Below are 57,671 nucleotides of genomic sequence, written 5' to 3'. Positions count from 1 at the left end.
GCTTCCGCGTCGCGACCATGGCCGAGCACGACAGCAAGCCGGGCCCGGTGCGCGACGCCCTGCTCCGCGATCAGGGAGCGTGGGTTCGGCTGCTGGCGCGGGAGCTGCGCGCGGCGGCGTCCGCCGGTGAGATCCCCGAACTGGACGCCGATCTGGTCGCCTTCCAGATCGATGCGGTGCTCTGCGCGACGAATACCGCGCTGCGGATCGGTGATCCGGAGGCCGCCGACCGCGCCCACCGCATCGTCGAAGGCTTTCTGCGACCATCGTGAACACGCGCTATACGCGTTGGGTATGACTCGAATCGAATTGTCGGGGATACCAGGACATTCGGAAATCTCGGACACGAGCCCGCACGACCTTGTATCTTGCGAACAACGCGTTCCGCGCGTTTCCGAAGCAACTCCCCCCATCCGTCGCCGTTGCCGGAGGGCGCGCAGAAGGGCGGTTCCCCATGAACCACACAGCCGAGGCGACCGGGTTCGAAATCCTAGGTGCGATCTTGATGGTGGCCTGGATGGTCGTCATGTGGGCGGCCGTCGGCGTGCTCGCCATCGCGATGCGCAAACCGTTGCGACCATGGATGTTCCGCACCGCGCTCGGTGTGATCGCGTTGGGCGTCATCGCCCAGATAGGTCACTTCCAGGAGCACGTGGCACAGGTCGGATACTGGGTCCAGCACCCGAACTCACCGGCGTGGATGACGCCGTGGGGCACCGGCTTGGCCAAGGGATTCGGCCAGGTCAACCATATGAAGCCGTCGCTCGGGATGGAAATCCTGCACCTGGTCGGCAATTTCCACTTCCTCGCCGGACTGGTCGGTGTCGCACTGGTCACCCACCACGCCCTGGAGAGCAAGGCGCGCAAGTGGGGCCGCATGGGCGTACTGATGCAGGGCATCCACGGACTCGAGCATCTCGCGCTCACCCTGACGGTCGCGTTCGGCACCAAAGCGATCGGCCTGTCGACCTTCTTCGGCCTGCTCGACCCGGGAGCCGGTGCGTCGACCTACCGCATCTGGTGGCATTTCCTGGCCAACGTGATCGGCACGAGCATCTTCGCCATGGCGCTGTACTACCTGTGGCAGGAGCGCGCCGTGATCGAAGCCCCGTTCCGCGACCCCGCCGCTGCGAAGCCGAGCCGCGCACCCGCGGCGGCCACGGGTTCAGGGGCCCCGGCATACGCGGCGGTCACCGAAGCCTGATCCAGCAACCCTAAAGGGCGTCTGCCATCGCGGCAGGCGCCCTTTTCGCGTATGCGCGAAGGGCTTTCCGTCGCAGCCCGTTCATCAGCCCACAGCGGCGAGCCGCGCGGCACTGCCGCCGCCCTTCATTCGCCCCAACCCGCGCGCACGCCGGCTCGACCTCCGCGGTCAGCACGGCCCTGGCGTGGTGAGTGCAACGAAGACACAGCCCCCGTACCCCCGGCCGGTCGTGCTACCCACGCCACTTTCGGCGAGAGCGCCGCATCACTGCCGCGCCCCCTACCGGGCCGCCTGAAGGCCGCACCGTCCCGAAAAAGCATCGCGCCGAGCAGGTTTCGCAAAGCCCCCGGGTTACAGGCGGTCGGCATCGCCCCTGGTCACGGCGCCGACCCACGCCGGAAACTCCGCAATTCTTCCCAAGTATGGGAAAGCACTCGACAAGGTATCGACCCGTCGATTAATGTGACGTTATCCAACGGCACGATAGATAGGGACCCGCCGATCGGACCACACCGGGCCGATCTCCGATCCCGAGGTGGCGAGATGAACGGACGCGAACGATGACCGGCATCACGCCGCACCAGCGACGGACACAGACCTGGCTCGTCCGCCCGCTGATCGTGAGCGCGATAGCGGCCACGCCGGAAACCCCGGCGCCGGCCGAAGCGCTGGCCGGGCCCGACGCGATCGTCGCGGCACCGCGCCCCGCAGACCCGGGCCGCCACGGAGACGACAGGCCGGGCTCTTCCCATCCCGACAACCGGGACCGAGCCGACCGGCACCGGCCCGCGGACCAGACGTCCGCGACGGATGCCGCCCCGATCCCTTCCCCGCCCCCACCTCGCGCGGCAACCCCGACCATCGACGTTCGCCGCACCGCCGCCGCTCGAACCGTGTCGCCGCGCACGGCTCGAATTCCGAACGGAGACTTACGATGACCGCCACGACCCACTCCGCCGCACGGCGACTGCTCGCCTGTACCGCGATCGTCGGCATCCTCACCGCCGGCGCCGTCGGCATCGCGGGCGCCGAGTCCCACTCGGGCCCCTCCGACCCGCGCAACGGCACCGGCGACACCAACGGCTGGCACCAGATCGACCCGATGGGCTACAACCACCGCGACAACGACCCGCTCCGCGCGGACGAGCACGACGACGCCATCCGCGACTACCACCAGCGCCAGAGCACCCCTGCGCCGGCCGACACCACCACGGGCAACAATTCCGTCAGCCCCAGCTGGTCGCGCGTCGCCCGCCCGGACGGCAGCGGCTACACCGTGTGCCGCCCGCAGGCCCGCTGGTGCCAGTGATCGCCGGACCGGCTCACTCACTCGCACCCACAACCTTCCGCGACGTCCTTCTGGACTGATCGTACCGCTGTCTAGCGGCACATTACTTGAAGTATCACCAATCCCGGAAATCCACTCCGGCCGGGATAGCGCACGAAAGAGAAACACCAATGATCAAGATTAACGGGCTTCGCCGGACGACCGCGTGTAACGACAAGCGCGGCACGGCACGGACGCTCACCCTGCTGGCGGCGGCAGCGGTGGCGGCGGGCGGCCTGAGCCTCGGCGCGGGCACCGCCGAGGCTCAGGGCGCTGCCTGCCTCTGGGCCGGTGGCGCCTACGGCCAGGGCACCACCGTCGTCGCGGGAGGCTCGACCTTCACCTGCGGCACCGATGCGGTCGGCGCGCCCTACTGGCATCGCGGACACAACGTGCGGCAGGCCAGCACCGTGCCCAACCCGGGCGCGTACACCCACCCCGCGGGCCTGTTCAGCCCCGGCGCCCGCCAGTACGGCACGGAATACAACGACTACTGCGTCGGAAGCCAGCTCATCGAGGGTTCCGAGGACGTCTACCAGGTCGTCTCGGACGGACGCGGCTCCGTGTGGTGGAAGGCCGCGGGATCGATCGACCAGTGGGCCTTCGATCCCGGCACCGGGCCGCAGCATTCCTGGCGGTCGTCGAGCCTCTGCTACGACGGCTCCCTGACCTGACCCCTGACCGACCTTCCTACCGGCACGCCCGTGACCGCCGCCGCGGTTACGGGCGTGTTCGCGTTCGCGCGGGCCTTCGCTCCGATTCCAGCCGGATCCGCTCCTCGAGGTGATCCGGTACGTGCCAGCTGATGTCGGCTCTGGTAGCCGCCATCAGCTTTCTGCGTACGGTCGCCACCTGTGCATCGACCGTCCGGATCGAGCTGCCCCTGCGCGCGGCGATGGCGCTGTTGGCCCAGCCCGCGGCGGCCAGCACGGCGACCTCGCGTTCCGCGGGCGTCAACTCGTCCCAGCGCGAGGCCGTCGACCTGGTCTGCGACCGCCGCGCAGGCAGCAGCCGATCGGCGGGCAACCTGCCCAGCAGCAGTAATTGCAGTTCGTCGCGTTCGGGACGCAGGCGGGCGCCGCGCTGGACCGCCGCCTCGTGCGCCTCGGCGCCGAGGACCGCGGTGACCGCCGCGACCGCCTGAGCGGTGCCCCTGGCCACCAGGGTCACCCGGTCGGCGACGATGCCCATGGAGCGGTGCAGCGTGGCGATCCCACCTTGCAGATGGGCGATCTCGGTGGCGGCGGCGATCGCTTCGGAGCTGTCGGTGTCCCCCGCCTCGATCCGGGCGGACAGCAGGTAGGTCAGCGCCATCATCATGAAATGCGCGACCCAACCCGCCGTCCAGGTGTCCCCCGTGATCAGCAGGCGTTCCAGGGTGGACCGCCCGAGCGTGACAGCCTCTCGCGGATCGCCGTGCCGGGACACCGCGATCATCCAGGCCAGCTCCGCCCATGAGGTCGCCCAGCCCGCGTCGGAAGCGACGGCCCGGTCCAGATGCCTGCGCGCGGCCCCGAGCGCGACGTCCGCGTCACCGAGGTTCGCGTACGTGAGCGCCTCGAACAATTCGCTGCGCTGCTCTCCGGCCCGGTCGCCCAAGGTGGCGAATTTCCTGCGCGCCCTGGCCAGCACGTCCACCGCCCGGATGTCGAGATGGATCAGCAGCAGTTCGAGTCCCCAGGTGAACTCCACCGCGGCGGGCAGGCCGACATCGGTCGCCGTCGTCTCCCGCCAGCCGCGCCGCAGTTCCGCGTCGGACAGGCACTCCGCGGCGCATTCGTCCAACAACTGCGCGGTATAGGCGTGTCTGCCCTGCCAGATGGCGATCCAGCCCACCAGCGCGGTCGCGTTGATCCGCAGCCGGGTCGGCGGCGGCTCCACCTGCGCGGTGACTTCCAGCGCCTGTTCGGTCAGGCTGGTGATGGCGCGGTTGGACCCGGTGATGAACGGCACCCGCAACGCCATCAGCGTCGCGGCGGTCTCCAGCCCGACCACGGCCTCCTCCGGATCGGCGAGACTGGTCTCGACGGCGATGAGGATGTTGTCCCAGGCCGCCCGGGCCCAGGCGATCCACTCCTGCTCCCGCGGGCCGTACCAGGTGGCCGGGCCCGCGGCGACGCGGTCGCGATAGTGCCGCCGATGCCGGGCGAACAGCCGCGCCTCGTCCAGGTGATCGCCGCGGGCCGACAGCCGGTCGCGCACGAACACCCGAACGCTTTCCAACAGGTAGTAGCGCACCGTCGAGGTGGTGATACGGGCCGACAGCAGCGAGCGTTCCACCAGGCGCTCGAGCAGCCCCTCGATTCGCTCCGCGGGCAACGTCGCGTCCGCGCACACCGCGACGATCGCGTCCACGTCGGCCCCGCCGCACGGCGTCTCGTCGTCCTCGGCGTCGCAACCGGTGGCGAACACGGACAAGCGGTCCAGCAGCAACTGCTCGGACGCGGTACACAGGCCGTAGGACCAGGCGATCACGTCACGCACGCTGCGGTGCCGTTCGCCGATGCCGCCCCTGGCCCCGTGCGTCCACTGCAGGCGGCGATCGTCGGTGTCGCCGGACAACTCGCGCAACAGGATCGCCGGTGGCCGGTGCAGCAGCCGCGCCGCGGCCAGGCGAATGAACAGCGGGTTGTTGTCGACGTGCCCGCAGATGCGGGTGGCGATGGCGAGCTGGCCCGGATCCTCGGAGATCGGCCGCCCGGTGCGCTCGGCTCGCCGCCGGAACAGTTCGAGGGCGTGCACGCTGGACAGCGGGGGCACGGCCACCAGCTGCTCGTCGATCCAGCCGATCGGCTCCCGGCTGGTCGCGACGATGGTCAAGCCGGGGGCCGCCTGGAGCAGACCGATGATCAGCGGGCCGACTCCGGCCAGCACGTGTTCGCAGTTGTCCAGCACCAGGATGGTCCGGTGCGTCTCGCCATCGGCGAGACCGTCGGCGAAGATCTCCACCAAACCGTCCCAGGCGGAGCGGCCCGCGATGCCGTTCTTCGCGACGGACAGCAGCACCTCCTCGGCGACCGCCCCGGTCTCCGCGCCGGGCACCAGCCGGGCCAGGCGCGTCCAATACACCGGGTGCCGCGCCGCGCCGCGATAGCGCCGTACGGCTTCCACCGCCAACGTCGTCTTGCCGATGCCGCCGGGCCCGACCAGGGTGATCAACCGGGCGCTGGACGAGCTCAGCAGGGCTTCTATCCGCCGCAGTTCGGCATGCCTGCCCACGAACTCGACGGGCGCGGCGGGACCGTTGTCACCACCGCTGTTCACCTCCGACATGCCGACGCACCTACCGATCCAGACAATCACCGCTCGAGCAGCCTAATGGGCGCGGCCGGGGGAAGGGTTTCGCACGCCTCCGGCCCGGTCGCCGGGGAGGCAGTCGTCTATCGATCCCGGCTCCCCCCTCGACGGCGACGGCTGGGCCGCCGCTCGGATTCGTAGCGCACCCGATCGGCGAGTTCATCGGGGATGTGGGCCGCGATGTCGGCGCGCGAGGCGATCTCCAGCTTCTGCCGGATGGCGGCGACCTGCGCGTCGACCGTGCGGATGGAGCTGCGCCGCCGCCCGGCGATGGCGCTGTTGGGCCAGCCGGCCGCCGCGAAGACGGCGACATCGCGTTCGGCGTCCGACAGATCGTTCCAGCGGGAAGCGGGCCGCCGCGATACCGGCCGGGAGGCCGCCGGGCGATCCGGGCGCCGGGAGGCCGGGACCGGATCCGCGGTGGAACACCACAGTGCGTCCAGTTCGGGCCGCAGTCGCGTTCTGCGCTCGGCGGCGGCATAGGCCCGGTCGCCGAGCACCGCGCGGGCGGCCTCCGCCGCGCCGCGGAGTTCGGCGGCGATCAGCGGAACGCGTTCGACGGAGATGCCCATCGAACGCTGCCGCGTCTTGAAACTGCCGACCAGATACGCGATCTCCGTCGCGGTGTCGGTGCACGCGGCACGATCGCGGCCCTCGGCGCGCTGCGCGAGCAGGACCTGGGCCAGCGCGACGATGTGCGCGCCCACCGCCCAGCTCGCCGTCCAAGTGTCCTGCTCACCGCGGTGCCGCGTGAGCACACCATGGGTCAGCGTCAGCGCCTCGGCGGCGGACCCGTGCTTGGCCAGCGCCACCGCGCGCGCGATCTCGGCCCAGGCCCGCGACAACGTCGAGCCCGACGATGCCGACCGCGCCAGGAACCGCGCGGTGTGCTCCAGCGCCTGCGTCCGGTCGCCGACGAGAGCGGCGCAGAACACCACGAACACGTCACTGCGCTCCGCGCCGATGCGATCGCCCTGTTCGGCGAACTTGTGGCGGGCCCGGGTGAGGACGGTGATCGCGCGCCGGTCGCCGCGCACGAGCATCAGTTCGAGGCCCCACATCCACTCGACCGGCGCGGGCAGCCCGAAATCTGTGTCGGTGTATCGCGGGCCCGCATCCGACGGCAGGGCCGCGCGGTCGGCGAGCAGTTGCGGGATGTGATCGGTCCGCCCCTGCCACAGCGAGTTCCAGCCGAGCAGAGCGGTGGCCAGGTCGGCGAGCCCGGAGGTGCCGGGGCCGGAGCCGCGGGTGGCCTCCAGCGCGCGTTCGGTCAACCGGGTCAGCGCGCCGGCGCCGGACTTGACGTACGGCACCTTCATCGAGAGCAGGACGGTGGCGATCTCGAGGGCGACCACGGCTTCGGCCGGGTCCGCCAACCCGGATTCGATGCCGAGCACGATGTCGTTCCACGCCGACCGCGCCCATGCCAGCCAGGTCTGATCCTGCGGACCGAGCCAGAGGGCCTGTCCGGCGACCACCTTGTCCCGCAGATACCGGCGGTGCCGTCCGGCGAGCCGGTCGAGCTCGGCGCGGCCCCGGCGGCACAGCCGCTCCCTGGCGAACACCCGGACGCTGCCCACCAGGTACCAGCTGACCGTGGTCGCGGTGAGGTGCGCGGACAACAGCGACTGTTCGGTGAGCCGCTCCAGCAGATGTTCGATCTCACCGGCGGGCAGGTCGTCATCGGCGCATACCGCGATCGCGGCGTCGAGGTCGATGCCCCCGCGCAGCGACTCGTCGTCGGTCTCGTACCCGGCGGCGAAGACCGACAGCCGCTCGAGCAGCAACTGCTCGGAGGGCCCGCACAGCGCGAACGACCACGCGATCACGTCGTAGACGCCGCGGTGGCGCCGCTCGGCGCCCGCACGCGCTCCGTGGGTCCAGTGCAACCGCTTGTCATCCGCGTCGCCGGTGAGTTCGTGCAGCACCATGATCGGCGGTTGATGCCGCAGGCGCGCCGCGGCAAGTCGGATGAACAGCGGGTTGTGGTCGACCCGGCGGCAGATCCGCGCGGCAACGGCCGTCGCCTCGCGCTCGTCCGGGATCGCGCGTCCGATGAGTTCGGCCCGCTGCCGGAACAATTCGAGCGACTGCCGCGGCGACAGCGGCGGTACGGGCAGGATGTACTCGTCGGCCCAGCCGATCGGTTCGCGGCTGGTGGCCAGGATGGTCAGTCCCGGTGTGCCTTCCAGCAATTCGGCGATCATCGCCGCCACCGCGCCGAGCAGGTGTTCGCAGTTGTCCAGGACGAGCACGGCACGCTCGGTGCGACGGTCTCCGCTGGTGAAGGTGCGCACCAGCGCGTCGCGGGCCGGTGGCGAACCGGCATCGGCGCACACGGCCGACTGCATCACGTCCTGCGCGGTGGCGGTGCTGTCGGCCTCCAGCCCCGCCAGTCGCGCCCAGTACACCGGCCTGCCCCGCACGCGGACGCCACGGCGTAGCGCCTCCGCAGCTAATCGGGTTTTGCCGATTCCGCCCGGGCCGACCAGGGTGATCAGGCGGGCGCCGCCGTCCAGCAGCGTGCCCAGCCGGTCCAATTCCGTTTCCCGGCCGACGAATTCACTGGTGGATGCAGGCAGCACGTCGCCACGTGCCTGAACCAGGGACATAAAACGAAAGTTAGCCGACGACGCGGCAAAGCGCTCGACAATCAGAGGTTACGTCGACGGTGAAGCCGTCCGCTCGCGCGGTCGCCGGTCCGGTACGCGCTTCCCGCGCCGGTTCCTACCTGGCGGAGGCCATCTGCTGGTAGTGCATCTGGACCACCGCGCTGTCGAAGGTCATCACGTCCACCAGTTGCAAGCCCGACACCACCGCGGGCGTCGGGAACAGCGGAATCCCGCCACCGAGCAGGATGGGATGCACGAACAACCGGTACTCGTCGATCAGGTCGTGCTTCATGAACGCCGACGCCGTCTCCGCGCCGCCGAACAGGACCATGTCGCATCCCGGCTGCGCGCGCAACGCCGTGACCTCCTCGACGAGGTCCTCCCTGACCACGCGGGTGTTCCACCCCGCGCAGGCCATGGTGCGCGAGAAGACCAGTTTCGGCGTCTCTTTCCAGCACCGCGCGAAGTCCACGTAGAACTCCGAGATCGCCGGATCCACGTCGGCGGTCGGCCAGAACGACGCCATGATCTCGTAGGTCTTGCGGCCGTAGAGGAACAAGTCGGCCGAGCGCAATTCGTCCAGGAACGACTCGCACAGTTCCTCGTCCACCACCGGCCAGTGGACCTCCTGATCCGGCCCTTCCGCGAAGCCGTCGAGCGACATCTGCATCCACAGTGTCACGCTTCCCATGTGCCCACACCCATCTGCTGCCCTTGTGCGACATTCAGATTGTCGGGGGGAGCGACACTTCGGCGCATCGGTAGGTTGCCCGCAGACATACCTAAGTAGGGGATGTCAGGCGACTGGGCGCCGCGATCGCGCGCCGGATGGTGCCAATATACCGTTGATCAACGGCACGTTACCGCCACGTATCGCCAATGATGGGAATCTGAAACAGAAATTCTTCGGTCGGCGACGCCAGGCAGTCGGATCAGGCTTCCGGCAGCGCCTCGGCCAGCTCGGCGTCCTGGTCGAGATACCTTGCGACGAGCCGGTTCACGAGTTCGGCGGTGGTCTCCGCCGGGACCGGCCTGGTCGCCGCCAGGCGCTGGGCGAGCTCGGCGACCTGCGCCGGACCGCGTTCGGAGTCCTGGAACGACGCCCACGCCGTGCGCCGGAACAGGTCCACGTAGCGGCGGGCGATCCGCTCCGCATCGGCGCGCAGCTTCTCCAACTCGCCGAGGACCTCGTCGGCCGGGATGCCCGCGGCCGCCATCTGGTCGAGGCTCTGGGTCAGACGGCGGTCCGCGATCCGGTAGGTCGCGGCGTCGACGGGCTCGTACAGACCCGCGGCGACGACCCGGGCCAGACCGTTGGGCACGTCGCGATAGCGCTCCGCCAGTTCGGTCGCCGCGATCGTTTCCCCGGCGTCCACGACGAGCGGCTCGGTCGCGCCGGGCTCGCCGACACCGAGAATGTCCCCCAGGTCGTCGCCACGGTCCCAGGCGTTGAGCAATTCCTTGATGCCGTTGAGCTTGATCCCACGATCGAGCAACCTGCTGATGGTGCGCACCCGATTGAGGTGGTCGGCACCGTAGAACCCGGTACGCCCCTTGACCTGCGGGGGCGGCAGCACACCGCGTTCGTGGTAAACGCGCAGGCTGCGCACGGTCGTACCGGCCTCCCGCGCCAGCTCGTCGATCGTGTATTCCACACCCGCAGTCATACCTCAAGGAAACCACATCGCAACACGTGACGACCGCCGGTGCGCGGCCATTGCCGGGACGACCGACCGGTCTCTAGCGACATTTCAGCAAACATCACTGGAGTGCGGCGACGCGGCCTCCCGAGGGCGCGCCCACCAGCCGTCCTTCCCGCCTCTGGAAATCCATCCGACGCCCGGTTCCGCCGCCGCGCCTATCCTTCCGGCATGGGTGAATCCGCGGGTCCTCCGGCCAGTCTCGCCGACCGCGAGCGTGCGATGCGCGAGCTGACCCACCACCTGGGCACCGGACGGTTGAGCCTGGCCGAGTTCGACGAACTCAGCGCGGCCGTCGCGGCCGCGACCAGCAAGAGTCAACTGGCTGAACTGTTCGCCGACCTGCCGGGCAGCACACCGCCCCCGGCCGAGGTCACCCCGGTCAACCCGCTGCCGCGCCTGGTGGTGCTGGCCGGCGCGGCCGTGGTCTTCTCGGTGGTGCTCGCGGTGACCACGGGCAACTGGCTGTGGCTGCTGATGATATTGGCCGCGCCAGCGCTTTTCATGCTCACCGCGCGCACCACCTGAGACCGCTCACCACCTCGACTTCGGCCGCACGTAGTTGGCCAGGTCGACCAGGCGGTAACGGTGCAGCCGGTGCGGGGCGATCCGGGCCAGCGCCCGGAGGCTCGACTCGAGCCCGCGTTGCAGACCCAGCGGGGTGAACGGGAAACCGAGCAGGGTGGCCTCCGCAGTGGCGGCCTGACCGCCCGCGCGCACCCACTCCAGCGCCGCGCCCACCACGATCACCTGCAGTTGCAGTGCCCGCGGTTCGTCCGGCGCGGCGTCCAGCCGCGCGGCCGCCTCCAGCAGGTCGGCCTCGGTGGTCTCCGGGATCGGTTGCGAGACCAGCAGCAGACACCCGGTCATGCGCGCCACGTTCTGATACCGCGACGCCTCCGGCACCTGATCGAGCACCTCGACGGCTTCCAGCAGGCCGCCGTCGGCGGCGAGCCTGCGGGCCAGGCCGAACGCCGCGCTCACCACGCCGTGATTGGTCCGCCAGACCGTGCGGTAGTACTCCTCGGCGAGCCGATGCCAGTGGTCGCCCGCGGCATCCCCGAGATGCTGGAGGGTGAGCTCGGCGGTGGCCGCCAGCGCCAGCGCGGGGGCGATCTCACCGGGCAGCATGCCGTGCACCAGGTCGAAGTACTCGTAGGCGCGCTCGTACTGCCCGTCCAGCAGGGCGGCGACGGCCGAGTACCACTCGATGCGCCAGTCGGTGCCGTAGTCGGGCCGCAGATCGGCGAGCCGGTCGCAGGCGGGCACCACCTCGCCCAGGTCCAGGTGCGCGCGCACCGCGGTGAGCGTGCCCTCCAGTTCGAACGTCTCCGGCTCCGGGATGGTCCCGGAGACGATCCGGTCGGCGGTGCGGCGCAACGCGTCCAGGGCGTGCCTCGGATCGCCGTGCAGCAGCGTGGACAGCAGATCGGCGCTGGGATCCTCGCTGTCGATCAGCGGCACCGGCAGGGCGGCGACGACGCTCGGCGCGTCCAGCGCGGGCAGGCGATGCCGCCCGTCGGTCATGCCGTCGGTCTGGCCGATCAACGTCTCGATCCCGAAATCGCCGCGCATCGCGCCGAATTCCAGCGACGCCTGCGGATGTTCCTTGCCGGTGTCGTAGGCCAGCACCATCCGCAGCACGCCGGCGAGCTGGCCGTACATCGCGTAGGCGGTCGGGAAGCGGCGCCGCGGATCCGGATCGGTCGCCCGGCACAGCAGCCTGCGCAACGCCGGATATTCCCGCAGCAGTGGCTGATCGTCCGGCGAAGGGACGCCGGGCAGTTGGTGTCCGTCGGCGTTCTTGGGCATGTCCAGCACCAGCGCGGCCAGCGTCCGCCCCACGGTGTAGATGTCCGAGGCGACCGTCGGGCCGGTCTCGGTGATCTCGGGCGCCTGATAGCCCGGGGTGCCGTAGATGCTGCCGTAGGACTCCATCGCGGCCACCGCGCCGAGGTCGATCAGCTTGACCTCGTCCTCGCTGACCATGATGTTGTCGGGCTTGAGATCGTTGTAGGCCAGGCCGAACGAGTGCAGATAGTCCAGCGCGGGCAGGATCTCCATCATGAAGGCGATCGCCTCGGACGCCGGAATACGTTCCGGCGCACGAAGATCCAGCATCTTCTTCAGCGAGCGTCCGCCGACGTACTCCATGACGATGTAGCCGTCGGCCACGTCGCGCCCGGAACGATGCTTGACGAAGTTGTGGATCTTGACGATGCCGGGATAGGCAACCTCGGAAAGGAATTGGCGTTCGGCGAGGGCCACCACGTGCGCCTCGAAGTCGAGCGGGTTCTGCAACCCTTTCAACACCACCCAGCGGTCGCTCACATTGCGATCGATCGCCAGGTAGATCCATCCGAGCCCGCCGTGGGCCAGGCAGCCCTGCACCTCGTACTGGTCGGCGACCATCTCCCCCGGCTGGAGCAGGGGCCGGAAGTTGAACGGCGAAGCGCATCTTCCGCATTCGCCCTCGACGGCGCCGGGCCGCGCTTCGGTGGTACGGCCGACCGGCTGCTGACATTTCCAGCAAAACCGTTTGTGCTCGGGTACTTCCGGGTTCTGCATCACCGCGGTGCGCGGGTCGAGCGGGCTCACCTTGGGCATGGACACCAGGCCGCCGCCCAGTCTGCGCCCGCTCGGCCGCGAGCGCGCGCTGCGCCCGGAACCGGGGTCGGACTCGAGTGCGCCGAGCAACAACTCGGCGGTCCCGATGGTGTGCTCGTCGCCGTCTCGGTCGGCCGGTTCGACGGCGCTCGGAACCGAGTCGACTGCCACGGCACGTGGTTTCTCGACATACCGTGGAGTCGACCACGGATTGGGTGGTAGAGGAGGCACTTCGGTCTTGAGCAGGTGCCGAGTTGCCCAGGGGTGAGCAGTTCGCCGGGGCACGTCGGTACCGCGCATGCGCCGATTCGCCCAAGGGTGCGCAAGTGGACGGTCGGATGCGCTGGGGTGCTCCGGCATACGAACCTCTCAGACCCGCCGTGTGATCGCGGTTTCATTCTGGTCCGTCGCCTGTCGATGCGCGCTGGTTTTGTTCCCGACATTGGGAATAGATCCGCCCCGGACGAACGGCCCGGGGCGGATACTGCCTTACTCTTCGTCGGGCTTGTCGAGGATCACCACCGGATCGCCCGATTCGCGGCGCGGGCGCTCGGCCAGGACCGGGAACTGACCGGTGATGCCCTGGCGGATCTCCGCGATCTGCAGCACCCGCTTTCGGGCGAGGAACCAGCCGCCCACCAGCGCGGGGGCCATGATGACGACCATCGCGATCACCGCACCGCGCTGCACGTGGTCGTCGCTGAAGGCCATCAGCCCGACCACGACGGCGAGGAATACCAGCGTCGCGAAGCTCGTGTACGGCGCGCCGATCAGCCGGAACGACGGACGCTGCGCGCGGCCGGTGCGCGACCAGCGCCACAGCTGCAGCTGGCAGACCACGATGGCGGTCCACGCGAAGATGGTGCCCAGCGCCGACATGTTCAGCACGATCTCGAAGGCCTGATCCGGCACCACCGCGTTCAGGCCGACGCCGATGAGCGCGACCGCGCCGGTGGCGAGGATGCCGACGTAGGGCACGCCGCCGCTGGACATCCGCGCCGCGATGGTGGGCGCGCTGCCGTTCATCGACATCGAGCGCAGGATGCGGCCGGTCGAGTAGAGACCGGCGTTCAGGCTGGAGAACGCCGCGGTCAGCACGACCAGGTTCATCACGGAGCCCGCGCCCTCCACGCCGAGCCGCGAGAAGAAGGTGACGAAGGGGCTCTCGCCGTTCTTGAACGCGGTGTAGGGCAGCAGCAGCGCGAGCAGGACCAGCGAACCCACGTAGAACAGCGCGATCCGGGCGATCACCGAGTTGATCGCGCGCGGCATGATCTTCTCCGGGTTCTCCGCCTCACCGGCCGCGGTGCCGACCAGTTCCACTGCGGCGTAGGCGAATACGACACCGGTGGTGACCAGGACCAGCGGGAGGAGCCCGGTCGGGAACAGCCCGCCGTGGTCGGCGATCACGCTCGGACCGGTGGTCTGGCCGTCGATCTTGAAGCGGCCCGCGAGGAACACCGTGCCGACGATCAGGAAGGTCACCAGCGCGACCACCTTGATCAGCGCGGCCCAGAACTCGAGCTCGCCGAACCACTTCACCGAGACGAGATTGATGCTGACCACGATCGCGAGCGAGACCAGGGCGATCGTCCACTGCGGTATCGCCTCGAACGCTCCCCAGTAATGGACATACGTCGCGATCGCGGTGATGTCTACGATCCCGGTCATGCACCAGTGGAAGAAGTACATCCACCCGACCGCGAACGCCAGTTTCTCGCCGTAGAACTCGCGGGCGTAGGAGACGAACGATCCCGAGGAGGGGCGATGCAGCACCAGCTCACCGAGCGCCCGCAGGATGAAGAACACGAACACGCCACAGATGGCGTACACGAGGAACAGGCCGGGGCCCGCGCTGGCCAGCCGGCCACCCGCGCCGAGGAACAGGCCGGTGCCGATCGCCCCACCGATCGCGATCATCTGCAGCTGACGCGGGCGCAGCGACTTGTGATAGCCCGAGTCCTCGTCTTCGAGCGCGGCAGCCTGCGCGGGCGCATCCGCGGGTGGTCGAACTGTGGTCATGGCGGTGGCCTTTCACGTGACGGCGATCATAACTTCGCTCAATGTACCGTTATGTAGCGGCACGTTCAATAGCGAGTCGCGACTTGTAACACGCTGGACATCAAAGACTTTGAAAAAACGGCGTCCGAGCAGCGACGATCGCCGTGACATTCGTTGATCGTGCCACCGCGTATCGGTACGCTAGATGAGACAAATCGGATGAGGGAGCGCAGATGGCCTGGTTCGAGCGGGAATTCATCGCGGTCCCCGAGGACCGCAAGAACCAACTGGTCTACAAGTGGCCGGACGTCAACATCCGCCGGTACAGCCGCGCGATGGTCAACGCCGACCAGATCGCCCTCTTCCTGAAGTCCGGGCGCGTGGTCGGCGCGATGGGCCCGGGACGCCACCGCATCGACGCCGACGAGCTACCGGTGCTCGGCGCGCTCGTCGACACCCTCACCGGCGGCAACTACTATCGCGCCGAACTGTATTTCGTCTCCACGCGCGAGTTTCCGGGGATTCGCTTCGGCGGCCGACTGGACGACATCCTCGACCCGGTCAGCGAGCAGGTGGTGACGCTGCGCGTCTTCGGCGAATTCGCACTGAGCGTCCGCGATCCGGCCGAACTGCTCACCGCGCTCGCGGGCACGGCCGATCTCACCGACCAGGAACGAGTGCAGAACTGGTGCGCCGACCTGCTGCTCAAATCCATGAAGATGGCGGTGACCAGAGGGGTCGCAGGCGGCGACTGGCCGGTGCTGGGCCTCTCGGCACAGCTGCAACCCATCGAGCAGGCCGTGTTGCGCCAGACCAACACCGCGCTCTACGAATACGGGCTGCGCATCCCGCGGATGGGTAACTTCGACATCAGCCTCGCGCCGGAGGACGCCGACCGGCTGAAGCGGCTGGCCAAAGACGTCAAGTACATCAACCTCACCGGCGATTTCCAGCGCTATGCCGCGGGCGAGCTCGCACTCGGCGCGAGCCAAGGCTTCGCGCGCGGGCACCACCACGGCGTCGAAGGCGGATTCCTCGGCGCGGCGCTGAGTTTGAACGCGATCGGCCATCACGTCGGCAGCCCCTCCCCCGCGCCGCAATTGCCCGCCGCCGCGCCCGAGACGGCCCAGACATCGTGCGCCGCTTGCCAGTCCGCGAATCCCGCGGACGCGAAGTTCTGCATGAACTGCGGGGCGCGTCTCGCCCCGCAACCGCGGCACTGCCCGAACTGCGGTTCGGAAGCGACGCCCGGCGCCAAGTTCTGCGGCAACTGCGGAACGCCGATGCCCGGAGGCTGACGCCGAGCGCCTGCCTCCGGGCATCGGGTGGAAGATCAGCCCGCGACCGTCGGTGCGACGGTGGACTCACCGCCGCTCACCATGCCGCGCACCTGCCGCGCCGCCACCGAGAGCGCCGCGAGATCGTGCGTCTCGGACGCGAAGATCTGCGCCAGCGCCGCGCCGGCACGGGCCAGCCGAGACCGGTTGGTCGATTCCCAGTACGCGATCTTCTCCGCGGTGCTGTCCTGCGGTTCGGTCGCGGTCAGTACGTCGCGGGTCAGCGACCGCAGCGAATCGTAGAGATCCTCGCGGACCGCCAGCCGGGCCAGCGCCCGCCAGCGCCCGCCACGCTCCAGCTCGCCCACCGCGGTCACCAGCCGTTCGATCTGGAAGTGCTCGTTGAGCGCGTAGTACAGCGCCGCGACCTCGGCGGGATCGCGATCGGCGATATCGGCCAGGTCGATCACGTCCAGCAGCGGGAAGCGGTGGATCAAGCCGAACGCTTCCTCGGCCAGTTCCCGCGGCGCGCCGCGGGTGATCGACCGCCGCGAACGCTCGGCGAGGTCGTCGCTGAGGTAGCCGGTCAGCCACCCGGGCACCTGGCCGGAGAGGGCGCGCACGCCGTCGCGGTACCTGGCGATGTCCGCGCCGATCGCGATCGGCTGCGGCCGGTTGGACAGCAGCCAGCGCGCGGCCCGATCCAGCGTGCGCTTGGTCTCCAGCTCCAGCTCGTTGCGCGCCGCCGTGGACATCGGTGTCTGCCTGATCCGCTCCCACAGCGCGTGCAGATCGAAGATCTCCACCGCCGCCTTGTACGCGCGCACCGCGTCGTCGGTGGTCGCCCCGGCCTCTTCCGCGAGCCGGAAGGCGTAGGTGATGCCGCCGTAGTCCACCATCTCGTTGATCACGACGGTGGCCACGATCTCGCGCCGCAGCGGGTGCCTGCCGATCGCCGTGGCGAACCGCTCCCGCAGAGGCGCGGGGAAGTAGGCGGGCAGCACCGACGCGAACGCCGCGCTGTCGAGCAGATCGCCGGCCAGCAAGTCGGCCTTGAGCGAGAGTTTGACGTGCGCCATCAGATTCGCCAGCTCGGGCGAGCTGAGCCCGAACCCCTCGGCGGCGCGGCGGGCCAGTTCCGCCTCGGTCGGCAGTGCCTCGAGTTCGCGGTCCAGACCGCGGCGCTGCTCCAGGTCGTTGATCAGCCTGCCGTGCACCCCGGACATGCCCGCCGCGTCGGCCCGCGACATCCCGAGCCGGAAGTTCTGCGAGATGTTGTCGCGCAGCACGAGTTCGGAGACCTCGTCGGTCATCGAGGCCAGCAACGGGTTGCGCTCGTCGACGGCGAGTTCACCGCTGGAGACCACGGCGTCGAGCAGGATCTTGATGTTGACCTCGTGGTCGGAGCAGTCTACGCCCGCCGAGTTGTCCAGCGCGTCGGTGTTCATCCGTCCGCCGTTGCGCGAGAACTCGATCCGGCCCAGCGCCGTCGCGCCCAGGTTGCCGCCCTCGCCGATCACTTTGACCCGGAGCTGGTCGGCATTCACCCGGACCGCGTCGTTGGACTTGTCGCCCACCTCGGCGTTGGTCTCGGTGCTCGCCTTGACGTAGGTGCCGATACCGCCGTTCCAGAGCAGGTCGACCGGAGCCAGGAGAATGGCCTTGATCATCTCCGGCGGCGACAGGGTGGTCACGCTCGCGGGCAGGTCGAGTGCCGCGCGCACCTCGGGCGTGACCGGGATCGCCTTGGCGGAGCGGTCGTAGACGCCGCCGCCGGGGCTGATCAGTGACGTGTCGTAGTCCGCCCACGACGACCTGGGCAACGCGAACATCCGCTGCCGTTCCCGGTACGACCGCGCCGCGTCGGGAATCGGGTCGAGGAAGATGTGGCGGTGGTCGAAAGCGGCCACCAGACGAATGTGCTCGGACAACAACATGCCATTGCCGAACACGTCACCACTCATGTCACCGACACCGACCACCGTGAAATCCTGGGTCTGGGTATCGATCTCCATCTCACGGAAATGCCGCTTGACGCTTTCCCACGCACCCTTGGCGGTGATGCCCATCGCCTTGTGGTCATAACCGGCCGAACCACCGGAAGCGAACGCGTCACCGAGCCAGAAACCGTAGCTCTGGGCCACGTCGTTGGCGATATCGGAGAACGTCGCGGTGCCCTTGTCGGCCGCAACGACCAGGTAGGTGTCGTCACCGTCACGCCGTACCACTTGTGCAGGCGGAAGGACTTCGCCCGTCGCGCGGTCCACGTTGTCGGTGATGTCCAGCAGACCCGAGATGAACGTGCGATAGCAGGCGACACCCTCCGCTCCGAACGCCTGCCGGTCGGCAGCGGGATCGCCGGTGGCCGCGGGCGGTTGCTTGACCACGAAACCGCCCTTCGCGCCGACGGGCACGATGACCGCGTTCTTCACCGCCTGCGCCTTGACCAGGCCCAAGATTTCGGTGCGGAAGTCCTCCAAACGATCCGACCACCGCAAACCGCCACGCGCGACCGAGCCGAAGCGCAGGTGCACGCCTTCCACCCGCGGCGAGTACACGAAGATCTCGAACTGCGGCTTCGGCTTGGGCAATTCGGCGATCGCGTGCGGATTCAGCTTGACCGACAGGTAGTCCAGCGCGGCTCCGGCCTCGTCACGCCGGTAGTAGTTGGTGCGCAGGGTCGCCTCGATCAGGCCGAAGAGGGCGCGCAGGATGCGGTCGGTGTCCAGACTGACCACCGCGTCGATCTCGGCCTGCACCCGCGCGGCGATCTCCGCGGCGCGGTCGTCCGCCTCCGTCCCGACGCCGTCCGGGTCGAAGTACGCGGCGAACAGGTCGATGCACGACCGCGCCGTCGCCGGATGGGTCAGCAGCACGCGGGTGATGTTGCCGAAGGTGTAGGCGAATCCGGCTTGCTGCAGGTACTTCGCGTAGGCCCGCAGCAAGGCCACCTCACGCCAGTGCAAGCCGGCGCGCAGGACCAGTTCGTTGAGGCCGTCGACTTCGGCGCGACCGAACCACATCGCGGTCACGGCGTCCGGAAAACGCCGCCGCGCACTGGTTTCCGGCAGCGAGGCGGCATCGACGGAATGCGCCAGCTGCGCGGGCGGCTCGGCGGCGAGCGCTTCCCGCAGCGGCGCCGCGCTCACCCGCAGCCCGAAGTCGTAGATCCAGCGGTCCGGCCGGTCCGACAGCACGACGCGGTAGGGCCGCTCGTCGACCACCTCCACGCCGAGGCTGTGCAGCACCGGCAGCACCCGGCTCAACGAGACGCCTTCGCCAGCGACGTAGAGCGTGAAACGCCATTCCGGCGCGGCGGAGTCGCCTTGGCGGTAGAGGTCGGTATCGATCTCCCCGTCGGACAGCCGCTCGAGGCGGCGCAGATCGGTGAGCGCGTGCGCGGGCTCGTGCTCCTGCTGGTAGCCGGTAGGGAAGGCCGCCGCGTAGTCGGTGGCCAGCGCCTGCGACACGTCGGACGCGCCCGCGGCCTCGGCGACCAGCCGGTCACCCCAGGTCCACGTCGTCGCCAGCAGCAGCTCCTGGATCCGCTCGCGATTCTCCTCGGAGATGTCGGCGGCGTCGGCGCCCGGCTTGCGGTGCACCGTGAAGTAGACGACGGCCAGCTCCGATTCGGTGGCCCGCGCCGAGTACGCGATCTGTTCGGCGTCGAACTGCTCGCGCAGGATCTCGCCCATGCGCACGCGAACCTCGGTGGAGTAGCGGTCGCGCGGCATGTAGACCAGGCAGTAGATGGTGTCGCTGCGCGAATCGCGCCGGATGAACAACCGTACCTGCCGCCGCAGACCGAGATTCATGACCGCGGAGACGGTTTCGAACAGCCTGCGCGCGTCGGTGGAGAACAGCTCCACCCGCGGGAACGACTGCATCATCTCGAGCATGGCCTGCCCGGAGAACGAGTCGAGACCGAAGCCCGCCCATTCGATGACCTGCAGCACGCGCCGGGAGATGACGGGGATGTCGAGGATGTTCTCGTGCAGACCCGCGACGGTGAAGGTGCCGACGAAGACATGTTCGCCCTTGACCATCTTGACGGTGTCGCCCCAAGCCGCGCGGCCGCTCGGGTCGCTGGAGCCGTAGTCGGCCACGCTGATGAAGTACAGGTCCCTGGAACCGGGCAGCAGCGAGTCCACCGAGCCGTTGGCCATCCGCAGGACCGTGCGCTTCGCGCCGACGACGGGCACGCTGATGTCCGCGGTGGCGCCGTTGCCGAGGATGCCGAGCCCGGTGCCGGGCAGCTGCCACGGTTCGAAGTCGGCGTTCGCGCTCGGCGCGGAGCGGCGGAAGTGGTAGTAGCCGTAGCCGAGCGGGGTGAAGTGGCCATCCGAGAGCCAGCGCAACAGGCCTGCGGTCTGCGGGATCTCCGCGTCGCCCGCCCACTGCGCCGCCTGATCGAGCTGATCGGCAACGGTATTGAGCACCTCGACCATGGTCGGCGTGTCGTCGGCAACGCGGCGCAGGTCGGCCAGCAGTGGCGGCAGGGCTTGCTCGATCCGGTCCACCAGTTCGTCGGAAAGGCCCGCGCCCAGCTGCACGTGGATCCACGACTCGCGCAGCGTCCGCCCGTCGGCCTCGCCCGCCGGTTCGGCCACGCCGTCGCGGGGCGCGATGGACAGCACCCGGCCGTCGGCGTCGCGCGACACGTCGAATACCGGATGCACGACCTCGGTGACCGTGGCGCCCAGGCGGCGCAGCGCGGCGGTCACCGAGTCGACCAGCAGCGGCATGTCGTCGTTGACGATCTGGATCGCGGCGCCGACCCCGGCGCTGTCGTCCGGCCGGTAGACGTGGGTGGTCGCCGAACCGGGCGCGCGCGTGGCCGCCAGTTCCAGATGCTGACGGAAGATCCGCTCGGCCCGATCCGTGATCGCCGAGGTCGAGGACCCCGGCTGGATCCACCGGAAGTACGCCGCTTCCAGGTCGGTCGGATCATCGCGGAACCGCTTCGGTGAAATCGTCTGCTGGGTGGTTGCCACCATCGATCCGTTGCCTTCCCGAGAACTGCGCTCGTACGTGTTTCGTACTTCACATAACGTACCGCTGGATAACGGCACAATCAACAGTGTAACAATAATTTTCTCTCGCCGACATGGGTTGCGGCGTCCGGGATCAGGTACTTTCCGTGCCCGGCGTAGGCGTGCGCTGCTACCTCAGCGGAGCAGTCCCGCACGCGACAGGAAGGTCTGCGCGCCCGTTCGACCGGCGAAGTTGCCCGTCTCCAACCGAAGACCGGTCCGGGTATCCGCGTACCAGACGGTTGCCGAGGGGCCGATCGCCGCGTAGACAGGACCGTCCACGAGGGCCGTACCGCCCGCGCCGCGCCATCGAGAGATGCTGTCCGCCAAACGATCCTGCGGTAGCAGTTCGGCGTAGAAGGTCAGATCCCGGCCGCCCGCGATATTGCCGAACAGCATCGGGTCGGTGGCGGCGACGACGCACTTCTCCCGCTGCCCACCGGAATCCAGCGGTTGACAGCTCGCGGCCGTGCGGAGCAGATCCGGGATGGCCCGGACCGGCGCGCTCCCCTGCGCGCTCCCCTGCGCGATCGACGGCAGGGACGGCGAACAGGACCATAGGCCCCAGACGACGGCCACGACCATCAGCAGCGCGAGCACCCCCACCGCTTGCCACTGCCAGCGCGGATATGCCTTGTCCACAAACCTTTTCGCTTCACCGCCGACCTTCTCGGCGACTTCGGCGACCTGACCGGGCAGGTGCTCCGCGACGGACTTCACCGTGTCCACGGCCGAGCGCAGCGGCGCTCCGCAATGGGTGCAGCGGGCATCGGCACCGGTGTTGCGGTGGCCGCAGTACTGGCAGACGAGTTCGGGCAGTGTGGACACCTCAGTGCCCCGTGATGACGATGGAAGAGATCGCGGTGGTGTTGATCGTCGAATCGCCCTTGGACTCGAGCACGGTCAGCACGATCTTCGAGGCGCTCACCGCGGGCGCCATCTTGGTCACCACCAGGGTCCGCTGGTCGAGCGTCGGCTGGGTGTAGACGGTCTTGGTGCCGTCGTCGAACATGTATGAAACCCGGCTGACGGTGCGGTATTTCGCCCATTGATCGGTGCCGTCCGCGCTGATGTGGTCCCAGCCGGGCACGATCCCGATCGAATCGATCTGGTAGGTCTTGCCCAGATCGATGGTGATGACCTGACCGTCGACCTTGTAGGCCCGCACGCACGACCACGCCTTGCCTGCCTGCCCACCGAACGCGTCCATGCCCGGGGTACTGCCGGGCGGGCACTTCGACTCCGCGGACTTCGGCTGGATGATCGAGCTCGACGGCGGAGCGGGCGAGGTCGAGGGCGCGGCGGAGGTCGGCGGCGGCGTGACCACCAGAACCTGGTCCTGCGCTGTGTTCTTCGCACCGCCGCCGGTGGTGATCAACAGCAGCAACAGCAGCACGGCGAGCACCGCGGCCACGATCAACGCGACTTTGGGTTTGCGCAACTGGACGAGCGCGTCCTTGGCGACCTGCTGCGCGGGGGCGAGCCGGTTGGCCGAGGCCGTGGACGGGCGTTCCGGCTCCGGCTCCGCCTCGGCCTGCGCAGTGGATCGCGCGGCGACCGAGGAGAAGTCGTTCCCGAACTCCATAGCCGGACTGGAATCCTGCGCCTGCCCGTTCAGCAGCGCGAGAATCCGCTCACTGGCCTTGGGGCCGTCACCGGTGCGGCGCCGCGGCGCGACGTCCATCGGCTGCGAGTCGAGATCGGGCAACCCGAGCGACGGGACGCTGATAGCCGCGCTGTCACCCGACTCGGCGCTACCGCCGAAATCCGCGCCGACCGTGGACGACGTCGTGGAGGGCCCGAACGAAGGATCAGCGAGCAGTGCGTCGAGGACCGCACCTCGATGACGGAGAAACACATCTCCCGGGTCCTCGGCGGGCATGTCCGGATCGTATCCGGCCCGCGACGCTCGCCGAGGCGGCCGCTATTCCCGCTGGAGAGAACAGCCGACCGGCCGGGTCAGCGCTTCTTCTCCTCGGTCACGAAGTACTCCGGCGGCACGTCGAAGACACGAGCCAGCGCGATCACCAAGTCCAGGCGCGGGATCGCGTCACCGTGGATCAGCCGGTACAGGCCGGACTGCGACACCGGCACGTCCGGGTAGGCCAGTTCCAGGTGCTGCGCCAGCGAGTAGAGCGTCAGCGACCGCGTCGATCCGTCCTCGGTCGAGACTACGGATTCCGCGATCAGCTCCGACAACCGGCTGGAGAAGATCGCCGCGGCTGCCTGTCTCGGGGTTAGCGCGTCCCCGGCGTCCTGATGAGGGAGTTCGCCGCCATCGGAATGGGTGTCCGCTACCACGGTGATAGACATTAACCGACCGCTCCCATCAGCTCACGCGACGGCCACCGGGTTGCGGAGGTGCAACCACGGGTCCGGATGCCCCCGCGGGATGCGCGGGCGGGCCGTCGACAGTATCGAAATATCGTGTTTCGCCTCTCGGCTCGATCAGGTCGACCCGCACCGTGCGCATCGGAATGCTCACGTCCACCGCGGTCGCGCTGACCTGGTTGATCGCGAGATCGACAGCGCGCCTGCGCGGACCGCCGGGCTCGCTGATGGTGACCGTCGTGTGCGCGTTGGACGCACGCGGCGGCAGATGGTCGAAGACCGCGATGGTGGCCGGAGTCTCCGCTTCCCCGTTTGCTGCGCCGTGCCCGTCGCCCGGGTCGGCCAAGCGCATCGAGCGCGGGTCGCCGACCGCGGTAACCAGTTGACGCCAGCTGTCCGGCCGCGCCGAATGGATCTCCACGTCCGCGCCGACCACCATCGCCCGCAGGATGATCTGCTGGGCGACGGGCAGCTTGGCATGGACGTCGATGGTGCGTCTGCGCGGGTTGAACCGGGCCGGGTCGAACAGCGGCAACGCCAGGGTGTGACGTGGCTGGCCGCTGATCGCACCGAGGATCTGACCGTTCGGGCCGATCGCGATGGCCAGCTCGGCGGCGAGGTCCTCCGGCGCGATGTCGGCGCCGGACTCGAAGCCGCGCAGGGCTCGGATCGAGTCGCCGGCTGGCAACGATGCCAGCAAGGCCGTGGACTGGTCGCCACCCAGTAGTCGCAGGTAGTCCGGCGGTTCGGTGGTGACAGCCGGACCGATGAACCGGACCAGCGCGCGTGGCCCCTCGGTGTCGGAGGTCAGGCTCACCACCAGCGTGGTGCGGCCGCGGTTCCAGGTCCAGCAGTCGTCCAGACCCACCCCGCCCAACCGGGACCAGTCGATCAGGAAGCTGGTCACACACCGGCCCGGCACCGACGTCTGTAGATTGCTCCAGGTTTCCTGGAGGTCGGAGAGTTCGATTCCCGCGTGCAGCAGGCGCGTCGCGTCCCGCAGGGCGGCGGCAGGCAGCGCGTGCGCTGCGATACCCCGCTCGCGCAGGCGGCCCGCGATCCGATGCGTGGCGCTGGCCAGCGCTTGCGGAGCGACCACCGCGCACGGCCCGCGCTTGCTCAGCGCCGCCAGATTGCGTTCCTGATCGAGCCGGACCACCAACCAGGTCAGCCGGTCTCCCACCACGGGGTGCGAGCCGATCAGCTGGTCGTAGAGCATGCTGTAGCTACCGCTGGAGCGGACCCGCTGACCGGTCGTGACGATGTCGATGTCGACCGCGATACCGAAGTGGTCCAACATCGGAAGCAGCAGGTCGACCGGGATCGTGTCCTCGGTGTAGAGGGTTCGCTCGGCGATGACGGTGGGCAGATCCAGGTTCGGCGCGAGCTGGATCATCGCGATCAGCGTGTCACCCGCCTGGTTGACGCCGCACACACCCGCGGCGACCTGCACGTCGCGAATGCGCGCGGTCTGCGTGCGTTCGCGCGCCCGCGCGGTCCGGCCGGTGCGGTAAGCCACCCAGTCCAGCAACCAGCGCATACCGGTCCGCCCGTTCACCCGGACGGTCACCGTCACGACCAGGACGGTGACCACCACCGCGCTCACCCACCACGGCGTCTTGGCCGACAGCCCGACCAGCAGCGGGCTGCCGACGACGACGAAGGCGGCGAACGGACCCCGCTCGACGCCGGCGACCCGTACGCTCGGAAAACTCACCGGCGCCTCCGCATCGCGGAATTCAGGTGGCTGCCGGCCAGGCCGAGCAGTACGGCGGCGAGGATGACGACGGTCGCGGTGATCGCGGGACGCAGGTCCTTCGCGCGCGGCGGAGGAGGCATCGGCAGTTCCGAGGACTGGAACAGGCCCGCGGGTTGCTGCGGCGGTGTGCGGTAGCTCAGGGCGGCGAGCGGATCGACCATGCCCGCGCCCACCATGTTGTCGATTCCGCGTGCCGGGGCGTGCGCGCTGGCTTGCAGGCGGGAGGCGATCTCGCGTGGGGTCTCATTGGGGAAGCGCGAGCGCAACAGGGCGGCCACACCGCTGACGTAGGCCGCGGCGAACGACGCGCCGCCGACGGGCACGAGCTTGTCCGGTTCGCCGACGCCGTTGATCAGGCCACCGCCGCCGGGGCCGAGCGATTCGATGCCGGTGCCCGGCGCGGCGACCGAAACCCACGGTCCGGTGAGCGAATCCGGCACGGGCGCGCCGGTCGCGGTGGTGAAACCGACCGTGAGCACGTCGGCGCCGAACCATCCTGGTGTGGAGATCGTCTTCACGTCGCGCCAGTTGCGCGCGTCAGCGGGGCGTGTCGGGTCGACGTCCGGGTTCTGCGTGCAACCGGCGCCGCCGCCTGCGTTGCCCGCGCCGGTCACGATGAGCGCGCCGCGCACGTGGACGGCATAGCCGATGGCCGCCGACAGCATGGACTGATCCGGCTGCGCGTCCACCGGCAGGCAGATCGGCAGTGACACGGTGATCACACCGGCGCCCTGGTTGGCGGCGCGAGTGATCGCCCGCGCCAGCGTCCGGATCTCGACGGCGGTCCGCTGGCTCGGATCAGAACTCGGGTGTTCGGGACTGAACGCGCCGGAACGGGTGCGGATGGAGATGATCCGCGCGTCCGGCGCCACACCGGAGAATCCGTCCGCGGGATCGGAGGTGGCTCCGATGATTCCGGCGACCAGCGTGCCGTGTGCGTCGCAGTCGGACAGCCCGTCGCCACCCGCGGCGAGATAGTCGCCACCGCCCACCAGGTTGGGCAGGCGCGGGTGCGGCTGCACACCTGTGTCGATGACGGCGACGGTCACGCCTGCGCCCCGGCTGAGCGCCTTGGCGCGGCGCAGATCCAGCGCCAGTTCCGCCGGCGGAGTACGGCTGAGGTCGCTATCGGGCAGCGCGCCCGCGGCCAGGCAGCCCTTCTGCTGCTTCATCGGCTCTTCGGGTCCCGGCGGGTCGTCCGCGGGCGGCGCGCCGACCACGACCTGCGGCGGCTCCAGCGCGACGGCGGGGGCGGCGGTGATCGCCAGCAGCACCCCGGCGAGAACCGCGACCGCGGCACTGCCGACCTTCATCAGATCCCTCGCATAGCGGTGTAGACGCCCATGATCCAGAAGGCGAGCACCGGAACCACCAGGATCAGCGCGTACTCCACCAGATCGATGACACGACGGGTGACCGGGGACAGCCGCTTGCCCGGCAGCCGGAGCGCGGCCATACACGCCGCGCACGCCGCCAACGCCACCACGAGTCCTACCACGAGACGCGCGACCGGGGTCTCGTAGGCGCCCACCTCGACGAAACCGACACCGCAGACGGTGACCACGGAGCCTGCGATCAGCGCGATCGCCTGGACGCGGTCGGGGTGCCAGCGAGCGCGCATCGCCAGCAGGCCGCCGATCGCGGTGCCCATGACGATTTCCCGGATCCCACCCGGGCTGGCCGCGGCCGAGATCACCGCGGAAGACGCGAGCACTGTGGAGATCGCGGCGATCAGGCCACGCAGGCTGGTCACCGCGAGCCGGGCTCGGCCCTCGATACCGGCCTCCTCGGCAGTGCGCTGCCGCTCGCCGACCGCGGTGTGCTCGTCCCCTTCGCGCACCGTCTCCGCGTCGAAGATGTCGGTCAGTGTCGTCGGGGAGACCTCGTTGCCCGGGTCGGGCAGATCCGGCGGCCGGATGCGCGCGATGACCACGGCCAACCGTGGCGCCGTGGTCAGCAACACGATCCCGACGAACGCCACGCCGCCGGCGACCTGCCCGACGGACAGATCCACGTAGGTCAACGGCAGGGCCGCGATGGTCAGCGCGATGCCGAGCACCGTGACCGCCATCAGGGTCGCGATGCCGATCCTGCTCAATCGCATCATGGTGGCGGCGGCCACCGCGGCGACCACGGCCCCGGCCGCCAGATTGGCCGCGGCGAACGGCCCCGGCTGGTCGTAGGCGGGCGGCACCAGCATCGCCCCTCCGGCGAACAGCAGCGGCGTCGCCGCCAGCGTCAAGCCGAGGGTGATCGTCGCCGCAGTGTTACGCCTGCGCGACAGCGCGGCGCCCGCCCAGCACAGCCCACCGAGCAGCAGGGCGGGCAGGCCGCACCACAGGGTCGAACCGGTCATGGTCCACGACCAAGCGAGCATGGCGGCCACCGCCGAGGCCCCGATGCCGAGCACGGCCAGGCCGACGATCGCGGCGGTGTTCGCGTCGAATTCGGCGAACTCGCGCTCGTTGATCAGGGCGAGCGCGTCGGTGATGTCCTCGACCACCGGCGTGAACACCTCGGCCGACTCGACGACCGACAGCATCAACACCGTGCCGTCGTCGATGTCGTGGTCGGCAAGGCTGCGCCAGCGTGGAATCGGCGGCTCGCCCGGGCGGGCCAGGCTCCACTGACCTTGCGGCGGCGTGAAATCGACGTTCTCGTCATCGATCGCCGAAGCCAGTACGACCAGCAGGTCGTCGATGAAGGTCTCGATGGTGAACTTGGTCGGCACCACGACGTCGACCTGATACGTGGAGATCATCACGGCGATCCGGGCCCGTGCGACCTCCGCCGACGGCTGCGTCCCGGCAGGCGCGGGCGCGACGGCAGTGCTCATGCCTCCGCCTCGCTGATTCGCTCGCTACGCCCGCTCATCGCCACCCTCCGCGGTCACCGGAGTTGTCGGCGCCGCTGGAGAGGTATCCAGGGAATCCATCGGCCAGCCATGCGGCCAACTCTTCGAACGCGAGCACGGTCTCCTTCTCCAACAGCCGCAGGTCGATCTCGCCGCCCTCGGCCAAGTGCGCGTCGTAGGGCAGCACGCAGGTTGGGCGCTGCGCGGTCTCGAACAGTTTCTCGATCGCGTCCACGTCGACGGTCGGCTTCAGCGGCTGATGGTGCACGATGCCGACGATCGACTTCGCGATCAAATGTTGCAGGCCATGGGAACTAAGCCAGTTCAGGGTGGCCACCGCGCCGGTCACGCCGCCGACGGTGGCCGGAGTGACGACCACGACGGCGTCGCTGGTCTGCAACACCGTCGACGTGACCGAATCCAGCACGCCGGTCCCGCAGTCGACCACCAGCAGATTGAAGTGCTTGCGCAGCACTTCCACGGCGGTGCTGTACTCGCGGCCGGACAACGCCTCGGTGGCCTCGGTGCTCCATGGCGACGCGATCACCGCGAGATCGGAGGAGTTGATCGAGGTGAACGACTGCACCGCGGAGAACGCGTCGAGGTTCTGGGACTGCGCCAGATCGCGCAGCGTCAGGCCGTACGGGTGCCTGCAGGTACGGGTGGAGAGATCGCCGAAGTCCGGGTTCGCGTCGATCGCGACCACCCGGTCCGGGCGCAGGCCCGCGAAGGTCGAGCCGAGCGTCGCCGCGGTGGTGGTGCGGCCGACGCCGCCCTTCACGCTGATCACCGCGATCTGATAGGTCGTGGTCAGCTGGGTCCGGATTCGCGCTTTGCGATCCTCGGCACGCTGTTCGGCGGGCGAGAGCCCGAGGTTGAAACCGACTTTGTTGAGCGCGCCCCGCATTCCCGAGGAGGAGCGCAGCTGCGCGCGTTTCGCGGCGGAGATGTCGGCGAGCAGTTCGATCGAACTGAGCGCGGCGGGCAGCACCTCGATCCGCGGCGTCGGCTCATAAGCGGTGCGGTCGACGCGCTCGGGAACCCAGGGGGTCGCCGAGCCGGACGACCACTCCTCATTCGCGGATGCGGCGTCGGTGCGCGCGATCGCTTGAGACTGCGTGGCGGACTGCTGCTCGGCTCGGTACTGCTCGGCGGACCGCTGCTGTGCCGAATACTGTTGCGCTGCTCTCGGCGCTGCCGCGGGCGGCGCCGAGTAATCCGGCGAAGGCGTGCCCGCCTGCGGCGGAGCGGAATTGAACTGAGGTGGTGGCGTACTCGTCTGCGCGGGCGGGACATTCGTCTGGGGCGGCGGCGTGCTTGCCTGCGCATTCATTTGCGGAGGCAGCGTGCTCGCGCCAGTCGGCGGCGTCACCATTGCCTGGGTCGAGCGTGGATCGGGTTCCCCGGCGGGCGGCCGTGGCTCACGCGGCGGGCCGATCACGGGGTCAGCGGGCGTGGGGTTGTCGGCGTCCTGCCGGGCCTCGGGGGCGGGGCCGGGTGCGACGGCCGCGTCGCTCAGCTCGTTCGTCGGTGCGAAGTACGCGTCGTAACCGCCGCGAGCGCGCGCGGACTCGGCCGAATGACCGTTGATGCTCGGTGCTCGGTTCATTTCCGTCGTCCTCTCGACAAACACGGTCCGACGTTCAGTTCAGTCTGCTGGTGTCGAACCAACTTCGACCGGGCAGCAGGTCGACCAACGCCCCGATACCCGACCGCAAGGCCGCGTCGTCGCCCGGCGCATATCTCGCCCACTTCTGTCCGTCCATCGCGACGCTCGGCGTCACGATGATTCGCCCCGACAGGGTATCCAGCACGTTCACGCTGAATTCGGGCTCCGCCGAGCTACCGTCATGGTGCTCGATCATCACCACCTCCGCCCGTCGTACCACCTCGTCCAGAACCCGGCTCAGCACCGCGGCGGCATGCGGTTCCGCACCGAGTTCCACCAGGGCACGCCGCCGTTCGTCCTGGTCGTCGGGAATCTCGCCGAATTGCTCGACCGGCGCGGCGATCGACTCGAACCGCAACGCCTGCGCCGGACCGAGCGCGGACGCGACTGCGGCCGACAAGGTGTCGAGCTGGCGGTCCTGCTGGAACACCGACTGAATGACGACGTGGTCATCGGAGCGCACCGCGAGCACATGGGTCTCGCCCGCGCGCACCAGCGACATCCGCAGCATTCCCTTCGACTCGCCATCCAACCCGGTATCCAGGATCCGGACATCCATTTCCACATCCGGGCGGTACAGACTGGTGAGCCAATGCTCGACCACCGGGTGCACGCGACCGTCCTCGAGCACACCCACTTCGGTGAGCTGCGCGGCGACTACGGCATGCACCCGATCCCGATCCTCGATGCGGTAGATATTCGGCAGCAGCGCCAATACCGGCGGATAGGAATCGATGCCGACCAGATGCTGTAACAGCAGGGCGGCATCGACATTCAGGTCGATTGCTACTGGATCGTCTTCCACACCTTCCCCGAATGCATTGTGATCATCTCCCTCGACTCGATATTCGACCTCGGCGCGCTTCACCGGGGAGGTTCTGCGGAGGCGAGCACCGCTTCGTCTTCGTCCGGCTCGATGACGCCGACCGCCAGTACCAGTTCGGGCGTCGGCTCGTCCCTGTCGTCGCGGTCCTCGTACTCGATGACCCCGATGACGGGAGCTTGCTCGAGGACCGGAACATCTTGAGCTTCGCCTGGTACGAACACCTTCGACGACTTCTTCTCGTCGTCACGGCGTCGTCGCATCCGCGCCTTGGGCGCGACCGCACCGCGTGGCGGGCCCTTCCGAGCCATCGGTCCGGAACCCGGTTGTTGCGGCATGGCGCCGAACGCCCTTCCGGCTCCGGGCGTCCAGTTGGCGGGCATCCGGAACCCGGTCGAGGCGCCCGGCATCGATCCGAGGCCACCGCGAGCCATATTCAGCGCGACGAGACTCCCGGCCCCACCACTCAATCCGGCCAACGTCGGCGAGTTCTGCGACGTGCCATAGAGCCAGGACTGGTCTGTGGCACCGTCTCCTACGCCGTTCGCTCCCGAATCACCGGACCAACCACTGGGATCCGCGTTCGCCAATTGCTCGGGATCGGTGCCCGGGTTCGCCGGATCCGTCGGCTGAGTCGGATCGGTCGGCTGTGTCGGATCCGTCGGCTGAGTCGTATCGGTGGGTTGGGTCGTGTCGGTAGGGGTCTTGTCGCCGACCGATTCGGAGCCGCCGTTATCCGATCCGGTCAACCTCTCGCCCGTCGACGAGGTCGACGTATGCGTCTGAGTTGGACCGCTTTCGGTATTGTTGGCCGGATTGTCGTACGACAGGTATTGCGTCTGCGGGTCCGGCCCTGCACCGCCGGTCACAATGGGCGGCGCCTCGATTGGTGGCGGCAGTGCGGCGAGCGTGGGCACCAGTGCCCCGGCGTAACCGGCCATCACCCCGAGGGCGGCGCCTCTGAGCGCGAGCAACTCGGCTTCGGCTTCCGCGACCGCAGGCCCGCTCAACGGGCCCATGCCGCCGGCGAGCGCGATCCCCTCCTGCAACCGCACCTGGGCAACCTTGGCGGCGACCGCCGCCATGGCGGCCTTCGCCGTGGAGCAGATGTCAGCCGCTCGGTCCAGCAACTCGCCGGTCGTCTCCGCCACTGTGGCCTGCTCACGCATCCATGCCGCGTGTTTACGGAACGCAGCCTGCGCCTGCTGAGAGGTGAGCGCTTGAAAGGTCCCGCTCATCTGGAGCATCGAGCCCTCGGTGTTGGCCGCGGCGGCATTCAATTGCATGGCCATAGCCCTGTAGGCATTCGCGGTCAACCGCGTCGTGGTGACCCCATCGCCGGCGAGCAGCGGGGCGATGATCGCCTCCGGTGCCAACGCGCCGAATACGACAGCAAGCATCTCATCAGCTTTCGCTCGGGCTATCCAGGCCTAGATGGCCGCTGACGCGATGTCCACCTGGGTACCACCGACCATGTCACCGGCGGCGAAGGCGACACCGACCTCCGGCAGGGCAACCGCGCCTTCGCTTCCCATGGCGACTCCGTTCGCCGTGGTGGGAAAGAACAACCCTGCTTGCTTGCCGCATGCGGCGGGAATGAGCGCGCTCACGTCGTCGAGACCCGGCGGAAACGGGACAGCGACGGGCGCGGCCGCACCGAGCATCAGCATCAAGTCCTCCGCGCTGACGCCGAGCTGGGAAGCGATAACCGGGAGATGATCCGGATCAACAGCGAGATACATGGAAGTCTCCTAACGACCGGCACCACTCTTGGCGAGTAGTACATCGAAAACGCTAAGGCATTCCCAGAAGTGGGAATGCCGTGAAAATGGGGCTGCACGTGGGATCTTGCGGGCCGCGGCGCCCACTCGGACCGCACCCGATCCGGCCCGAGGAGGTTCAGGGCTCAACCGGGGCCGCCCGGTCGGCGGCCGCTCTGTGCGACGACGTTCACGCACCTCATGTCGGCAGCGTCTACGCGACCGTTTGCCGGTACAGGCACTGCGGCCGACGCTCGGCAGCCGGATGCACACGGTAGCCCTCGGCAGTACCGGCTCCTCGTTTCATCCGGGTCACAACGGTATGCACCGGGCCCTGGTCGACGGCATCGGGATGTTCGGCACAAGAGCGAGGGCCGACAGAAAGAAGTCGATGCCATCCATGTTCCGGAGAACAAGGACGGCATCGACATTCATATCGATGGAGATCGGTTCGGCTTCCAACTCTCCCACCACGAGTGTCAGGCGACTCGCCCGTCGAGGCCATAGGTGGCGGACGGGACCGCGTCGGCCCGACGACTACGTGAACAGGCCCGAAAGCCGGTGATCCAGTGTCTGCACATCGCCACCACTGCCGGAAATCTTGGTCACCTTTCCGTTCAGGTGCGCCATGGCAGCCTCGAGCGCACCCAGCCTGGAGTGAAAATCCCGAGTGATGTCCGAGAAGGCGTTGGCGCCGTCACCTTGGAAGGTTGCCAGCGTCTCATCCCAGCGCTTCTTGACATCCGGAATGATCTGATCGCGAATGCGGCCGATGATTTGTTCGGTATCGGCGGTGAGTCCGTCCACCTGCCCGTAGACGTTCTTGATTCTGCCCATTGTCCTCAAACCTTTCTAGAGCTGTATCGGGTTTCGTGGCCGTCAGAAATTGAGGTCGATCTTCGACTGATCCTGGCCGATGGCGGAGGTGTTCTCCATATGATTGTTGGCCCATGCGCCAGAGGCGTTTCCGACGTCGGTCACGCCGTCGTTACCCAGCCGCGCGATCTCACCCGCCCGGTCCATACCCTCCGCATCGGCCTGGATCCTGGCCGCGTCCATCGGATCCATGATGCGGGTCTGCAACATGTTGCACAAGCTCTTGATGTGCTCGTACGTATTGCCGACCGCGTTGTAGATGGCAGTGCCGATCTCACCCTCGACGGCGGCAGGGAACTGATGCTGCACTCCGGACAATGCTTGCCCGGCCGACTCGAACTCGCCCAGAATAGTGGCGAACTGCACTCGGGCCTTACTCAAAGTATCGTGGTCGATTTCAGTGGTAAAACTCATGGCTCCTTGCCATTCCTTTCGAACAATGTGTTTTTTGCCGCTCGGCACGCCTACCGAGAAGCCTCATGGTCGGCGGTTCCCGCCTCGCGTATCGAAACTGTCGAGCACCCCCATGAGCACCGCTTTCGCCGTCGTGTCCTCCTAGGTGTCGTCCTCGTCGCATTCGATGACGCCGATCGCCGGCGGTCGCTCCAGCACCGGCACGTCGAGCTGTTCACCTGGTATGGAGTCCTTCCCAGGCCTGCCCTTGTCCTCCTTCCTGAGACACCGCGTCCGAGCGGCCGGGGCACTGACACCCCGGCAGGCGGCACGAGTACCGGACGCCATCGATTGTCGGCGCGTACGGTGCGGCTCCAGAGACGACGTCCTGGCCCAACGCATCCGGCCCGCGCTCAGCGACACCCGAATCGGCCGTTGAACCGGCCGACGACAGCGCACGCTCCACCATTACGCCCATGGCGAGAATCGATGCCTCGTCGATGCCAGCGCGGGCGGCCGACACGGCAACCAACGACGCTGCTCCGGGGCAGCTGGGGAGGATCCGATTCGCCTGCGGCCCCTCGGCGACGTACACGTCGAACGGCATGACTCGCCCTCTCTCTACCGGGCTACACGGTCGGTCAACTGCCGACAGCGGCGGCGCTACGGCTCACGAGAGCGTCGCAGACCGAATCGGCGGCCTCATAGTGAATTCCGACCGGGACAGAAGCGTTGTGGTACGGATTCGGTTCGGTGATACCGACATTGCTGTCGATGCGAGTCACCCACAGCGTCGGCTTCGCGGCACCGAGTCGGGCACTGATCACGGGAAGTTGTTCGGTAGGAACTGGCACTGGAACCATCGAAGCCTCCAATCGATCGGTGCCACTCACACTCGAGCGGTACACCAAGAACGCTAAGCTATTCCCAACCTTGGGGGACAAAGGAACCTCGGCCGTGCGGCGCGTTCACTCCGGCGTCCACGCGGCTTGGACCAAGTCCTTGCGGGAATGCAGCGGCTCCACGAAGATTCCCCTTCCCACCGGCTGTTTGGTGGGCTTCACGTCACCGATGAGCATGCCGTCCAGCCTCGACCCATCGAGGATGACGCCGGAACAGTTGAGGTTCTTGATCTGCCCGAGAACGCTGTCGTACATCGCGGAATCGGCTTGGGCGATATTCCGGGCCGCGACGACATGCAGCCCGGTATCGCGGCCATCGATCATGAGCTCTCGCAACGGATCGAGCGGATTGAGCTGTCCGCGTTGGACAACCATATGGTAGTCATCGATGACGACGAAGATCTCCGGCCCGCTCCACCACGAACGATCCCTGAGCTGTTGCGGTGTCACATTGTCCGGCGGACGCCTGCTTCGCATCTTGGCGACGAACGGCGGCAGATTCTCGCTGAGATCCCGAGCGCTGGTCAGATAGCCGACCAACTGGTCGTCGGGCAAAGCTTCCATATGCTGGCGTCGGTAATCGATCAGCAGCACCCGCGCCTGATCCTTGGTGAATCGGGTGCGGATGGACTCCAGCAGTGCCGATACCACCGTCGACTTTCCGGAGCCCGACGAGCCCAGCACGACCAGATGCGTAGATACGCCGAAGTCGTGCACAGCGGGACCGAGGTCGGATTCCCGGACACCGAACGGCACGACCAGTCGCTGCGCGAGATCGGTCGGCTCGGGGATACGCGCGAGGACCTCGCTCAGCGAGACCTGGCTCGGCAGCAACCTCACTTCCGGTGCCGTACGACCGTCGTGTGTCCGCCGCAATTGGTCGGCAATGGCGGTCAGTCCGGCAGCAACCGACTCCGCATCGCCATTCCCGTCCGCACGTGGCAGTGCGGTGAGCATGTGCAATCCTTCAGAGGAAATACACCGGCCCGGCCGATTCGGCGGGATGGCCGCCACGACACTCCGCTGCCCGGTGAAAACCGTATCGGTCAGGTCACCCAACCGCATTTCCAGGCGGGTCTGCACCATGTCTTTGATCTGTGGCCGGATCGCCGCCCACCGCGAACTGCTGATGACCAGATGGATGCCGTAATTGAGGCCCTGTACCGCAATGGATTCCATCGTGGGCATGTACTCGTCGTAGAAGGGCCCATTCGTTGCGAATCCGATGTCCCAACCGTCGACGACGATGAACACATCCCCGTGGACATCGCCGGCCGCGGTCAACCGCGCGGACTCGGCGGCTGAGCCGCGGCGACGCCGAAACTCACGCATCGTATCGATGCCGAGTTCGGTGAACAGCGTCTGTCGCATGGCGATCAAGTTGTTGATCAACGCGAAAGTCCGTCGAATACGGTCGGTGTCACGTGCGGAGGCCACGGAACCGACATGCGGCACGGTGCGAAGACCGGACAGGCCGCCCGAGAAGTCCAGGCAATAGAACTGCACCTGTTCGGGCGTGTGGGTCATGGCGGCCGATACGACCAGGGTCTGCAGCGCGGTCGACTTCCCCGACTGCGGGCCACCGACCACGGCCACGTGGCCGCCCGCGCTGGACAGATCGACCGACCACACGTCCTGGCGCTGCTGGCGTGGCTTGTCCACGATCGCCAGCGGAAGCTGCAGCGCGCCTCGGGGAACGGCACCGACGAGCTTGTCGAGGGTGGGCGGCGTGCCGAGCGGCGGCAGCCACATCTTGTGCGCGGGCCTGCCGTGGCCGGCGAATTGCTGCAGCACGGTCTCCATGATGGTCACCGGCTCGCCTTCCAACGCGGGCGTCGGCGCGACCGGCTGCGGCGCGGCGATCGAGGCCGGACGCGCGTCGGCGATATGCACCGCGGTGAAACGCTGTGGCGGCCGGTATCCGCCCCCGGCACGCCGCACCCGCTGTGCGTTGGCCGTGGAGTTCTGCACCGGCGCGGTGTAGGGCTCACCGACATACGCGGCTTGGAACCGTTGGAGATCGCCTGCGCCGACGCGGAGGTAACCGGCGCCGGGCTTCTTCGGCAAGTGATAGGCGTCGGCGGTGCCGATGGCGTCGCGCGAGTCGCTGGTCTGGTTGGTGCGCAGCGCCACTCGGTACGACAAGTGCGCCTCGAGTTCGCCCATCCGGTTGGCAGGCACCTTCTGCGAGGCGAGCAACAGGTGGATGCGCAGCGATCGACCGAGCCGGCCGATGGCCACGAACAGTTTGGAGAAGCCAGGATGCTGTTCGAGCAGTTCGGCGAACTCGTCGAGAATGATCAGCAGCGTGGGCATCGGGGGCAGGTCCGCGCCTTGCTCGCGCACTCGTTCGTAGTCCGCCACGCTGGCGAAGTTGCCCGCGTCGCGCAGAATACGTTGCCTGCGGGCCATTTCACCGTTGATCACGTCTTCCATACGAGTGACGAGATCGGCTTCCTCCTCCATGTTGGTCACGACGGCGGTGACATGGGAGAGGCGGTCGTAGCCGAGGAAGGTGGCGCCACCCTTGAAGTCGACCAGCAACAGGTTCAGTACGTCCGGCGAGTGCGTGGCGATTGCCGAGAGCACCAGCGTGCGCAGAAATTCCGATTTGCCGGAACCGGTCGCGCCGATGCACATGCCGTGCGGGCCCATGCCTTCCTCGGCGGACTCCTTGATGTCGAGATAGACCACACCGCCCGCCGGATCGTGCCCGAAGGGGATGTTCAACCGCGAGCGGTCCGCGTCTCGGCGCCGGGGCCACTGCAGATCGATGCGCACCGCGCCCGGATCGGGCAGACCGACCATTTCCTCCCAGGAGGTGCCGCCGCTGGCTTGCTCGGCGGCCACCGCCTCCACCACTGTGGACAGCCGGTACGGCGAGATACTGCGCGCCATCCTGGTCATCGCCGCCACCGACAGCGTGTCGGCAACGCCGACGCGACGCAGGCCGCGGACGGTCACTTCGTTGAGCGACCGGTCGTCACTCACGGTGAAACGCAGGGCCCGCGGCAGATTCTGTTCGGTGGCGCCCAGCCGCAACCAGGTGCAGCCGTCGATGCCGGAGATGTCACGGTCGCTCGCGGGCCCGGCGACGTCGACTAGCAGCAGGAAGTGCGTGCGATCCAAGGTGGGCTGCGAATTCGCCGAGAACGGACCGCGATTGAGTCCGGCGAGCACCTTGGTGCGCAGTTCGGCGACGGTGCGGTAGACCATCCGGCTGGAGCCGATGGCGTCGGTCTCGTTCGGATGCTGGGTGTGCGGCAGCCATTTCAGCCAGGACCATTCCGGCGCGTCCGGGTCGGACAGCACCGCCGCGACCGCCACCTGGTCCGGTCCGTGCAGCACTACCACCTCGGCGATCATTGCGCGGACCAACCCCGACACCAGGCGCGGGTCGCCGTCGATGCCCACCTGCGGCGCCGACAACAGATTGATCGCGACCGGCATGCCGCCGACCGTGGAATAGGCCTTGGCGAAGCGGGTCAGCTCGACGACGCCGACCGGGTCCAGATCGGACGTGGGCGCGGCTTCGGGGACGATCACGCGCACCTGGTTGGCGATGCGCCCGCGGCCGACCCGCACGCGCAGGAACTGCGGACTCGCGACCTGCACCTCCCACATCCGCTTGCCGCCGATCAACCGGGCGATCTCGTCGGGACCAGGGTGGGTGTAGCGGAGGAAGGTATGCAGCTCGGCTTCCGCCGCGTGCACCATCTTGCGGTTGTCGGTGATACTGCGCAGGTAGTCCTTGCGTTCCTCGTTCAGGCTCGCCGCACCGCCGGAATTGCCCCCGAAGGCGCCGCCCATCATGCCGAACATCGACACGACCATCATGGCCGGGAACATCAGCGTCATCGGGTTCATGGCACCGCCGCCGCGGAACATCATGACCATCATCCCTGCCATGGCCGCGACCATGACCACGGGCATGATCATCCGCAGCCGCGAAGGCGGAACCGGTTTGGGCAGCTCCGTCGGCGGTTGCAACCGCAACTCGGTCACGGCGGGTGCTTTGGGACCGCGCACCATCCGTGCGGGCCGGACGAATCGGCGAGTGCTGGTCACTGCGTTCCCCCGAGCCCGGCGACGATCTTGTTGTTCGGAATTCCGTCGTGTTGGATGCGAGCTTCCTTCTGGGACAGGGCGGGTCCGACCGCGAAGAGCGAGATGATGCTCCACGGCGCGGGGACCGGGGCGCGCAGGGCGAGCGAGGTCAAGGTGGGATCGCCGCCGCCGCCGCTGTTCGGCTCGGTGATGAGGCCGTAGCGCACGCCGCTGTCGGAGACCCAGTAGAGCGATTCCCGCAACGGCGATCCCGGCTCGGTGCCGGTCACCTGCACGAAACGGCCGGTGTCCCTTGGCAGGTAGGCAGCGTCCGCGGTGGTGCCGCGTGAGGCGGCGGAGGTCACCAAATCCACGGCGCGACCCTGTTCGTCCTTCGTCAGCGGCAACTGTCTCCCCACCAGCAGCTCGGTGGCCGCGTTCGGATCGTTTCCCGAGCGCGACCAGTGCAAGCAGGTCACGCCGGATCGCTCCGGGTCGACCAGGCGAATGGGACGCGTCGGGTAGGTGGCGGTGCCCGGCCACTGACCTGGACGCAGGTTCGCCGCGATCACGTCGGGCCCGACGGTGCGGGTCGACACCGCGCCTTGCGAGTCGGCGTTGCGCACCATCGCCGCCAGCACCGAGCTGACCCGCACCAACCCCGACTGTGAGACGAGGTAGTACGAAACTCCCTGGTCCGGTGTCGATACGGTGAGTACCGACCCGACCGGCGTGGTCAATCCATTGTTCAGCGTGACCGACTCGCCCTTACCCGGTACGTCGGGCACCCGCAACGGAGGAGCCTCGGGAATGGCGTTGACCAAGCCTTTGGACGCCGCCATCACCGGAGCGGTCGAATCGATGCCGAGCGCCATGGCCACCGCGGTGGTCGCGAGATCGATCGCGGCGCGCACCACGCCTTTCTCGGCGTCGCCGTACACCAACCAGGTCGTGTTGTCGTCGCGCAGCAGACGTGCCTCACCCTCCCCCAATGCGCGATTGGCGTCGCCGTCCACGGTGAGCGGGCCGCCGATCGCCGTCGTGCGCACCGCGGAGCGACTCACGGTCGGCAGACCGGTCGCGGGGTTGACCGGCGCCGCAGCACCGGTTCGCGCCGTGTCGCACACCGTCCACGACGAATCCCTCTCGCCGGTGTCGACGATGCTGCCAGGCGCACCGGGAATACCGACCCACGGCCCGCGGGGAAATTTCGACAGCTCGTCCCGGGAGACCTGCACCGGCTTGTCGGGGGACCCGACGATCAACCGGGCCGACGTCAGATTCAGCGCCGGGAACAGCCGGTTGTTCACGCGCACGAACAGCGCGCCGGTGTCCTTCTCCGCGATGATCTTCGAGTCCCCCACCTTCTTGGCGGGCTTGAAGAACGCCAGCACGGCGGCGCCCGCGATGATCACGCACGCGAGCGCGATGCCGACGGTCAGCGCGGTCGAGCGACCGCGCTGCGGGTCATCGATCATCGACGCGTCGCGACGGACCAGCGCGTGCTCGATCCGGCGCAGCAGAAAGCGCCAGCCGGAAATCTGGTGTTTGGTCACAACCCGGAAGCGCGCCACCGGTTCTCGTTCCTTCCGCCGCCCTGCCACCACACCGTAACCAGCGGTTACGGCATGAATACGACCACTATTCCCAACCTTGGGAACAGTGGATCAGCGGACGCCTCACACCCGCGTGCTCGGCGCCAAACCCTCCAGCGCCGCGGTGACATCGAACGCGTCGATCGTCATGAGCTCCTGGTCGGTCATCGCGGCGATATCGGCGTTCTCCCTGGTGAAGCGATAGTCGCGCTCGGCTTCGGCGGCCTCGACCACGTTGCGCACGAAACGACCGTTGCCGGCCAGATCGATCAATCGCCTGCCGTTCTTGGTCTGCCCCGCCAACTCCTCGCACCGCAGCCGCAGCACCTCGCGTGCCTGCTCGGAGAGGATCGAGTCCTTCTTCCGCGCGATGTGTTCGGCGATCTGCACCAGTTCGTCTGCGCCGTAGCTGGCGAAACGGATGCGCTTGGTGAAGCGGGACGCCAGACCGTCGTTGGACGCGAGGAACCGGTCGATCTGGTCCTCGTATCCCGCGATGATCACGACGAGCTTGTCGCGATCGTTCTCCATCCGGGCCAGCAACGTGTCGACCGCTTCCTTGCCGAACGCGTCGCCGCCGGAAAGACCTTCCTGGATCAGCGTGTACGCCTCGTCGATGAACAGCACACCGCCGAGCGCCGTGTCGATCAGCGCGTTGGTCTTGGGAGCCGTGTGGCCCAGGTGGGTGCCGACCATGTCGTTGCGGGACACCTCGATGACATCGGCGTTCTCCACGACACCCAGGCCTGCGAAGATCTTGGCGATCACACGGGCGATGGTCGTCTTGCCGGTGCCGGGCGGCCCCGAGAAGATCAAATGCTGCGACTTGGAATCCACCGCGAGCCCGCGCTTGGCGCGCACCTGGTCCATCAGCACGCCTGACTTGAGCCGGTCGACCTGTTCTTTGACCGAGTCCATGCCGATCTGCGCCTGCAGCAGATCAGAAGCCTCCGCGAGGAGACTCTCTCGCTCCGCACGCGCCGCGCTGGCGGCCGCCTCGCGCGGATCGTCACCCGTCTTCGGATCCCACTTGTTGGTGCGGGAGGCGATGAGTTCCGCGGTGGCGACCTCGAATCGGTACGCCTTGTCCCGAACCGCGCGCTGCCATTCCTCGCGCTCGGGCCACAGCGCCGAGCCCTGTAGTCCTTTGAGGACCTTGTCGGCGGCTTCGTGGTCGCCGTTGTGCCGCATCAGCATGCCGAGCAAGAAGTGCGCGTCGGCCCAGATGTAGGACAGACTGCCCGAGGAGCTGTCCTCCACGATCCGCTGCGCGCGCGGCATGGCCTCGCCGAAGCGACCCAGATGCGCCAACGATTGCGCGGTCATCAGCTCCGCGGCGATGTCCAGCAGACCGTCTTCCAGTACCGGCCGCGCGCTGCGCAGCGTGAGCACATCCGGCCATTGCTTCGTCCGGAAGTACAGCGACATACGCACGAAATCGGATACGTCGTCGCGCGGAACCTCGTCGAGAATCGCCGCGGCCTCCTGCCATTCACCGCCTTCGGCATACGAGCACGCCTGTGCGATGGCGATCTGGTCCCGGTCGGCCATCGCGACGCGCAGGCCGTACATGCCGATCTCGACCTGGCACCACAGGGCGCGATCGACCAGACCCGCCCGTTGTTGATCGCGGTAGAGGTTGTGCACCGAGCGATAGGCGCCATAGATCACCTCAGAGGTGACCTCCCCCGCCATGGCGCGCCCGAGCCAGGCATCGCACATGTCCGGGTCGAGATCGGTGGCAGCCCGAAACGCTGCCGCCGCGTGCTGTTCGTTGCGCACGCCACCGGCGACCAACCCAAGATTCTGAACACCCGTGTAGAACGCGTCCTCGGCCGCTGACACTCGGACTTCCCTTCCGCCGATCTAGCCTCATCGAACGATAGATTCCGGCGGTCACGCCCAGGACTCGACCACTTCCCAGCAATGGGAAGACCCCAGCATGCCAGCCGCCGAGCCAGGACATGCCAATTTTGAACGTGCCATCAGTTAACGGTATGTTTACCTCGGGGTCGGCAAACATCCGCCTGCAGACGACCCCTTAGGCGGCGGCTGGCCAGCCGCGATCCGGTCCCTCCAACCGCCGCGCAGCAGGTGAGAGGCTCTGGCGAAATTTCTTGCCGCTATTTAGGTGCACACTATTGAACGTTCCGACAGAAGAGGGTACTGTCTGAACACAGATCGTCAGTCCCTCATCCTGACGATCTGAACCCAAAGCAACGGCCGGTGGCACCGGCAGGCCACCGGCCGTTGCGGGGGTGCGACACCCAGGCCGGTACCACGGTGTGTTTACGTCTACCACTGCCACCACTTCGACTCAGCAACCCATTCCCGTGCTTGGGAATGGGTTTTCTTGTGCCATCGATCGTCCGCTCAGTCGCGCGCCCCCGGCGGATCCACGCGATCGGACGACGTCACCCGCGACGGAGCCGCCGCCGCGTCGGCGAGATGGACACTGTCGACGCCCGCTTCGGCCCCCTTCTCCCGGACCAAGCGCAGCGGCGGTCGCGCGGACGGAGCGTGCACCACGGCCGGAACGTCCCGAGTACGACGGGTCTTGGTCCACGGGGTCACCGCGGGCCGACGGGCTTTCGGAGTGGCCTTCACCGGAGGTTCGGGCTTCGGCGGTGCGGGATTCGACGGGCCCGACTGCGCCACGGCACGCCCCCAAGGGGTGGACGCCGCAGTGGAGCCCTGCTGGGTGATGGGCGGAATACTCGGCGAATCGCCCATGACGGGACTCTCTACCGCGGACCGGTCCGCTACGGACAGCTGGCCGGCGGGCGCAACCGCGTCGGATGCCGAGCCGGGCCGGTGCACATCGGCGTCGGGCGTCGAGCGCGCCGAAACCTCGGGCATCGCATCACGATTGGCGACCGGCGCGGCATCCGCTTGCGCGGAGATGGCACGGGGGGTCTCGAGCCCGGCGGGTCGCTGCGCCGCCTCGAAATCCCCACCGTTGCGCGCGACATCGGGTACCGGTGATTTCCTCGCGGGATCCGCGGCCGGATCACGTGGGTCCGCACCGGCAGGTGTGGCCGACCGGTCGCCGGCCTGGACCGGACCACCCGCGCGGCCTTCGGATCCATTCCGTTCGACCGGCCGGTCCCCGTTACCTATCGCGTTCGTGGCATCGCGCATCGCGACGGGGACTCGCACGTTGTCGGTGCGGTGTCCGTCGAGACCAATGTTCCCCTGTGCAGCCGGAGCGAAGCGTGACCCGGGCTGTGCGTCGCGCCCGACCGGGAATTCCCGCGCTGCGGGGGCAGGACCGTGCGGTGTGGGAGTGTCCGTCGCGGTGTGCTGCGCCACATCGTCGAACGGCGTCGATGTCGTGAAGTCGAGTTCCGCGACGTTCTCCGCGAATGTCGCCGCGTGCCGCATGATGTCGTCGGCGTGATCATCGAGCACCTTTGCGAAATGCTGCACCGCGTCGGGGTCGATGTCCAACCGGGTGGCTCCGCTCGACGAAGGGATGTCGAGGGCGTTGCGGGTGGCGTCGTACACGATCCCGTTGACCATGTCGTCGATGGCCTGCTCGAGCGGTTCGATGGCTTTGCCGACGACCTCGGCGACGATGTAGCCGACCAGGTACTGCACCATCTCCTCGCACAGGCGTCGTGCCGCTGCGGCGACCAGCGGCGCGGACGGAGCCAGCGGCGGCGTGACCATGATCGATGCGTAGGTCGCGGCCAGGGCGGCGAGTTCGGCCAATACGGCGATCTTCACCGCGGTGATCACTGTCGCCGCCACTTCGAGGGCCTGCCCCACGAGCTTGCAGGCGCTGTCGAGTTGTCGCATGTGGGTAGCGCTCATGCCCGCCCAGGTGGCGACCAGCTGCTGGTAGGACTCGCCAGAGTAGAAGGCGCCCATCTGGTTTATCACGCCGGTCGCCGAGTCGTGCGTATCCCGCACTTGCTCGGCGAAGGTCCGGACATGCCCCGCGAGGGCACGCACATCGTCCTCGTTGATGTCCGGGTAGGGGATGCCGCAGATGTTGAGGAACAGCGCGACCTCGCTGGGGATGTTTATGGCCACGCTGCGTTCTCCTCCGCGGTCACCGGCTCACAGCACCCGCACGACGACGGCTTCGCTCGGCATACGTGACCATTTCACCGTCGAACCCGTGTAGGGCGCCTCGATGACCATCCCGTTGCCCGCGGCCAGCTGCACGTGCTCGGGCCCTCTCGTGCTGAACGAGCTGGCAGGGAACACCAGGTCACCGGGACGCACATCCTCGGGATGCACCCGGACCCCGCTGTAGATCTGCTCGTATGTGGTGCGCGGCAACACCACTTCCCCGTGGCTGGCCTGGGCGACGGCGTACTGGGTAAGGCCCGAGCAGTCGAATCCGCCGCCGCTCGGACCACCCGCGCCGCCGCCACCCCAGACATACGGCGTGCCGAGCCAGTTACTGGCGGCCAGTACCGCGTTGCTGCCGACCGTCCCGTCTGAGGGCACCATGCCGCTGCGACGCAACCGAGACGAGGACCTGGCCCTGGAACGCGTCCGTCGCCGCCGCCGAGGAGCGCCGCCGTGCCCGGCCTGCCGGGTCACCGGCGTCGCGGGCGGCATGATCTGCGCGGCCTGCTGACGCGCGGCGGCGACATCGGCGTCGACCTGCTTGGTGGCATTCGAGATGGTGGTCTGCGCGGCATCCAGCAACGCGGGACCGCTGAAGCGGGTGTCGCCCACCGCGGCGATGGCCTGTATCCGGCTCTGGAGATCCGCGATCTGGTTGGTCAGACGACCGCGGCTGTTGACTGTTCCGTCACCGGATTCGCCCACGGCCTTCTGCACGATGCTGTCCTTGCCCGCATGCGATTCCGCGATCGACAACTGCATGCCCTGCGCCTCGCCGTACCGACGCGCCGCCACGCCGGAATGGGCACCCAGGTCGGCGGCGATCGCTTGGGTCGTGGTCGCCGCCTGGCCGGCGGGCTGGCCGTCGCCGTAGAGCGCAAGCAGCGATCGGAGCACTCCGTCCAGGTCGTTCGTCAGTGCCGGTGCCATTCGACCGACTCGCCATCGCTCATCACCGACCGCCTCTCACACGCTTCCAAATATTGTGTCGCCCGAACCGATTCGGCCGTATTCCCATTCCTGGGTGGGTAATCGAACTATGAACCACTTCCCAGAATCGGGAAGCCGGGAGAATGAGGGTGACTTCTGAGAGGCGGTGGCGGCTGCATGGTAACGACGGCGACGAATACCCAAGCCAAGAAGGCAACGACGTCGGCATCCGCCACCCTGGCGAGCTATGCCTCCGACGCCAAACATGTGGTGCCGATCCATTTGCACTGCCCGCCCGGTGCGTCGGAAGGGCTGCGCGCCTTCATCGCGATGGCGGAGACCGCCATCCAAACCGCCGTCGACCTGCTCGGCCGCGGCATGCCCAAGCCGCCGCCGGACGTGGAAGAGCTGCTGCAGCCCGACTTCTACAAAACCCTCGGCAAAGGCGAAGCGGACGAGGAATATCGCAAAAGCGTCGACAAGGTCGAGGCCAAGCAGTTTCAACTGCTGCAGATGGACGACAAGGTGATCAGGACCTCGCAGACCGTGGCCAGCGAGCAGGCGCGGGCTGTGAAATCCATCCAAGATATCGTCGCCAACCTCAACGAAACGCTGAAGCGCGCGGGCACGCGCAAACTCAAGCCCAAAGACGAGCTTCCCTATCTCGAAGCTGTCGCCACCGCGGTGGACCGGGTCTACGACAAGGTCACCGCGATCGCCGAACTCAACGATCACATGGCCAACGGCGGCGGAAGCGGCAGCGGCAACGGAAGTTCGGGCGGCGGCCAGGCCAACGGGGGAAGCACCTCCGGCGGCAGCAGTGGCGGCGGCGACGGCGGACTGTCGTCGCTGTTGCCGATGCTGGCGATGCTGCCGATGGCGGCCATGCCGCTGATCTCGCAGATACCCCAGATGATGCAGAAGGCCGAAGAGGACAAGGCGAAAAAGGCCGAGGAGAACCAGAAGAACGGCGCTCCCGGACAGCCGGGCCAAGCGCCGCAACCCGGCAACCAGGCCGCGCCTGCCGTCGCGCCGCCGCAGGGCGCCCCGAACGCGCAGCCGGCCGGAGCGCAACCGGCCACCGCGCCGCCCGGCGGCGTCACCGCGGCGCCGGCGGCGAATACCGCGCCGCCCGGCGAACAGAACGGGGCTCCGGCCACCGGATCACCCGGCGTCATCCCTGCTCGGCGGACCAGGGAGAGGTCCGCCGCCGACCGGCCCGACAGCCAGACCGCGCAGGATGCGGTGGAGGAGCGCGAACCGGATCGGGAAGAAAGCTCGGTCATCGACGCATAGTCGAGCGGCCGTTGGGTCGCCGCTCGAAGTGATCCCGCGTGTAGCTGGTTCGCACGCTCGATATCCCAGCTATCGGCCTGGCACGATCGGGGTCCGGCGAACGGGCGTCGGCGCGGGCCGTGGGGATCAACACAACCATCGGTGTCGGCCGCGTCGGTCACCATGAGCACGGCAGCGCAGCCTCCCCGTATAACCACCGGCGCTACTGTCTTCGACCGGTCCTTGACCCCCGGTGTGGGCCGTCGCCGCAACTCGGTCGGAATTGCCGGTGCCCTGCCCAGTGTGTGCCCTCGCCTCCCCTGCACAGCCCGGTTCGCGTAGCAAGGTGCTGGCGGGTACGCACGATCCGGGTCGCGGCGAGGTGGGTGTGAAACCCCACCGCACCGCGTCCGTACCTCCGAAAACTCTAGACGAGTTCAGCTTTCACGACTGCTCCGGCGGCGCCACCGGCGGCGGCGGCGTCGAAGGCGCGACGACGATGCTGGGCGGCGGCCCTCCGGCAGCTTCCGGTGCGGTGACCGAGGGAACCGTCGCGGGCCGAGCGGCCCGCTCGGGCTGCACGGCGGCGGAGACGGGCGCCGGCGTCGAGACGAATTGCGGATGCAACGTGATCTGTTCGTGCGCGTAGACAGCGTCGCGCAGAGTCTGCCGGCCCGGTTCGTCGGCCAGCAGCAGCACCAGCTCGTTGCATCGTCGCTCGAAAACCATGCTGCGCAACGGGGAAACCCCGGCATCCAGCCGCAGCTGGCCGATCTCCACGCGGCCCACGTCGACCCGCTGTCCGAGCATCGAGGCCGCCAGCAGATCGTCGGCGTCGCGCAGCTCGTCCCACAGTGCGCGCGGCACGGCCCTCCCGGCTTGCAACTCGGCGAGGATCCGTTCCCGCACCGTGCGCGACGTGGCGGCTTCGGCGGGCACCGGTCCGGAACGTCCGACCTGTGCGTGGGCATCCGCGGCCAGCTCCACACATCGAGATGCCACCTTCGCGTCGGGCACCGACGCGACATGCTCCAGGCCGGGGATCGAACCAGCAAGACCGAGGCGGTCAGCCGTGTCGGGGGTGAACGCGCGCAGGTCGACGTCGTAGACCGGACCGACGAGTCCTTCCATCGCCGCGTCACCGAATCGGGCACGCAAGCCGGGGTCGATCGGTCCGGACGAGACCAGGGCGGACAAGCTCGCGTTCGCTTTGCCGCCCCACGCCAGGCCGAATTCCGCCAGTACCCGAGCCGGATCCGTGACGCCCTCCCACGGTGAACCGGCACCGTCGTCGGCCGCGAGCAACTCGTCCCAGTTCCACGGCGTGGAAACCTCACGCGGCAGGAACAGTCCTGCGGGCAACCAACCACGTCCTTCGTTGGAAGTGATGAATACGCCGATTCCCCCTGGACCGCGCATCACCGCGACCGCCCAGGCCATACCCACCGGAGAGTCCACGGCGGCGAGCACGCTGCCGAGCAGCGTCTTGGCCAGCACCAGATCGTCGTTCACCGGGCTGCCCACCACGTAGGCGGGTTCGGCCTCCTTGTCCTTCGCCGAGGCGACGGCGGCGGCGAACGGGCTCGCGACCGGGACCGGCATGGGCGGCATGTCCGACCGGCCGGTCGCGCCGCTGGTCGGCTGCGTGGCGCCTCGGTCGTCCGGGCTCGCGTTGAGTGGCCCGACTCCACCGGGCGGCATGCCTGCGGTCGTCGGCGCGGTCACGCCGCTGCTCGACGGTCCCCCCGTTGTCGTCGGCGTCGCGCCGGCCGCGTTCGGCGTTCCAGCGCCGTTGATGCCGACCGATTCCGTCGGCGCGGCGGTCGCTCCGGGCACACCCGTACCAGTGGGCGACGCGCCGTTCGGGCCGCCGGGCGACGTACCGAGCGGGTAGTTCTGGGCGCCGTCGGGATCGGCCGATGCCGGGCCTGCCGATGCCGGGCCCGCCGAAACGGGGCCTGCCGAAGTAGGAGCGGCCGACACGGGGCTGTCGCCTGGCGCCACCGGCGTCCTCGTGCCGCCCGGACCGTACTGATCGGTCGGGCTTCCGCCGAGCCCGGTCGGGGACGTGTGACCGGAGTCGTCCATCAGCCGCCGGATCTCCGAGGCGGCTTCCGATTCATGCCGCTCATAGGCGGCCGCAGACGCCTGCAACGAGTCGGCGGTGCGGTCGTGTTCACTGGCCAGCGCCTCGCCCGCACGCTGGCGCGCATCGTAATAACGCTCCAGCGCTTCGTAGACCGGATAGGCGATCTTGCCGTAGGTGGGCAGGAAGTTCGCGAGCCAGTCAGCGGGCGGTTTGGCCCACTCCCTGGTGTCGGCCGCGACCCGGCGGTGTTGGTCGGCCAGCTGACGCAAAACCGCAGGGTCGATTTCCATGCTGTTCGGCATGCTCGATCAGATCCTTTCCCACCACACGTCCCACTATTGTCAATCCTTCCCAGCCATGGGTAGTGCGCGGCGTTTGCCCGGTTAACGCTTCGATTCGTGGGCATTGGGCCGTAGCGTTTTTCGTCTATTGCGGCGCCCGGCCCATCCTCACCGACCTGGACCCGCGGTGATGGTCGGGCGACGAGTCCGGGCGGCAGCGGGGCCCGGAGCCGGTGCGACGAAGTCCGGATGACCCACGATTTGGGCGTGCGCGTACACCGCGTCGCGCAGACGCCGGCGTGTCGCGTCCTCCGCCAGCAGCAGCACGAGTTCGTCGCAGCGGCGCTCGAAAACCATGGCGCGCAACGCGCTCATCTCCGATGTGTATCGGCCGTCGGCCTGATCGGCGCGCAACTCGCCCAGCGCGACCCTGGACACATCGGCACGCCGCGACAGCATCGTCGCGGTGAGCAGGTCGTCGGCATCCCGCAGCTCCTCCCACCACTCCTGCGATACCTCACGGCCCTGCCGGAGCGCGCCGAGGATGCGCTCCCGTGTCGCAGGCGCTGCCAGCGCGGCGGGGGAACCCAGACCCGCCTTGTGGACCCGGGCATGCGCGTCCCAGGCCAACTCCCAGCATCGCACTCCGATCTCCGACTCCGGCGTGGTCGCGGCGCGCTGCACCAGCGCGGGAGCTCCGATCAGTTCGAGGCGGTCGACCAGATTCGGCTTCGGCGCGCTGAAGTCCATCGCCGAAGCGGCGGGGACTTCACCTTCGATCGGCACGTCACCCAATTGCCGGCGCAACTCGGCACCGACTTCCTCCGAAGAGACGACGGCGGTCAGCCGAGCACCGGACTTGCGGCCCCAGGCGATTCCGAATTCGGCCAGAACACGCGCGGGATCGGCGACACCCTCCCACGCGCTCTGGGCCACCTCCCACACCCACGGCGTGGACATCTCACGCGGCAGGTACAGCCCGGCGGGCATCCAGCCGCGGCCCTCGTTCGAGGTGATGAACGCGGTGATGCCGCTCGAATGACGCATCACCGAGACTGCCCAGCCGAGCCCGAGGACCGCGTCGCCGCCCGCGGCAAGGACGCCGCCGAGCAGCGTGCGGGCCAGCACCAGGTCGCCATCCACTCGCTCGCCCAGCACGAATGCCGGTGCGGCCGCCGACGTCATGGCCGCGCCCACCACGGTGCGCATCGAGTCGTCGGTATCGTCCTTGTCCGCATCAGCACGCTGTTCGGTCCGTTCCGGCGGCTGCGCCCGGCCGGTGCCGCTCGCCCCGGGAGGTGGCGTCGCGCCAACCGCCGTGACTTTGGGCGCGGCGGCCGGTCCACGGGTTTCGCTCGGCGCGACCGTGGTCTGCTTCGGCTGGACTTGCGGCGGACCCGAGCCCGCCTGTGCCGCTGGAGCGGAGACCGATGATCCGGGAGGGGGGGCCGAGGCGGCGGGTGTGGCCGGTACAGACGATGCGGGCGGCGCGGCAGCAACAGGCGCCGCGACAGGCGGAGGAAGAATCAACGGCGGTGGCGCCGATGCGACCGGGTCGGCCCCGGGCACGGAGGAACCGGTGATCTGGTCGGGTGCGACGGTGTCGTGCGATTCCGCCGCGGAAACGGTAGTGGAACGGTCGGGACTCGCGGACTCGGTTCTATCGACCGAGACATCTTGGTCCCTTCCGTGTGAACCGTGTGCGTCCGCACCGGGCACACCTTGGTCGTGGCCGTCCTCCGGCACATCGTCATGCGAAGCCAGGGGCTCGCTGTCGGTGATGTGTGCGCGCGGCGCGCCACTCGCGGCAGGTAGACCGGGCCCGTTGTCGAGGACCCCACCGGGCGAATTGCTCACGGGGACGGTCGTCGTCCCACCGGGCGTGCGCTGGTCGGGCACAGGGTTCGTCGCCGAAGGGACGACCGGAGTGTCCTGCACCGGCTCCGGATTCGGTTGTTGCCCGAGTTCGTCACCGGGCAACAGCACCTCGCCCGGGTCCACAGTCGGTCGATGATCGACTTTTTCGGGGAACACCGCAACCGGCGAATCGTCCTTCGGCCCGTTCACCCGCGGTGATCCGTCTTGCCGTGGGCCGCCGGAGTGATCCGTGGCGGGACGGTTCTGTTGGTGGTCGCCACCGCTGTGGTCGTGCGCCCTGCGGTGTTCCGGCTCCCAAGGCCCCGGCTGGTTCAGCGCATCGCCGATCCGATTCAAACTGGGCAGGTCGTTCGGGCCGAGCGCGCCGAGCGCGGCTCGGACGATATCCTCGACGTCGTCCCGGGCGGCGTTGATTATTCCGGGAATCCGGTTCCGGATCGCCTGGGCGTCGGCTTCGTCTTCCTCTGCCGCGGCGGCCCGCTTCGTCGCGTTGATCCTCCGGGTAGCCTCATCGACCACGTCCAAAATCTTGTGGCGTGTCCGGTAGACGAGGTCGGAGAAGAAGCGAAAGGTGTCGGCTGCCGCCTCCAAGGCGTCGGCGAACGCCTGCGGATTCTTGCTCTGGCGCAGCATCTCGTCCTTGATCGGGTCCAGAGCGGCGCTGGCGCGAACCCGTTCGTCGAAATCGCGGCGCTTGCCGTCGGCCTCGAGCAGATCCAACCCCGCCGCGCCGTCGCGCGCGAGACGTTCGAGCGCATCCCAGTCCCCCGGCGAAATCGCCGGCCAGTTGTCTTTGACGATCTCGGTCCAGTACGGACTGCTGCGCTCCGGTTCCATCAGCGAGTCAGATGGGTTCGGCGCTACGCACCGCGGCGCCGCCTTCTCGATCGTGGTCACCGTGCGCGTGGGAGATCCGTGCCGCGAACTGCGTGGTCGCCTCCGCCCGGCGGCCGTTGGCACGCACCGCACGCTCGAAGGTGGTCCTGATCCACTCCGTTTTCGCCACGAGTTGGCGGTCGAGCTCCGATTCGGGTCGCCGCGGCGCGACGAAGCCGTCGACGGTCCCTTTCGCCCGACCGCCGGTCGTGGTCATCGCCGTCCCCCACTTGTAGGCGGTGGCGATCACCTCGTGCGGCGGGTCGGTGTCGAGTCTGTCGGTCATTGTCGCTGTCCTGTCTCGCCGTTGCGGCGGTCGGCACTCAGGTGTCGCGTCGGAACTCGGATTCCTCCATGGCGCGATACGACGCCTCGGTCGGAAGATCGAACGAGTCGATCGTGTAGGAACGGGTGCCCTTGTACTCCATCTCGGCCCGCAGGCCCACACGCGATTTCGCGTGCGCCAACCGCGCGAGCTTGACGATCTGGGACGCCAGCCACTCGTCGCCGTTGTCGCGGGCGTCATCGGTGATGTACAGGCCGATGATCTCCCCGTCCCGGTCGCACCCGACGCCGACGGTGTGATCGGGGTTGAACACCTCGTAGGTCAGGTTCCGCCAGTCCGGCGGGGCGGCTTCGCGCTCACCGTCGTCGTCGACATCGAAGTCATCGACCTGGAACGAGTGCATGTCGGTCATCGGCTGCTCTCCGAGATTCGTTCGCCGGGGCGAGGATCGATCAAGTAGTCGGCTTCGTCGGACACCGATTCCAGACGCGCTGCCAGCGCGGACCACGCGGAGTCCTCGATGCGCATGACTTGGCGCAACTGCCAGAACCGGGCGCCGAGATACATCTCACCGGTGCCGTCGGTGGCCACATCGAGATGGTCTGGACCATCGGTGGTCGCGTTCAAGGTGACGGCCGTGAGCGGCGGGCGGGTGTCGTCGACGTTGATCAAGGTCGCGCCGCCGCCGGGAATGAAGCTCTGCCGCAGCCGGGCGCTGGTTCCGATCGCGACGTCCGCGCTGTTGGTGGTGATGGTGACCTCGGGATTCAACAGCAGTTGCAGCACCCACGAGCGAGCCGCCTGCTCGGGATGGTCGGCGTTGATCGCGATGGTGAGGGTGGCCGCCAAGTCGACCACGAGAACCGAATCCGTATTCGTGACACCGGCGATCACCAGACGCCTGGCGGTGCCCACCGGGTACGGCAGATCGTCGGCGGCCAGGGACACCACGTCCGCGCCGACCGCGCCGCCGGTCGCCGGGTGCGCCGAGACGGTTCCGGTGGCGATATCGATCGTGTAGGCGACGATCGTCTCCGAAATGCCGTCCGCCACCCCGGCCAGACGGACCAGCCCCTCGTCGTGCAGCCACCGCACCGTATCCGCGACGGTGACGTCCGGGGCCGGCTCGGTCATCCTGCCTGCCCGGAAGCGGTGGCGACCGGCTCGGCCGCGTCGACGGGGTTCTCCATGACGCTTTGGTACTGCCGTGCCGCGTCGGCGGTGCTCTCCCGGATGGCGGCCATGATCTCGGTGACCAGTTCGGGGCAGGTCAGCCGAGCAGCGGTGCCCGGCGCGAGGTAGAGGTCGGTCAGCCTGCCCATCGCGTCGACTTCCGGGATGACCGCGCCGCTGGGCGACGGCCTGCGTGCCCTGATGTTGTCGATCTTCTCCCGCATCTCGGCGATCCGGTGCCGCAGATTGCGGGCGGCGTCCAAAGCCGCCTGCACGTCCGGGTGGATGGAACTCATGGCTCCACCTCGCTGCGCTCACTCATGCGTTACCTCCGGATTGGGTCGGTGTCTGGTTGCCCGGGCCGGGCGTCGGCGGTGTCACGGTCGGGGCTATGGTCGGCCGTTCGCCGATCACCGCTTCGGTGTGCGGTGTGTCATCGACATACATCAAGCGGTCCGGATGCCACGCCACGACTCGGTTGCGGTCGTTGCCATTGCCTCCCGCGTTGCCCATACCCGGCGCCATCGGCATGTACGGCATCATCGGCGATCCGCCACGCGCGGCGGTTGCCCCTGCGGCCGACGACGCGGCGAGTGGTTCGATGACCGACGTGCGGGGCATGCCCGAACCCAGACTGGCCGCCGCGGCCACCGGAAGAGCGGTCGCCGCGACGGTTTCGGCCTCGACATCCGGGATGCCGAGACCTGGACTGCCGGCGGGCATCCCGCTCGGGCTGCCCGTCCCGAGGCCGCTGGGAATGCCGAGATCGTCGTAACCGTAGTCATCGACGCCGTAGTCGTCGTAGGCCTCCGACGGATCCGACTTGCCGAGCTGACTCAGTGGCATTCCGGCCGAAGTCATCGCACTCATCAAAGCGGGCAGCATCTGGCTCAACGCGCTGCTGTCACCGTTACCGCTTTCCTTGCCATCGCCGGTGCCTTTGCCGGTGCCGACCTTCGAGCCGACCTCGGTGGAATATCCGGTGATCGTCTCCGCCGAACGAGCGTTCTGTTCGTTGAATTTCGCCAGCGCGGCTTGGATACCGACTTCGTTCTTGGAGCGCATCGCCGCGAGTAGCTCCTTGCGCGCGGCGATGATCTCCTCCGGCGTGGGGTGTTTCGCTTTCGCGGTGCGGAATGCGTCGCTGTAGGTGTCGATTCCGTCGGCCAGCAGACCGAGACCCGTGCCGAGCTGGTCGAGCCATCCGCGGCGCCGGCCGAGTTCCGACGCCGCCTTCGCGCCGACCGGTTCCCAGTGCTGCATCGACCTCGTCGCCGAGTCCACTCCGTCGACGACCGCGAGGTGCGGTCCTCCGGCGAACTTGCGCAACGCGTCCGCGAATCCCTTCGCCGCGCCCGGCCCGGGACCCGAGTGCAACTGCTGGGCGAAGGTCAACGGGTCGACGGCGCCCCCCGCGACGGGAAACCTCAGCGCGGGCGGGCGCCGCTGGCCGATTTCCTGGACATCGCCGACGGGATTGGCCAGGCGTTCACCGCCGCTGCCGTTGATGGCCCGTGCGCCCTCGTCATCGCCCGCGGTGTACTCGGCTGCCGCCGTGCCGATGTTGTACGCGGTGCGCTGGATATCGGTGAGAACACCCGCCATGCCATTGAGCAGAGACGCGGCTTGCGCGTTGAGCTGCGGCACCGCCGCGGCGGAAATCGGGTCAGCTCCCGCGGGTACCACCCATCCGCCGGGTATCGCCGCCCCGGTATCGCGCGCCACCCCGGCGAGTTTCGACGCCGCAGCGACGAGTTCCTGCGGATCCACATTCAGCGCCATCGCGACCTCCTATCCTCATCTGCCGCTGCCACATTGTTCGCGCGATCAGCCCGCGGGTACCGCGACAACCGGCATTGCCGCGTTCGCGGACTGATCGGCCGTGCCCGGCGTCGCCGAGGGCGCGCCCCCGTCCACCGGCGCGGTCACATCGGTGTCCTTCGGGTGCACGAACCCCTGGAAAGCACCGAATTCTCCTGCCTTGTCGGACATCTCAGCTGGATTGCACGGTTTCAGCTCGCCGTCGACGATGACTTCCATCGTGCCACCCGTGTCGGAAGGGAATACCACGAGAACCGCCGTGCGCTTCTCCCAGATACCGACGTCTCCGGTCATCGCCTGGAAAGGATCGATGGGAGCGCCGATCTGCTTCTTGTCCGACCACTTCGACGACGTCTTCTCGTACGCCTTCTGCGCGTCGGTGCCGCTCTTGTTGCCGAACGCCGCGTCGAGGACTTGGGCGCGCATCGCGGAAACCTTCTGCGTGCGTCCGTCGGGGAAGGTGTAGACCACGCTGCCGTCCGCACCCGGGGTACGACCGGGCGCCACCGCGGGCTGTGTGGAAGTCGTCGTCCCGGTCGGCGCGCCGGTGTGCTGCGTCGTGGGGGCCGTCGCGGCAGGCTGTACGGCCGCGGGCTGCGCGACGGTCGGCGACGCGACCTGCTGCGGGTACACCGAATCGAGTTCGTCGTCGTAGCGACGCGGATCCAACTCCGCGCGGCGGCTGTTCAGGTCCGTGTCGGCGCCGAAACGATTCCCGAGTGCCCCCATCATCAACGGCAGCATGGACATCGCGTCCAGGCCGGAACTCGCAGGCGACGTGGCGGCCGGCGACGGCACACTCGGAGTCTCGGGTGTCGTCACGCCCGGCGTGGTTCCGGTGGGGTCGATACCGTTGGGTGTCTGGTTGTTCAGACCGGTGCCGTCCGTACCGGTGCCGTCCAGATTTGTCGGCGTCGTGCCGGAACTCGGGTCGTCGAGACTGTCCAGGCCGGTGGGGAAGCCGCTGTCGTCCACGGCAGGCGGGGTGGTCTGGTCGTTGTTGCCGGTCGTGGGGTAGTTCGACGTGTCGACGTTCGGTGGATACCCCGTCGGATTGGCCGCGGCTGTCTCCAGCGCCTTCACTCGATCCGAGAGGTCCTTGGTCATCTTTTCGGTCTCGTCGGAATCACCTTTGATGTCTTTTGCGATGTCTTCCTGCTCGGATTTCGTCGTGTTCGTGATCTGCAGAGATTTCTCGCAACCTTCGGTGACGTACGTCATGACATGACGGTTTTCATCCAGATCCGGGGGCGGAGTCGCGGCCTGGGTGTTGAGATATGGAATGAGTTTGTTCTTATAGCCGTCTCTGGCGGTCTCTACGGATACCTTCGAATCGTGGACTTTTTTCGCGACCCCGACGTCCTTTTTCTCCATCTTCTCGAAAGTGTTCACCAGTTTGTCGTTTACTATGGCATAGTCCTCGAACACGGACGACCTGACTTTATAGTCCTTCAGATCGACCTGCGGCACCGGCGCCTTGATCGGCATTTTTTCCGCGTTACCTTTACCGAGATATTCCCAGCCCATCTGGAGCGTCGTATGCAGGCACTTGTCGTCGCCTTTGTCTACTTCCAGAAAGTCGTGCACCGCGATATACAGCTTGAGCCGCTCCGCCGGCCACCGTTTGGAATATAGATCCGGAACGTACAGCGTCGGCATGTCCTCGCTCATGGAGACACCAGCGCGGCGGAACTAGTGCCTCGATATTCCACACCCGCCGGACGCACCGGGAGCTTGTCGGGGATTGCCTGCTGAGGCTGCACAGGCTCCTTATGTGGATTGAAAGCGTCATACCCCCGGCTTGCCAGAGCGTTGCTGACACCCGCGGTCAGCGCGCCGGCACCCAACCTGGGCATGCCAGCTCTCGCGAACGCCAATCGATCGGCGAACCCGCCATAACCTCTCCGCGCCATGAGCTGACCGGCGTCCCTCAGACTGGCCCCCAATGCCCTCAACCCGCCACCTGCCAGGCCGCGCGTCGCGCCACCGACCACGCCACCGGGAATCGCGCTGACGGCAGCTCCGATCAGACCGGCCTCCAAGCCCTCCGAGAAAGAACCCCTTTCGATACCGGTCCAGATGCCGCTGACCGCACCGCCGACTATCGCTGAGCCGACTGGACCACCGAACGCGAATCCCACACCGCTCGCTACGCCCGCAGCGACGTCTTTCCATTCGAGACCGAAAATGCCCATGCGATCCACCTATTCGATGTACAGCGAGTATCGATCGAGCCAGCCGAACTTGTCGCCGCAGGCAGACGCGATGAGGCGACGTCGCCCTGCGGCTGGACTTCGACCACGCTCGGGGTCCTCTCGACACCACCATTGTCGAGGATTCCCATTATTGGGAACCGAGGCATCGACCGGAACAGCCAGGATGGGTGATCGCGGAACATACACTGAATGCCACGAATCATCATGGCTGCAATCACTTCTGAGTCGCTGATGACGATGGAGGACGTAGTAACCAATGCGCCGCCGTGAGTTGCTGTTGCCCGCCGCGGCCTCGCGCATCACACCAGGTACCGAGGGAAATGATGACCACCGCTGAGGTCTGGCCAGAAGAAGATGCCGAGGCGCCTTCGCCCGCCGTGACGCCCTGGTCGAGCCGACCGGACAACTCACGTACGCCGCCGGGGTCCGCAGCGCCCGCGCCCCGGGGCATTCCGTCGCCCGGACCTGCGCAGGCAAGCGCTCCTGTCCAGCCGGCCCAATCCGGGTCGACATCGTCGGGTGCTTCAAGTCAGTCCGGTCAGTCAGGTGTTCCGTCTCGAGCTGGTTTGCCGGGCACGGCGGTTGGCCCTGGGCAGGCGGCTCCGCCGGTTCAGCAGCCGGGTCAGTCGGTTGAGGGTGCGCCGGGTGGTGTGGTGGCTCCGCGGGTGGAGGCGGCGCCGCCGGGTGGGGGTGTGG

At 68.1% G+C, this 57,671-nt stretch carries 39 protein-coding genes (1 of these 39 running past the window's edge); 7 read left to right on the top strand and 32 right to left on the bottom strand.

Features of this window, described 5'->3' with window-relative positions:
- The 4 genes from ACFV2O_RS29135 to ACFV2O_RS29120 form a co-directional block, all read left to right on the top strand.
- On the top strand, positions 1-272 hold the final stretch of the coding sequence (locus ACFV2O_RS29135; RefSeq protein ID WP_379254599.1) for a TetR/AcrR family transcriptional regulator. 349 nt of this gene lie to the left of the window's left edge; only the last 272 of its 621 coding nucleotides appear in the window; its start codon lies off the left edge, out of view; its stop codon occupies positions 270-272.
- 182 nt (positions 273-454) lie between these two features.
- Positions 455-1,204: a DUF6008 family protein gene (locus tag ACFV2O_RS29130; RefSeq protein ID WP_355072231.1), complete on the top strand. Its 750-nt coding sequence runs from the start codon at positions 455-457 to the stop codon at positions 1,202-1,204.
- A 934-nt stretch (positions 1,205-2,138) separates the two neighbouring features.
- On the top strand, positions 2,139-2,513 hold the full coding sequence (locus ACFV2O_RS29125; protein WP_356966534.1) for a hypothetical protein: 375 nt from the start codon (positions 2,139-2,141) through the stop codon (positions 2,511-2,513).
- Between the two features lie 149 nt (positions 2,514-2,662).
- The gene (locus ACFV2O_RS29120; protein WP_379254597.1) at positions 2,663-3,205 is read left to right on the top strand and encodes a hypothetical protein; all 543 of its coding nucleotides are present in this window, start codon (positions 2,663-2,665) and stop codon (positions 3,203-3,205) included.
- 46 nt (positions 3,206-3,251) lie between these two features.
- Here ACFV2O_RS29120 and ACFV2O_RS29115 read toward each other — a convergent pair whose 3' ends face one another.
- The 4 genes from ACFV2O_RS29115 to ACFV2O_RS29100 form a co-directional block, all read right to left on the bottom strand.
- Positions 3,252-5,804, bottom strand: a complete 2,553-nt coding sequence (locus tag ACFV2O_RS29115; protein ID WP_379254596.1) for an ATP-binding protein — start codon at positions 5,802-5,804, stop codon at positions 3,252-3,254.
- 107 nt (positions 5,805-5,911) lie between these two features.
- Positions 5,912-8,440, bottom strand: a complete 2,529-nt coding sequence (locus tag ACFV2O_RS29110) for an ATP-binding protein (RefSeq protein ID WP_379254594.1) — start codon at positions 8,438-8,440, stop codon at positions 5,912-5,914.
- 115 nt (positions 8,441-8,555) lie between these two features.
- Entirely contained in the window at positions 8,556-9,131 is a 576-nt protein-coding gene (locus ACFV2O_RS29105) for a dihydrofolate reductase family protein (RefSeq protein WP_355072221.1), read from the bottom strand.
- Between the two features lie 241 nt (positions 9,132-9,372).
- Entirely contained in the window at positions 9,373-10,107 is a 735-nt protein-coding gene (locus ACFV2O_RS29100; RefSeq protein WP_355072219.1) for a MerR family transcriptional regulator, read from the bottom strand.
- A 204-nt stretch (positions 10,108-10,311) separates the two neighbouring features.
- Between ACFV2O_RS29100 and ACFV2O_RS29095 the strand changes: the two genes are divergently transcribed.
- Positions 10,312-10,668, top strand: a complete 357-nt coding sequence (locus tag ACFV2O_RS29095) for a DUF1707 domain-containing protein (RefSeq protein WP_379254593.1) — start codon at positions 10,312-10,314, stop codon at positions 10,666-10,668.
- Positions 10,669-10,674: 6 nt separating this feature from the next.
- Here ACFV2O_RS29095 and ACFV2O_RS29090 read toward each other — a convergent pair whose 3' ends face one another.
- Positions 10,675-12,978 carry a tetratricopeptide repeat protein gene (locus ACFV2O_RS29090; RefSeq protein WP_379254592.1) on the bottom strand — a complete coding sequence of 768 codons (2,304 nt, stop codon included), beginning with the start codon at positions 12,976-12,978 and terminating at the stop codon, positions 10,675-10,677.
- Positions 12,979-13,236: 258 nt separating this feature from the next.
- Positions 13,237-14,769: an amino acid permease gene (locus ACFV2O_RS29085; RefSeq protein WP_355072213.1), complete on the bottom strand. Its 1,533-nt coding sequence runs from the start codon at positions 14,767-14,769 to the stop codon at positions 13,237-13,239.
- 212 nt (positions 14,770-14,981) lie between these two features.
- Between ACFV2O_RS29085 and ACFV2O_RS29080 the strand changes: the two genes are divergently transcribed.
- Positions 14,982-16,046, top strand: coding sequence for an SPFH domain-containing protein (locus ACFV2O_RS29080; protein ID WP_379254591.1), 1,065 nt, complete (start codon positions 14,982-14,984; stop codon positions 16,044-16,046).
- Positions 16,047-16,081: 35 nt separating this feature from the next.
- Here the strand turns inward: ACFV2O_RS29080 and ACFV2O_RS29075 are convergent, their stop codons facing one another.
- The 18 genes from ACFV2O_RS29075 to ACFV2O_RS28990 all read right to left on the bottom strand — a co-directional run bounded on the left by ACFV2O_RS29075 (position 16,082) and on the right by ACFV2O_RS28990 (position 45,080).
- Positions 16,082-21,022, bottom strand: coding sequence for an NAD-glutamate dehydrogenase (locus ACFV2O_RS29075; RefSeq protein ID WP_379254753.1), 4,941 nt, complete (start codon positions 21,020-21,022; stop codon positions 16,082-16,084).
- A 171-nt stretch (positions 21,023-21,193) separates the two neighbouring features.
- A complete protein-coding gene (locus ACFV2O_RS29070; protein ID WP_379254590.1) occupies positions 21,194-21,886 on the bottom strand; it encodes a hypothetical protein in 693 nt (230 codons plus the stop codon).
- 1 nt (position 21,887) lies between these two features.
- A complete protein-coding gene (locus ACFV2O_RS29065) occupies positions 21,888-22,940 on the bottom strand; it encodes a hypothetical protein (protein ID WP_379254589.1) in 1,053 nt (350 codons plus the stop codon).
- A gap of 77 nt (positions 22,941-23,017) precedes the next feature.
- Positions 23,018-23,371 carry a helix-turn-helix domain-containing protein gene (locus ACFV2O_RS29060; protein WP_039804933.1) on the bottom strand — a complete coding sequence of 118 codons (354 nt, stop codon included), beginning with the start codon at positions 23,369-23,371 and terminating at the stop codon, positions 23,018-23,020.
- Between the two features lie 16 nt (positions 23,372-23,387).
- Complete coding sequence (gene eccE / locus ACFV2O_RS29055; RefSeq protein ID WP_379254588.1) at positions 23,388-25,106, bottom strand: type VII secretion protein EccE; 1,719 nt, start codon at positions 25,104-25,106, stop codon at positions 23,388-23,390.
- On the bottom strand, positions 25,103-26,461 hold the full coding sequence (mycP, locus tag ACFV2O_RS29050) for a type VII secretion-associated serine protease mycosin (RefSeq protein WP_379254587.1): 1,359 nt from the start codon (positions 26,459-26,461) through the stop codon (positions 25,103-25,105). The genes eccE and mycP overlap by 4 nt, the downstream gene beginning before the upstream one ends.
- Positions 26,461-27,984 carry a type VII secretion integral membrane protein EccD gene (gene eccD, locus ACFV2O_RS29045; RefSeq protein WP_379254585.1) on the bottom strand — a complete coding sequence of 508 codons (1,524 nt, stop codon included), beginning with the start codon at positions 27,982-27,984 and terminating at the stop codon, positions 26,461-26,463. Before eccD ends, mycP begins: the two co-directional genes overlap by 1 nt.
- Before the next feature lie 34 nt (positions 27,985-28,018).
- On the bottom strand, positions 28,019-29,611 hold the full coding sequence (locus ACFV2O_RS29040) for an AAA family ATPase (protein ID WP_379254583.1): 1,593 nt from the start codon (positions 29,609-29,611) through the stop codon (positions 28,019-28,021).
- A gap of 34 nt (positions 29,612-29,645) precedes the next feature.
- Positions 29,646-30,476 (bottom strand): ESX secretion-associated protein EspG, encoded by an 831-nt coding sequence (locus ACFV2O_RS29035; RefSeq protein ID WP_364431860.1) that lies wholly within the window; start codon positions 30,474-30,476, stop codon positions 29,646-29,648.
- 59 nt (positions 30,477-30,535) lie between these two features.
- Positions 30,536-31,894, bottom strand: a complete 1,359-nt coding sequence (locus ACFV2O_RS29030; protein WP_379254581.1) for a PPE domain-containing protein — start codon at positions 31,892-31,894, stop codon at positions 30,536-30,538.
- Between the two features lie 30 nt (positions 31,895-31,924).
- Positions 31,925-32,236, bottom strand: coding sequence for a PE domain-containing protein (locus tag ACFV2O_RS29025; protein ID WP_364431854.1), 312 nt, complete (start codon positions 32,234-32,236; stop codon positions 31,925-31,927).
- A 555-nt stretch (positions 32,237-32,791) separates the two neighbouring features.
- On the bottom strand, positions 32,792-33,091 hold the full coding sequence (locus ACFV2O_RS29020; protein ID WP_364431851.1) for a hypothetical protein: 300 nt from the start codon (positions 33,089-33,091) through the stop codon (positions 32,792-32,794).
- Positions 33,092-33,133: 42 nt separating this feature from the next.
- Positions 33,134-33,544: a hypothetical protein gene (locus ACFV2O_RS29015; RefSeq protein ID WP_379254580.1), complete on the bottom strand. Its 411-nt coding sequence runs from the start codon at positions 33,542-33,544 to the stop codon at positions 33,134-33,136.
- Positions 33,545-34,491: 947 nt separating this feature from the next.
- Complete coding sequence (gene eccCa, locus ACFV2O_RS29010; RefSeq protein ID WP_379254578.1) at positions 34,492-38,493, bottom strand: type VII secretion protein EccCa; 4,002 nt, start codon at positions 38,491-38,493, stop codon at positions 34,492-34,494.
- Positions 38,490-40,046 (bottom strand): type VII secretion protein EccB, encoded by a 1,557-nt coding sequence (eccB, locus tag ACFV2O_RS29005; RefSeq protein ID WP_364431839.1) that lies wholly within the window; start codon positions 40,044-40,046, stop codon positions 38,490-38,492. The genes eccCa and eccB overlap by 4 nt, the downstream gene beginning before the upstream one ends.
- Positions 40,047-40,151: 105 nt before the next feature.
- The gene (gene eccA / locus ACFV2O_RS29000; protein ID WP_364431836.1) at positions 40,152-41,912 is read right to left on the bottom strand and encodes a type VII secretion AAA-ATPase EccA; all 1,761 of its coding nucleotides are present in this window, start codon (positions 41,910-41,912) and stop codon (positions 40,152-40,154) included.
- A 528-nt stretch (positions 41,913-42,440) separates the two neighbouring features.
- Positions 42,441-44,105, bottom strand: a complete 1,665-nt coding sequence (locus tag ACFV2O_RS28995) for a hypothetical protein (protein ID WP_379254577.1) — start codon at positions 44,103-44,105, stop codon at positions 42,441-42,443.
- Between the two features lie 27 nt (positions 44,106-44,132).
- The gene (locus tag ACFV2O_RS28990; RefSeq protein WP_379254575.1) at positions 44,133-45,080 is read right to left on the bottom strand and encodes a C40 family peptidase; all 948 of its coding nucleotides are present in this window, start codon (positions 45,078-45,080) and stop codon (positions 44,133-44,135) included.
- Between the two features lie 177 nt (positions 45,081-45,257).
- On the opposite strand from ACFV2O_RS28990, the gene ACFV2O_RS28985 reads away from it, so the two are divergent.
- Positions 45,258-46,376: a hypothetical protein gene (locus ACFV2O_RS28985; protein ID WP_379254573.1), complete on the top strand. Its 1,119-nt coding sequence runs from the start codon at positions 45,258-45,260 to the stop codon at positions 46,374-46,376.
- A gap of 423 nt (positions 46,377-46,799) precedes the next feature.
- On the opposite strand, the gene ACFV2O_RS28980 is transcribed toward ACFV2O_RS28985, so the two are convergent.
- The 8 genes from ACFV2O_RS28980 to ACFV2O_RS28945 form a co-directional block, all read right to left on the bottom strand.
- The gene (locus tag ACFV2O_RS28980; RefSeq protein ID WP_379254572.1) at positions 46,800-48,746 is read right to left on the bottom strand and encodes a type VII secretion target; all 1,947 of its coding nucleotides are present in this window, start codon (positions 48,744-48,746) and stop codon (positions 46,800-46,802) included.
- 147 nt (positions 48,747-48,893) lie between these two features.
- A complete protein-coding gene (locus ACFV2O_RS28975; RefSeq protein WP_379254570.1) occupies positions 48,894-51,440 on the bottom strand; it encodes a hypothetical protein in 2,547 nt (848 codons plus the stop codon).
- A gap of 7 nt (positions 51,441-51,447) precedes the next feature.
- Entirely contained in the window at positions 51,448-51,765 is a 318-nt protein-coding gene (locus ACFV2O_RS28970) for a hypothetical protein (RefSeq protein WP_364431818.1), read from the bottom strand.
- Positions 51,766-51,802: 37 nt separating this feature from the next.
- Positions 51,803-52,177 (bottom strand): hypothetical protein, encoded by a 375-nt coding sequence (locus tag ACFV2O_RS28965; RefSeq protein WP_364431815.1) that lies wholly within the window; start codon positions 52,175-52,177, stop codon positions 51,803-51,805.
- On the bottom strand, positions 52,174-52,899 hold the full coding sequence (locus ACFV2O_RS28960) for a hypothetical protein (RefSeq protein ID WP_379254567.1): 726 nt from the start codon (positions 52,897-52,899) through the stop codon (positions 52,174-52,176). Before ACFV2O_RS28960 ends, ACFV2O_RS28965 begins: the two co-directional genes overlap by 4 nt.
- Positions 52,896-53,234, bottom strand: a complete 339-nt coding sequence (locus ACFV2O_RS28955) for a hypothetical protein (RefSeq protein ID WP_379254565.1) — start codon at positions 53,232-53,234, stop codon at positions 52,896-52,898. The genes ACFV2O_RS28960 and ACFV2O_RS28955 overlap by 4 nt, the downstream gene beginning before the upstream one ends.
- A gap of 22 nt (positions 53,235-53,256) precedes the next feature.
- Positions 53,257-54,720 (bottom strand): PE family protein, encoded by a 1,464-nt coding sequence (locus ACFV2O_RS28950; protein WP_379254563.1) that lies wholly within the window; start codon positions 54,718-54,720, stop codon positions 53,257-53,259.
- Positions 54,721-54,765: 45 nt separating this feature from the next.
- Positions 54,766-56,430: a hypothetical protein gene (locus tag ACFV2O_RS28945; protein WP_379254561.1), complete on the bottom strand. Its 1,665-nt coding sequence runs from the start codon at positions 56,428-56,430 to the stop codon at positions 54,766-54,768.
- Positions 56,431-57,671: the final 1,241 nt, after the last annotated feature.

Origin of the sequence: Nocardia sp. NPDC059691 (assembly GCF_042733915.1) — a bacterium.
Classification (GTDB): Bacteria; Actinomycetota; Actinomycetes; order Mycobacteriales; family Mycobacteriaceae; genus Nocardia; species Nocardia sichangensis.
Note: the sequence above shows the minus strand (reverse complement) of the source record. Positions and strands in the feature narration are given on the sequence as shown.

What these genes read in the sequence shown, in the direction of transcription:
- ACFV2O_RS29130 (WP_355072231.1), top strand. Translation starts at nt 455, where the DNA reads ATGAACCACACAGCCGAGGCGACCGGGTTCGAAATCCTAGGTGCGATC.
- ACFV2O_RS29125 (WP_356966534.1), top strand. Translation starts at nt 2,139, where the DNA reads ATGACCGCCACGACCCACTCCGCCGCACGGCGACTGCTCGCCTGTACC.
- ACFV2O_RS29120 (WP_379254597.1), top strand. Translation starts at nt 2,663, where the DNA reads ATGATCAAGATTAACGGGCTTCGCCGGACGACCGCGTGTAACGACAAG.
- ACFV2O_RS29115 (WP_379254596.1), bottom strand. Translation starts at nt 5,804, where the DNA reads ATGTCGGAGGTGAACAGCGGTGGTGACAACGGTCCCGCCGCGCCCGTC.
- ACFV2O_RS29110 (WP_379254594.1), bottom strand. Translation starts at nt 8,440, where the DNA reads ATGTCCCTGGTTCAGGCACGTGGCGACGTGCTGCCTGCATCCACCAGT.
- ACFV2O_RS29105 (WP_355072221.1), bottom strand. Translation starts at nt 9,131, where the DNA reads ATGGGAAGCGTGACACTGTGGATGCAGATGTCGCTCGACGGCTTCGCG.
- ACFV2O_RS29100 (WP_355072219.1), bottom strand. Translation starts at nt 10,107, where the DNA reads ATGACTGCGGGTGTGGAATACACGATCGACGAGCTGGCGCGGGAGGCC.
- ACFV2O_RS29095 (WP_379254593.1), top strand. Translation starts at nt 10,312, where the DNA reads ATGGGTGAATCCGCGGGTCCTCCGGCCAGTCTCGCCGACCGCGAGCGT.
- ACFV2O_RS29085 (WP_355072213.1), bottom strand. Translation starts at nt 14,769, where the DNA reads ATGACCACAGTTCGACCACCCGCGGATGCGCCCGCGCAGGCTGCCGCG.
- ACFV2O_RS29080 (WP_379254591.1), top strand. Translation starts at nt 14,982, where the DNA reads ATGGCCTGGTTCGAGCGGGAATTCATCGCGGTCCCCGAGGACCGCAAG.
- ACFV2O_RS29075 (WP_379254753.1), bottom strand. Translation starts at nt 21,022, where the DNA reads ATGGTGGCAACCACCCAGCAGACGATTTCACCGAAGCGGTTCCGCGAT.
- ACFV2O_RS29065 (WP_379254589.1), bottom strand. Translation starts at nt 22,940, where the DNA reads ATGCCCGCCGAGGACCCGGGAGATGTGTTTCTCCGTCATCGAGGTGCG.
- ACFV2O_RS29060 (WP_039804933.1), bottom strand. Translation starts at nt 23,371, where the DNA reads ATGTCTATCACCGTGGTAGCGGACACCCATTCCGATGGCGGCGAACTC.
- mycP (WP_379254587.1), bottom strand. Translation starts at nt 26,461, where the DNA reads ATGAAGGTCGGCAGTGCCGCGGTCGCGGTTCTCGCCGGGGTGCTGCTG.
- eccD (WP_379254585.1), bottom strand. Translation starts at nt 27,984, where the DNA reads ATGAGCACTGCCGTCGCGCCCGCGCCTGCCGGGACGCAGCCGTCGGCG.
- ACFV2O_RS29040 (WP_379254583.1), bottom strand. Translation starts at nt 29,611, where the DNA reads ATGAACCGAGCACCGAGCATCAACGGTCATTCGGCCGAGTCCGCGCGC.
- ACFV2O_RS29030 (WP_379254581.1), bottom strand. Translation starts at nt 31,894, where the DNA reads ATGCTTGCTGTCGTATTCGGCGCGTTGGCACCGGAGGCGATCATCGCC.
- ACFV2O_RS29025 (WP_364431854.1), bottom strand. Translation starts at nt 32,236, where the DNA reads ATGTATCTCGCTGTTGATCCGGATCATCTCCCGGTTATCGCTTCCCAG.
- ACFV2O_RS29020 (WP_364431851.1), bottom strand. Translation starts at nt 33,091, where the DNA reads ATGGGCAGAATCAAGAACGTCTACGGGCAGGTGGACGGACTCACCGCC.
- ACFV2O_RS29015 (WP_379254580.1), bottom strand. Translation starts at nt 33,544, where the DNA reads ATGAGTTTTACCACTGAAATCGACCACGATACTTTGAGTAAGGCCCGA.
- ACFV2O_RS28990 (WP_379254575.1), bottom strand. Translation starts at nt 45,080, where the DNA reads ATGGCACCGGCACTGACGAACGACCTGGACGGAGTGCTCCGATCGCTG.
- ACFV2O_RS28985 (WP_379254573.1), top strand. Translation starts at nt 45,258, where the DNA reads ATGGTAACGACGGCGACGAATACCCAAGCCAAGAAGGCAACGACGTCG.
- ACFV2O_RS28980 (WP_379254572.1), bottom strand. Translation starts at nt 48,746, where the DNA reads ATGCCGAACAGCATGGAAATCGACCCTGCGGTTTTGCGTCAGCTGGCC.
- ACFV2O_RS28975 (WP_379254570.1), bottom strand. Translation starts at nt 51,440, where the DNA reads ATGGAACCGGAGCGCAGCAGTCCGTACTGGACCGAGATCGTCAAAGAC.
- ACFV2O_RS28970 (WP_364431818.1), bottom strand. Translation starts at nt 51,765, where the DNA reads ATGACCGACAGACTCGACACCGACCCGCCGCACGAGGTGATCGCCACC.
- ACFV2O_RS28965 (WP_364431815.1), bottom strand. Translation starts at nt 52,177, where the DNA reads ATGACCGACATGCACTCGTTCCAGGTCGATGACTTCGATGTCGACGAC.
- ACFV2O_RS28960 (WP_379254567.1), bottom strand. Translation starts at nt 52,899, where the DNA reads ATGACCGAGCCGGCCCCGGACGTCACCGTCGCGGATACGGTGCGGTGG.
- ACFV2O_RS28955 (WP_379254565.1), bottom strand. Translation starts at nt 53,234, where the DNA reads ATGAGTTCCATCCACCCGGACGTGCAGGCGGCTTTGGACGCCGCCCGC.
- ACFV2O_RS28950 (WP_379254563.1), bottom strand. Translation starts at nt 54,720, where the DNA reads ATGGCGCTGAATGTGGATCCGCAGGAACTCGTCGCTGCGGCGTCGAAA.
- ACFV2O_RS28945 (WP_379254561.1), bottom strand. Translation starts at nt 56,430, where the DNA reads ATGAGCGAGGACATGCCGACGCTGTACGTTCCGGATCTATATTCCAAA.